At 61.7% G+C, this 57,671-nt stretch carries 51 protein-coding genes and 4 pseudogenes (2 of these 55 cut by a window edge); 25 read left to right on the top strand and 30 right to left on the bottom strand.

The window, feature by feature from the left end:
* A protein-coding gene (locus Q1W70_RS16880) for a YybH family protein (RefSeq protein WP_166591056.1) crosses the window boundary here: on the bottom strand, positions 1-17 show its 5' portion. It extends 418 nt beyond the left edge of the window; only the first 17 of its 435 coding nucleotides appear in the window; it begins with the start codon at positions 15-17; its stop codon lies beyond the left edge, outside the window.
* Between the two features lie 140 nt (positions 18-157).
* Between Q1W70_RS16880 and Q1W70_RS16875 the strand changes: the two genes are divergently transcribed.
* The gene (locus Q1W70_RS16875; protein ID WP_166591055.1) at positions 158-643 is read left to right on the top strand and encodes a GNAT family N-acetyltransferase; all 486 of its coding nucleotides are present in this window, start codon (positions 158-160) and stop codon (positions 641-643) included.
* A gap of 60 nt (positions 644-703) precedes the next feature.
* Here the strand turns inward: Q1W70_RS16875 and Q1W70_RS16870 are convergent, their stop codons facing one another.
* From Q1W70_RS16870 to Q1W70_RS16860, 3 genes are all read right to left on the bottom strand, one after another.
* On the bottom strand, positions 704-1,201 hold the full coding sequence (locus Q1W70_RS16870) for a GNAT family N-acetyltransferase (RefSeq protein WP_166591054.1): 498 nt from the start codon (positions 1,199-1,201) through the stop codon (positions 704-706).
* Between the two features lie 86 nt (positions 1,202-1,287).
* A complete protein-coding gene (locus Q1W70_RS16865; RefSeq protein WP_265536692.1) occupies positions 1,288-1,776 on the bottom strand; it encodes a GyrI-like domain-containing protein in 489 nt (162 codons plus the stop codon).
* A 67-nt stretch (positions 1,777-1,843) separates the two neighbouring features.
* Positions 1,844-2,506, bottom strand: coding sequence for a LysE family translocator (locus tag Q1W70_RS16860; protein WP_166591052.1), 663 nt, complete (start codon positions 2,504-2,506; stop codon positions 1,844-1,846).
* Positions 2,507-2,656: 150 nt separating this feature from the next.
* On the opposite strand from Q1W70_RS16860, the gene alaC reads away from it, so the two are divergent.
* Complete coding sequence (alaC, locus tag Q1W70_RS16855; protein WP_166591051.1) at positions 2,657-3,865, top strand: alanine transaminase; 1,209 nt, start codon at positions 2,657-2,659, stop codon at positions 3,863-3,865.
* A gap of 57 nt (positions 3,866-3,922) precedes the next feature.
* On the opposite strand, the gene Q1W70_RS16850 is transcribed toward alaC, so the two are convergent.
* Complete coding sequence (locus tag Q1W70_RS16850) at positions 3,923-5,275, bottom strand: GntP family permease (protein WP_095169799.1); 1,353 nt, start codon at positions 5,273-5,275, stop codon at positions 3,923-3,925.
* Between the two features lie 82 nt (positions 5,276-5,357).
* The gene (locus tag Q1W70_RS16845; protein WP_166591050.1) at positions 5,358-5,891 is read right to left on the bottom strand and encodes a gluconokinase; all 534 of its coding nucleotides are present in this window, start codon (positions 5,889-5,891) and stop codon (positions 5,358-5,360) included.
* A gap of 215 nt (positions 5,892-6,106) precedes the next feature.
* On the opposite strand from Q1W70_RS16845, the gene gntR reads away from it, so the two are divergent.
* Entirely contained in the window at positions 6,107-7,138 is a 1,032-nt protein-coding gene (gene gntR, locus Q1W70_RS16840; RefSeq protein ID WP_166591049.1) for an HTH-type transcriptional regulator GntR, read from the top strand.
* 12 nt (positions 7,139-7,150) lie between these two features.
* On the opposite strand, the gene Q1W70_RS16835 is transcribed toward gntR, so the two are convergent.
* Complete coding sequence (locus tag Q1W70_RS16835) at positions 7,151-8,029, bottom strand: LysR family transcriptional regulator (protein ID WP_166591048.1); 879 nt, start codon at positions 8,027-8,029, stop codon at positions 7,151-7,153.
* A 120-nt stretch (positions 8,030-8,149) separates the two neighbouring features.
* On the opposite strand from Q1W70_RS16835, the gene Q1W70_RS16830 reads away from it, so the two are divergent.
* The gene (locus Q1W70_RS16830) at positions 8,150-8,581 is read left to right on the top strand and encodes a PACE efflux transporter (protein ID WP_166591047.1); all 432 of its coding nucleotides are present in this window, start codon (positions 8,150-8,152) and stop codon (positions 8,579-8,581) included.
* 56 nt (positions 8,582-8,637) lie between these two features.
* Here Q1W70_RS16830 and Q1W70_RS27330 read toward each other — a convergent pair.
* Both Q1W70_RS27330 and Q1W70_RS27325 read right to left on the bottom strand, forming a co-directional pair.
* A pseudogene (locus tag Q1W70_RS27330) lies at positions 8,638-9,069 on the bottom strand (methyl-accepting chemotaxis protein); the annotation flags it as partial.
* Positions 9,070-9,180: 111 nt separating this feature from the next.
* Positions 9,181-9,852: pseudogene (locus tag Q1W70_RS27325) on the bottom strand (PAS domain-containing protein); the annotation flags it as partial.
* A gap of 691 nt (positions 9,853-10,543) precedes the next feature.
* On the opposite strand from Q1W70_RS27325, the gene Q1W70_RS16820 reads away from it, so the two are divergent.
* On the top strand, positions 10,544-10,951 hold the full coding sequence (locus Q1W70_RS16820) for a GNAT family N-acetyltransferase (protein ID WP_166591045.1): 408 nt from the start codon (positions 10,544-10,546) through the stop codon (positions 10,949-10,951).
* A gap of 16 nt (positions 10,952-10,967) precedes the next feature.
* Here Q1W70_RS16820 and def read toward each other — a convergent pair.
* The 3 genes and pseudogenes from def to Q1W70_RS16805 form a co-directional block, all read right to left on the bottom strand.
* Positions 10,968-11,498: pseudogene (def, locus tag Q1W70_RS16815) on the bottom strand (peptide deformylase); the annotation flags it as partial.
* A 2-nt stretch (positions 11,499-11,500) separates the two neighbouring features.
* On the bottom strand, positions 11,501-12,451 hold the full coding sequence (locus Q1W70_RS16810; RefSeq protein WP_159997587.1) for a YihY/virulence factor BrkB family protein: 951 nt from the start codon (positions 12,449-12,451) through the stop codon (positions 11,501-11,503).
* A gap of 168 nt (positions 12,452-12,619) precedes the next feature.
* Positions 12,620-12,811, bottom strand: coding sequence for a CsbD family protein (locus Q1W70_RS16805; protein ID WP_166591043.1), 192 nt, complete (start codon positions 12,809-12,811; stop codon positions 12,620-12,622).
* Between the two features lie 199 nt (positions 12,812-13,010).
* Between Q1W70_RS16805 and Q1W70_RS16800 the strand changes: the two genes are divergently transcribed.
* The gene (locus Q1W70_RS16800) at positions 13,011-13,388 is read left to right on the top strand and encodes a hypothetical protein (RefSeq protein WP_166591042.1); all 378 of its coding nucleotides are present in this window, start codon (positions 13,011-13,013) and stop codon (positions 13,386-13,388) included.
* Between the two features lie 45 nt (positions 13,389-13,433).
* Here Q1W70_RS16800 and fadD1 read toward each other — a convergent pair whose 3' ends face one another.
* Both fadD1 and fadD2 read right to left on the bottom strand, forming a co-directional pair.
* A complete protein-coding gene (fadD1, locus tag Q1W70_RS16795; RefSeq protein ID WP_166591041.1) occupies positions 13,434-15,134 on the bottom strand; it encodes a long-chain-fatty-acid--CoA ligase FadD1 in 1,701 nt (566 codons plus the stop codon).
* Positions 15,135-15,463: 329 nt separating this feature from the next.
* Positions 15,464-17,152: a long-chain-fatty-acid--CoA ligase FadD2 gene (fadD2, locus tag Q1W70_RS16790; RefSeq protein WP_166591040.1), complete on the bottom strand. Its 1,689-nt coding sequence runs from the start codon at positions 17,150-17,152 to the stop codon at positions 15,464-15,466.
* 197 nt (positions 17,153-17,349) lie between these two features.
* On the opposite strand from fadD2, the gene Q1W70_RS16785 reads away from it, so the two are divergent.
* From Q1W70_RS16785 to Q1W70_RS16765, 5 genes are all read left to right on the top strand, one after another.
* Positions 17,350-18,294, top strand: a complete 945-nt coding sequence (locus tag Q1W70_RS16785; RefSeq protein WP_166591039.1) for an alpha/beta hydrolase — start codon at positions 17,350-17,352, stop codon at positions 18,292-18,294.
* A 44-nt stretch (positions 18,295-18,338) separates the two neighbouring features.
* Positions 18,339-18,809, top strand: a complete 471-nt coding sequence (locus Q1W70_RS16780) for a MaoC family dehydratase (RefSeq protein ID WP_093425453.1) — start codon at positions 18,339-18,341, stop codon at positions 18,807-18,809.
* Between the two features lie 262 nt (positions 18,810-19,071).
* The gene (locus Q1W70_RS16775) at positions 19,072-21,438 is read left to right on the top strand and encodes a type VI secretion system Vgr family protein (protein WP_302097609.1); all 2,367 of its coding nucleotides are present in this window, start codon (positions 19,072-19,074) and stop codon (positions 21,436-21,438) included.
* Positions 21,438-22,307 carry a VRR-NUC domain-containing protein gene (locus tag Q1W70_RS16770; protein ID WP_265536699.1) on the top strand — a complete coding sequence of 290 codons (870 nt, stop codon included), beginning with the start codon at positions 21,438-21,440 and terminating at the stop codon, positions 22,305-22,307. The genes Q1W70_RS16775 and Q1W70_RS16770 overlap by 1 nt, the downstream gene beginning before the upstream one ends.
* Before the next feature lie 2 nt (positions 22,308-22,309).
* Positions 22,310-23,869 carry a type VI immunity family protein gene (locus Q1W70_RS16765; RefSeq protein ID WP_302097608.1) on the top strand — a complete coding sequence of 520 codons (1,560 nt, stop codon included), beginning with the start codon at positions 22,310-22,312 and terminating at the stop codon, positions 23,867-23,869.
* A gap of 72 nt (positions 23,870-23,941) precedes the next feature.
* Here the strand turns inward: Q1W70_RS16765 and Q1W70_RS16760 are convergent, their stop codons facing one another.
* A complete protein-coding gene (locus tag Q1W70_RS16760) occupies positions 23,942-24,409 on the bottom strand; it encodes a ferritin-like domain-containing protein (protein WP_166591035.1) in 468 nt (155 codons plus the stop codon).
* A gap of 203 nt (positions 24,410-24,612) precedes the next feature.
* Between Q1W70_RS16760 and Q1W70_RS16755 the strand changes: the two genes are divergently transcribed.
* Together Q1W70_RS16755 and Q1W70_RS16750 are read left to right on the top strand one after the other, a co-directional pair.
* A complete protein-coding gene (locus Q1W70_RS16755) occupies positions 24,613-24,849 on the top strand; it encodes a DUF3820 family protein (protein WP_095169812.1) in 237 nt (78 codons plus the stop codon).
* Positions 24,850-24,876: 27 nt separating this feature from the next.
* Positions 24,877-26,058, top strand: coding sequence for an aminotransferase class V-fold PLP-dependent enzyme (locus tag Q1W70_RS16750; RefSeq protein ID WP_302097607.1), 1,182 nt, complete (start codon positions 24,877-24,879; stop codon positions 26,056-26,058).
* Between the two features lie 327 nt (positions 26,059-26,385).
* Here the strand turns inward: Q1W70_RS16750 and Q1W70_RS16745 are convergent, their stop codons facing one another.
* Genes Q1W70_RS16745 through zwf form a run of 3 tightly spaced genes read right to left on the bottom strand, consistent with a single transcriptional unit; the run spans position 26,386 to position 29,238 of the window.
* Positions 26,386-27,051 (bottom strand): bifunctional 4-hydroxy-2-oxoglutarate aldolase/2-dehydro-3-deoxy-phosphogluconate aldolase, encoded by a 666-nt coding sequence (locus tag Q1W70_RS16745; protein WP_166591033.1) that lies wholly within the window; start codon positions 27,049-27,051, stop codon positions 26,386-26,388.
* 17 nt (positions 27,052-27,068) lie between these two features.
* Positions 27,069-27,782: a 6-phosphogluconolactonase gene (pgl, locus tag Q1W70_RS16740; protein WP_182341970.1), complete on the bottom strand. Its 714-nt coding sequence runs from the start codon at positions 27,780-27,782 to the stop codon at positions 27,069-27,071.
* Positions 27,769-29,238 (bottom strand): glucose-6-phosphate dehydrogenase, encoded by a 1,470-nt coding sequence (gene zwf / locus Q1W70_RS16735; protein WP_095169816.1) that lies wholly within the window; start codon positions 29,236-29,238, stop codon positions 27,769-27,771. The genes pgl and zwf overlap by 14 nt, the downstream gene beginning before the upstream one ends.
* 228 nt (positions 29,239-29,466) lie before the next feature.
* Here zwf and Q1W70_RS16730 point away from each other — a divergent pair, with 228 nt between their 5' ends.
* Positions 29,467-30,327: a MurR/RpiR family transcriptional regulator gene (locus Q1W70_RS16730; protein ID WP_174244630.1), complete on the top strand. Its 861-nt coding sequence runs from the start codon at positions 29,467-29,469 to the stop codon at positions 30,325-30,327.
* Positions 30,328-30,482: 155 nt separating this feature from the next.
* On the opposite strand, the gene Q1W70_RS16725 is transcribed toward Q1W70_RS16730, so the two are convergent.
* From Q1W70_RS16725 to edd, 11 genes are all read right to left on the bottom strand, one after another.
* Positions 30,483-31,337 carry a D-hexose-6-phosphate mutarotase gene (locus Q1W70_RS16725; RefSeq protein WP_166591031.1) on the bottom strand — a complete coding sequence of 285 codons (855 nt, stop codon included), beginning with the start codon at positions 31,335-31,337 and terminating at the stop codon, positions 30,483-30,485.
* Positions 31,338-31,451: 114 nt separating this feature from the next.
* The gene (locus Q1W70_RS16720) at positions 31,452-32,798 is read right to left on the bottom strand and encodes a carbohydrate porin (RefSeq protein WP_166591030.1); all 1,347 of its coding nucleotides are present in this window, start codon (positions 32,796-32,798) and stop codon (positions 31,452-31,454) included.
* A gap of 76 nt (positions 32,799-32,874) precedes the next feature.
* Complete coding sequence (locus Q1W70_RS16715; RefSeq protein WP_166591029.1) at positions 32,875-34,035, bottom strand: ABC transporter ATP-binding protein; 1,161 nt, start codon at positions 34,033-34,035, stop codon at positions 32,875-32,877.
* A 3-nt stretch (positions 34,036-34,038) separates the two neighbouring features.
* The gene (locus Q1W70_RS16710) at positions 34,039-34,884 is read right to left on the bottom strand and encodes a carbohydrate ABC transporter permease (protein WP_302097606.1); all 846 of its coding nucleotides are present in this window, start codon (positions 34,882-34,884) and stop codon (positions 34,039-34,041) included.
* Positions 34,877-35,785, bottom strand: coding sequence for a carbohydrate ABC transporter permease (locus Q1W70_RS16705; protein WP_166591028.1), 909 nt, complete (start codon positions 35,783-35,785; stop codon positions 34,877-34,879). Before Q1W70_RS16705 ends, Q1W70_RS16710 begins: the two co-directional genes overlap by 8 nt.
* A 159-nt stretch (positions 35,786-35,944) precedes the next feature.
* Complete coding sequence (locus Q1W70_RS16700; protein WP_166591027.1) at positions 35,945-37,237, bottom strand: ABC transporter substrate-binding protein; 1,293 nt, start codon at positions 37,235-37,237, stop codon at positions 35,945-35,947.
* Between the two features lie 116 nt (positions 37,238-37,353).
* The gene (locus Q1W70_RS16695; RefSeq protein ID WP_185819037.1) at positions 37,354-38,613 is read right to left on the bottom strand and encodes a D-mannose isomerase; all 1,260 of its coding nucleotides are present in this window, start codon (positions 38,611-38,613) and stop codon (positions 37,354-37,356) included.
* Between the two features lie 137 nt (positions 38,614-38,750).
* Positions 38,751-40,220 (bottom strand): ATP-binding protein, encoded by a 1,470-nt coding sequence (locus tag Q1W70_RS16690; RefSeq protein ID WP_166591025.1) that lies wholly within the window; start codon positions 40,218-40,220, stop codon positions 38,751-38,753.
* Positions 40,210-40,941, bottom strand: coding sequence for a response regulator (locus tag Q1W70_RS16685; protein WP_095169826.1), 732 nt, complete (start codon positions 40,939-40,941; stop codon positions 40,210-40,212). The genes Q1W70_RS16690 and Q1W70_RS16685 overlap by 11 nt, the downstream gene beginning before the upstream one ends.
* Before the next feature lie 146 nt (positions 40,942-41,087).
* Entirely contained in the window at positions 41,088-42,038 is a 951-nt protein-coding gene (locus Q1W70_RS16680; RefSeq protein WP_166591024.1) for a glucokinase, read from the bottom strand.
* Positions 42,035-43,861: a phosphogluconate dehydratase gene (gene edd, locus Q1W70_RS16675; protein WP_182341979.1), complete on the bottom strand. Its 1,827-nt coding sequence runs from the start codon at positions 43,859-43,861 to the stop codon at positions 42,035-42,037. The genes Q1W70_RS16680 and edd overlap by 4 nt, the downstream gene beginning before the upstream one ends.
* A 223-nt stretch (positions 43,862-44,084) precedes the next feature.
* On the opposite strand from edd, the gene gap reads away from it, so the two are divergent.
* From gap to Q1W70_RS16630, 10 genes and pseudogenes are all read left to right on the top strand, one after another.
* Positions 44,085-45,086, top strand: coding sequence for a type I glyceraldehyde-3-phosphate dehydrogenase (gap, locus tag Q1W70_RS16670; protein WP_166591022.1), 1,002 nt, complete (start codon positions 44,085-44,087; stop codon positions 45,084-45,086).
* A 57-nt stretch (positions 45,087-45,143) separates the two neighbouring features.
* Positions 45,144-45,608 carry a methylglyoxal synthase gene (locus Q1W70_RS16665; RefSeq protein WP_166591021.1) on the top strand — a complete coding sequence of 155 codons (465 nt, stop codon included), beginning with the start codon at positions 45,144-45,146 and terminating at the stop codon, positions 45,606-45,608.
* A gap of 78 nt (positions 45,609-45,686) precedes the next feature.
* On the top strand, positions 45,687-46,205 hold the full coding sequence (locus tag Q1W70_RS16660; protein WP_166591020.1) for an RNA polymerase sigma factor: 519 nt from the start codon (positions 45,687-45,689) through the stop codon (positions 46,203-46,205).
* Positions 46,206-46,324: 119 nt separating this feature from the next.
* Positions 46,325-47,296: a FecR family protein gene (locus tag Q1W70_RS16655; protein WP_265536705.1), complete on the top strand. Its 972-nt coding sequence runs from the start codon at positions 46,325-46,327 to the stop codon at positions 47,294-47,296.
* 120 nt (positions 47,297-47,416) lie between these two features.
* A complete protein-coding gene (locus Q1W70_RS16650) occupies positions 47,417-50,005 on the top strand; it encodes a TonB-dependent receptor (protein ID WP_185819036.1) in 2,589 nt (862 codons plus the stop codon).
* A 122-nt stretch (positions 50,006-50,127) separates the two neighbouring features.
* Complete coding sequence (locus Q1W70_RS16645; protein ID WP_182341987.1) at positions 50,128-50,736, top strand: biliverdin-producing heme oxygenase; 609 nt, start codon at positions 50,128-50,130, stop codon at positions 50,734-50,736.
* An 80-nt stretch (positions 50,737-50,816) separates the two neighbouring features.
* Positions 50,817-51,212, top strand: a complete 396-nt coding sequence (locus tag Q1W70_RS16640; protein ID WP_302097605.1) for a YbaN family protein — start codon at positions 50,817-50,819, stop codon at positions 51,210-51,212.
* 87 nt (positions 51,213-51,299) lie between these two features.
* A pseudogene (locus Q1W70_RS27320) lies at positions 51,300-52,646 on the top strand (methyl-accepting chemotaxis protein); the annotation flags it as partial.
* Between the two features lie 102 nt (positions 52,647-52,748).
* Entirely contained in the window at positions 52,749-53,504 is a 756-nt protein-coding gene (locus Q1W70_RS27315; protein ID WP_371927865.1) for a methyl-accepting chemotaxis protein, read from the top strand.
* Between the two features lie 56 nt (positions 53,505-53,560).
* Positions 53,561-54,907: a CoA transferase gene (locus Q1W70_RS16630; RefSeq protein WP_302097604.1), complete on the top strand. Its 1,347-nt coding sequence runs from the start codon at positions 53,561-53,563 to the stop codon at positions 54,905-54,907.
* Between the two features lie 264 nt (positions 54,908-55,171).
* On the opposite strand, the gene arcD (Q1W70_RS16625) is transcribed toward Q1W70_RS16630, so the two are convergent.
* A complete protein-coding gene (gene arcD / locus Q1W70_RS16625; protein WP_166591013.1) occupies positions 55,172-56,599 on the bottom strand; it encodes an arginine-ornithine antiporter in 1,428 nt (475 codons plus the stop codon).
* Positions 56,600-57,032: 433 nt separating this feature from the next.
* Here arcD (Q1W70_RS16625) and arcD (Q1W70_RS16620) point away from each other — a divergent pair, with 433 nt between their 5' ends.
* On the top strand, positions 57,033-57,671 hold the 5' end (the start) of the coding sequence (gene arcD / locus Q1W70_RS16620; protein ID WP_182341999.1) for an arginine-ornithine antiporter. 789 nt of this gene lie beyond the right edge of the window; the window shows 639 of its 1,428 coding nt (coding positions 1-639); it begins with the start codon at positions 57,033-57,035; the stop codon falls past the right edge of the window.

The raw sequence follows: 57,671 nt of genomic DNA, 5'->3' as shown, positions 1-57,671 counted from the left end.
TCGGCTAACGCATTCATGTCGGACCTCCGAGTGTTTGCTGTAAAGACACTGTTAGTCGACGGGGGAACAGGTAAATCGACAGGCTAGAAAAATAATTGTGCATGGGCCAAAGTGGCTAAAATCCGAGCCTCAGTTTTTCGCCGCAGAGATACCGCCAATGGCCACGCACCTCGTGCCCTACCAACAGCTTTCGGCACTGCAACGCCAACAGCTGGAAAGCATCGAGATCGATCCGTTGCAGAAGTCATTCGCCGGCGATATCCATGGCGCGCTGCACTCGCTGAGCGCGGCCGCAGGCGATGCCATCCGCGGTTTTGCGCTGGTTGCGGACGACATTCCCGTGGCCTTCCTGCTGCTCAAGCGCCCGCCCTTCCTGCCGGCCTGGGCCAGCCAGGACACCGCCACCCTGCACGCCTTACAGGTTGACCGTCGCTGCCAGGGCCAGGGCTACGGCAAGGCCTGCCTGCAAGCCTTGCCCGAAGTGGCGCGGCAGGCCTGGCCCGAGATCAATGGCTTGGAGTTGTCAGTGGATGCCCACAATGAGGCGGCGCTGGGGCTCTACCTCAAGCAGGGTTGGGTCGACCGCGGCGACGCCTACAAAGGCCGGATCGGCTATGAGCGGCGCATGGCCCTGGCCTTCTGAATCCCCCCCAGGTTCCAGCCCCCCACCGAGACCTTGCGGGTCTATACCGGGCGACAGCGCTTACAGTTCGAGGGCCATCTCGTGCCAGGCCAACCCGCCATGCTCCGAGGCAGACGCCTTGAGGTAGGCAAAACCGAACCCGGCATACAGGCCAACGTGCTGCTCGCGGCACATCAGGTTGATACGGATCTTGCCCAGTTCGCGCATGTGCGCGATGAACGCGATCATCAACTGCTTGGCCAGGCCCAGCCCCTGGAAGTCCGGATGCACCACCACCGACATGATCACCACCTGCGGACCGTCGGGGTCGTGGCCGATCATTTCCTTGAAGGCTTCGTCGGCCATTTCCACCTGATAGGCGGCGCCGGAATTAATGAATCCGGCCACGACGCCGTCGACCTCGGCCACGATAAAGCCTTGCGGCCAGGTCTCGATGCGGGTGGCGATTTTCTCCCGGGTGGCGGCTTCATCGCCCTCGTAGGCCTCGGTTTCGATGGCAAAACAGCGGTCCAGGTCAGCCGGCGTGACCTGGCGAATGACAGTCGTGGGGGCGTTCATGGCGGGGTCCAGTCAGCGAAAAAAGGGGGCGCAAGCATAATTCAATCCGCCGCGCATATCGATCCTGCGCCCCGTTCGCGCCTGGCTCAAGCGGCTTTGAGCGGCACCCAGATCTCCAGCACTCCATCCCCGGTTTGCGGGTCGAAGTCGGCGCTGTAGCGCTCGAACTCGGGGGCATCCGCGGCCTCGCGGCCTGAGGCCGGCAACCAGCTTTTCCAGATGTACGCGAAGGTTTGCGCCAGGCTGTCCAGGCCACCTTGATGGGTGAACACCGCGTACTGCTGGGGCTGGATTTCCACCCAGCGATAGGACTCGGGCAGGTCGTCTAGCTTGCTGATTTCGACCCCGGCGACGTACTCGAAGCCCCCCTTGCCATCCGGGTTGCAACACACGCCGTAGGTCAAGTCGCCCTTCTGCCCCGGCACCTTGCCGATGTGCGGAATGAAACGGTCCCAGAGCTTGGGAATGCCTTCGGTGGCGCCCACGGAAAATCGTCCGCCCAGTCCGGCGATCAGCATAAAATGCCCCGTTTCGAAGCGCGGCTGCGCTGCTGCCTGCTGTTTTGGCTGATTCACGAATCACCTCCTGCCACTGAAAATTGGGTTCGGCTGGGAGTATAGAAGCGAAACCCAATTCCCCCAGTCACAGCCCAGGAAGTTCTGCCAGAGCGCCACCGCCGATAAACTCCTGATAACCCGATAGGATCACGTAGACCGCGAAATAGCAGAAGATCGCTGCAGATGCCAGGTAGCTATAGCGCAGCAGTTTATCACCCAGCAGTTTGCCGCCCTGGGTTGCTGCCAGGCAAAGGGCCAGGCACCAGAGCAGTCCGGCGCAAAAGAACCCGGCCAGGAACAACCCGGCACTGGCCAGGCTATTGCCGCCTGCACGGGCAATCAGGGTCCCGCCCACCGCGGCGAACCAGAGAATGGCACTGGGGGAGGACATCGCCAGGAAAATCCCGCGAAAGAACTCCCGACGATGGGAGCCGCCGCTGACCTCTGCCGTCTGCGCCAGCGCGGTGCTGTGGTAGATCGCCGAGTAGATCATCTTCGCCGCGAAGTACAGCAACAAGACCGAACCGCCGACCCACAACACCCAGCGTACCGTCGAGTACTGCAGCAGCACTGTCATGCCGGCCAGCGCCAGCACCGCGTAGACCAGGTCGCCGACACAGGTGCCCAGGCCCAGGGCAAACCCTTGGAAATAGCCGCGCTGCATGGCCAGGGTGATCATTGCAATGTTGGCCACGCCGATATCCAGGCACAGCGAAAGGCTCAGTAGAAAGCCGCTGGAGAACTCCATTTTTTTATCCTGTTGCTGTCAGTGCCGGGGAAAAAAGTTGCTGGGTGCCTCTGGACAAGCGGCCATCGGCGCCCTTATCGTGCGCCCAGACCACCGCAGTGGTCAGCGTCGCTCGGACGGTTCCGGGCGCTCACGTTATCAGAGGCAACAATGGCAGACCAAGGTTCGCCGCGCCGCTTTGCGCGCATAGATCGACTCCCCCCTTACGTATTCAATATCACTGCCGAGCTGAAGATGGCCGCCCGTCGTCGTGGCGAAGACATCATCGACTTGAGCATGGGCAACCCCGACGGCCCGACTCCGCCCCACATCGTCGACAAACTGGTCACCGTCGCCCAGCGCGAAGACACCCACGGCTACTCCACGTCCAAAGGCATTCCGCGCCTGCGCCGGGCCATTTCCCGCTGGTACAAGGATCGCTACGAGGTCGACATCGACCCGGAACACGAAGCCATCGTCACCATCGGTTCCAAGGAAGGCCTGGCGCACCTGATGCTCGCCACCCTGGACCAGGGCGACACCGTGCTGGTGCCCAATCCGAGCTACCCGATCCACATCTACGGTGCCGTGATTGCCGGTGCCCAGGTGCGTTCGGTGCCGCTGATTCCGGGCGTGGACTTCTTTGCGGAGCTGGAACGGGCCATTCGTGGCTCAATCCCGAAACCGAAGATGATGATCCTCGGTTTCCCGTCCAACCCGACCGCGCAGTGCGTGGAGCTGGACTTCTTCGAGCGGGTGATCGCCCTCGCCAAGCAGTACGACGTCCTCGTCGTGCACGACCTGGCCTACGCCGACATCGTCTACGACGGCTGGAAAGCCCCGTCGATCATGCAGGTGCCGGGTGCCAAGGACATTGCCGTGGAATTTTTCACCCTGTCCAAGAGCTACAACATGGCCGGCTGGCGGATCGGCTTCATGGTCGGCAACCCGGAACTGGTCAACGCGCTGGCGCGGATCAAGAGCTACCACGACTACGGCACCTTCACCCCGCTGCAAGTGGCTGCTATCGCTGCACTGGAAGGCGACCAGCAGTGCGTCAAGGACATCGCCGAGCAATACCGGCAACGCCGCAACGTGCTGGTCAAGGGCCTGCATGAACTGGGCTGGATGGTCGAGAACCCGAAAGCCTCGATGTATGTCTGGGCCAAGATCCCCGAAGCCTATGCCCACCTGGGCTCGCTGGAGTTCGCCAAGAAGCTGCTGGCCGAGGCCAAGGTGTGTGTGTCGCCCGGGGTGGGTTTTGGAGAGTACGGCGACGACCACGTGCGCTTCGCCCTGATCGAGAACCAGGACCGGATTCGCCAGGCGGTACGGGGGATTCGCGGGATGTTTCGCGCGGATGGGTTAGTCACCAAGTAAAACGATCACTCACAAAAAAACCGCATCGCTGCGGTTTTTTTGTGTCTGGCGAAACGCTTAGACGAACAGCGACAACAGCAGGATGAAGCCCAGCGCTACGATGGACAGAATGGTCTCCATCGCGGTCCAGGTCTTGAAGGTTTCCGCCACGGTCATGTTGAAGTACTGCTTGACCAGCCAGAAGCCCGCGTCATTGACGTGGGACAGGATCAGCGAGCCAGCACCGGTGGCCAGCACCAGCAGCTCACGGTTGACCCCTGGAATCATCCCCACCACCGGCACCACGATGCCCGCACCGGTAATGGTTGCGACGGTGGCCGAACCGGTGGCGATACGAATCACCGCCGCCACCAGCCAGGCCAGCAGGATCGGCGAGATCTGGGCGCTCACGGCCATATGACCGATCACATCACCGACACCACTGGTCACCAGCATCTGCTTGAAGCCACCACCGGCACCGATGATCAGAATGATCGCGGCGGTCGGCGCGAGGCTGGCATCCAGCAGCTTGAGGATGCGCTTGGAGTCGATACCCTGGCGATGGCCGAAGGTGTACAGCGACAGCAGCAACGCCAACAGCAGCGCCGAGATCGGGTGACCGATCATGTCCATCCAGGTACGGAAGAAGTTGCCGTCCGGCAGGGCGACGTCGGCGAAGGTCTTGAGCAGCATCAGGAACACCGGCAACAGCACGGTGAACAGGGTAATGCTGAAGCTTGGCAGGCTGGCCGAATCCGGTTCGCGGGCCAGTTGATCCACCAGTTCCTGGTTAGGGTGACCGGGGATGTACTTGGCGATGAACGTACCGTAGATCGGACCGGCAATGATCGCCGTCGGCAGGGCCACGATCAGGCCGTACAGAATGGTTTTACCGATGTCGGCGCCAAATACCCCGATGGCCAGCAACGGCCCCGGGTGCGGCGGCACCAGGCCGTGCACCGCCGACAGACCGGCCAGCAGCGGGATACCGATCTTGATGATCGACACGCCTGTGCGCCGGGCCACGATGAACACCAGCGGGATCAGCAGCACGAAGCCGATTTCGAAGAACAGCGGGATGCCCACCAGGAAGGCGGCAAACATCATCGCCCACTGCACCCGCTCTTTACCGAACGAGCGGATCAGGGTCTGGGCGATCTGGTCGGCCCCGCCCGATTCGGCCATCATTTTGCCGAGCATGGTGCCCAGCGCCAGGATGATGCCGACAAACCCCAGTACCCCGCCAAAGCCGTCCTGGAACGCCTTGATGATGGTGCCGATCGGCATGCCCGATGTCAGGCCGAGGAACGCCGCGGCGATGATCAGCGCAATGAAGGGGTGGAACTTGAACTTGGTGATCAGGACAATCAAGCCGATCACCGTGACCACTGCATCAAGCAGCAGGAACGAGTCGTGGGACATGCCGAACATTAGGGGTGACTCCTGGTTGTTGTTGTTATTGAAGCGGGTAATTCGAAAGCCATCAGGACAGCGCTACCTTTGAAAACAAAACTCATGAGGCGAGCTTCAGGCCGTGCCCAAGCCACCAATGGTGGGCTTGCGCGGCCAATTGCTCGACGCTGTGGGTCGAAGCATCCAGCGCCAGGGTCAGCGCTTCCCCGACCGGGGACTCGAGCGTGGCGAACTGGCTGTCGATCAGGGTCGACGGCATGAAGTGGTCCGGACGATGGGACACCCGATCGGCGGCCACTTCCCGGGTCAGCTCCAGGAACACGAAACCCAGGCCCGGCAAGGCGCTACGCAAGCGCTCGCGATAACTGAGCTTGAGCGCCGAACAGGTCAGCACCGGGCGCTGGCCCGTGGCGTCCACGCGACGTAACTCGGCGCACAGGCTGTCGAGCCAGCCGGCACGGTCGTCGTCGTTCAAGGGAATACCGGCACTCATCTTTTCGATGTTGGCCGCAGGATGAAAGCTGTCGCCTTCGATGCCGGTCGCGCCGCTGAGCTGGCACAAGGCCTCGCTGACGCTGGACTTGCCGCAGCCGGCCACGCCCATGATAACCAGGGCGGAGATTGGTTGACTCATGTAACACCTCAGCGCGAAGACAGCGCTACCTTTGCTCATTGAGACTCTAGTGCAAACGCAGCCATTGCCGACGTCTTCTTGTCATTTTTATGGGTTGCCGCACGTTCTTGCCCAACGCCGAATAGCAGGGATCAGGCAACCCCCGCTCATTCATTTGCAGCCGCATCGAGACAGCGCTACCTTAGTGCCTTGAATTTTGTTTGGCAAGCCGCCCGATGACCTCCATTAAAAACGATAAGAATCCCCGCACCACTGGTCGCCCTACCCTCAATGAAGTTGCCCGCCTGGCGGGGGTCAGCCCGATCACCGCGTCCCGCGCCTTGCGTGGGGTGAGTACGGTGGCCACCGAACTGGTGGAAAAGGTCCAGCAGGCCGCCCTCGAACTCAATTATGTGGTCAACCCGGCCGCTCGTGCGCTGGCCTCGGCCCAGAGCCATTCGGTGGTGGTGCTGGTGCCGTCGCTGTCGAACCTGCTGTTTATCGACACCCTGGAAGCCATTCACCAGGTGCTGCGCCCCAAGGGCTTCGAAGTGCTGATCGGCAACTTCCACTACTCCCGTGACGAAGAAGAAAACCTGCTGCGCAACTACATGGCCTATCAGCCACGTGGTCTGCTGCTGACCGGCTTTGACCGCACCGAAAGTTCGCGGCGGATGATCGAGGCCAGCAACATTCCCTGCGTGTACATGATGGAACTGGACAGCGCTGCCGGGGTGAACTGTGTCGGTTTCTCCCAACTCAGCGCCGGCGAAACGGCCGCTGAGCACTTGCTGTCCCGGGGCCGCAAGCGCCTGGCGTACATCGGTGCGCAACTGGATCAGCGCACCTTGCTGCGCGGTGAAGGGTTCCGTCGGGCCTTGCAGAAGGCCGGTCGCTACGACCCGGCCCTGGAAGTGCTGACCCCGCGCGCGTCATCCGTGGGCCTGGGCGGCGAGTTGTTCCTGCAACTGCTGGCGGCCCATCCGGAGGTCGACGGGATCTTTTTCGGCAACGACGACCTGGCCCAGGGCGCATTGCTCGAAGCCCTGCGCCATGGCATCCAGATTCCCCAGCAGGTGGCGATTCTCGGTTTCAACGACTTGCCGATGTCCGAGCACATGGTGCCGCGCTTGAGCAGCATCTATACCCCCCGCGAGGCCATTGGTCGGCGCGCGGCGGAACAGATGCTGACATTGATGGCGGGCAACAAGGTGGCGCGGCCGGTGGAAGACATGGGCTTTGAACTGAAAATCCGCGAAAGCAGCTGATTCAGGCCGACCTTACGTCGGCTGGCCGAGGAGATCGACCAGGGCCAATGCGCCCTTTTGCAGCGGCTGGCTCTTGAGCCATACCGCATGCACCGGCAACACCAGGCCGTTTTCGATGTTGCGGAAATTCAGCCGTTTCAAGCGCCCTGAATCCAGGCGCGCTTGCACCACCGACAGGGGGAAATTACCCCAGCCCAACCCCGCCTCGACCATCTCCAGTGCTGTTTCCAGGTTGTCGGTGCGCCAGCAGGATTCGGCCACCAGCGGCCGGGTCTCGCTGATCGGCAGATCGCGGCTGGCGACAACGATCTGCCGCACGTGCACCAGGTCTTCGAGAAACAGATCCTGCCCCTGCAGCAACGGACTGTCCGCCGCCAGGGTGGCGATCATTCGCTCACTGCCGACGAACTGAAAACGCTCCAGCACATTCATGCTCAGCCCGGCAAACGCCAGGCACAGGCTGACGCGCCCGCTGTGCAGCATCGCCAGCACGTCATCCTGCGGCGCCGTCAGCACTTCGATGTCGAGCAACGGGTGGTGCTCGGCAAGCACCTTGATTGCCGCCAGCAAGCGGCGCCGGTCTATATCCGCGACCACGCCAATCGACAGCTTGCTTTCCAGCCCCAGCGACAACTGCACCGCGTGCACCTGCAACTGTTTGAGCTGCTCGGCAATCAGCCGCGCATGGGGCACCAGTGAGTTGGCCATGGCAGTGGGTTGGGGTTCGCGGTGACTGCGGTCGAACAACGGATAACCGAGCTCCGCCTCCAGGTTGGCAATGCCCATGCTCACCGCCGAAGGCACCCTGCCCAGGGCTCGGGCAGCCGCGGAAAATGAGCCGCGCTCAATCACGGCAAGAAACAGTTCGATGCTGTCGCTGTTGAAATTCACGGAATCAACCTATCAATAAAACTGAAAGTTACTGACTTTTTCTGTCACCTCCATTGAAGCTATCTTTCGCCGCCTGCGCCAGCCCCCCTGGCCATCAAGCACTGGAAAAGAGGCAAACTCATGCAAGGCGTCAAACGCAAACTGGTCTACGTATCGCTCTACGAGGTGATCGGCATGACCTTCTCCGCCCTCGGCCTGGCCTTGCTGTCCGGCACTTCGCCAGGCAGCACCGGGCCGCTGGCGGTGATCATCACCAGCATCGCGGTGAGTTGGAATTTCATCTACACCTCGTTGTTCGAGCGCTGGGAGAGCCGCCAGGCATCACGCACCCGCACCGTCAAGCGACGCATCGCCCACGCTGTCGGGTTTCAACTGACGTTGATCGTGTTCCTGATCCCGTTGATTGCCTGGTGGATGCACATCAGCCTGGTGCAGGCCTTCCTGCTGGACCTGGCGCTGATCCTCTTCATCCCCTGCTACACCTTTGCGTTCAACTGGCTGTTCGACCGCACCTTCGGTTTGCCAGCCTCGGCATTGCCCGACCCGGCCTGAAGCCAAAGGCGCGGACAAGGCTGCCGAACACGTGCGCAGCCTTCGCCTCCCACCCGTCAGTGCAACTGCAGGGTTTCATTGAACTGGCTGATGGCATCCACCACATGCCGTGACCCCTGCTGAATCTCCAGGATCACCTCGCCCGCCTCATTGGCCAACTCCACCCCCAGTCCGGTGCGGCTCAAACTCGACTGCATGCTCGAAACCGCGCTCAACGACAGGTCGTGGTTCTTGCGTACCACGTCGACAATTTCCAAGGTTGCCTTGCTGGTGCGCGCCGCAAGGCTGCGCACCTCGTCGGCCACCACGGCAAAACCGCGTCCATGCTCCCCGGCCCGCGCGGCTTCAATGGCGGCGTTGAGGGCCAGCAGGTTGGTCTGGTCGGCAATCCCGCGAATGGTCTGCACAATGGTGCCGATGATGTCGGACTGCTTGCTGACCGCATCGATGCTCAGCGCAGCCTGGTTCAGGTCCTGGGAGATCTGCTCGATGATCTGCACCGTCTGCTGCACCACCTGCGAGCCCTTCTGGGCACAGGCATCATTTTGCACCGAGGTCGAATGAGCGGCTTCGGCGGCCGATTGCAGGGTGGTCACCTGCTGGGTGATGTCGCTGGCAAACTTGACCACTTTGTACAGCCGGCCCTTGGCGTCGAAGATCGGGTTGTAGGAAGCTTCCAGGAATACGATACGCCCGAACTTGTCGACCCGTTCGAAGCGGTGGGAGTGATATTCGCCACGGTTGAGCGAGGCCCAGAATGCCTTGTAGCTCGCCGACTCGCTTTCCGCGCGGTGACAGAACAGGCTGTGATGCTGGCCCACCACTTCGCCCGCGGAGTAATGCATGGTCTGCAGGAAGTTGTCGTTGGCGCTGATGACCCTGCCGTCAGGGGAGAACTCGATCACCGCCATCGCCCGGCCCAGGGCGTTTACCAGGGCCTGGTTCTCATGTTCCTTGATGACCCGGGCGGTGATGTCCGTGGCCACCTTGATCACGCTGTGCACCTGCCGGTCGGCACCGATCACCGGCATGTAGCTGGCTTCGAGCCAGACCTCCTGGCCCTTCTTGTTCAGGCGCTGGAAGGTCCCACTGCTGGGTTCGCCGCGCTCCAGCTCACGCCAGAAGCGTTGGTACTCCTCGCTCTTGGCGTAATCGCCTTCGCAAAAGATCCGATGGTGCTTGCCGCGTATTTCTTCAAGGGAGTACCCCACCGCCTTGCAGAAGTTTTCATTGGCATCGAGGATCACCCCGGCAGGGTCGAACTCGATCATCGCCATCGAGCGACTGACCGCCGCCAGCTTGGCGTTGGCCTCGCTCAAGGCACAACTGAATCGTTGGATTTCGAGCAGATCAGACTTGTGATGTAGGTTAAACATGGTCGTATCACCCTAAGCGCGGTCTTTTGATAGATGAAAGTACTTCGGTCTTTCAACGGATCCACCACAACGTTCCATGGAACAGGTACACGCCTCCCTCCAGCGCAAGGACAGATAAGGTGATAAATGAGGTTTAATCGCAGAGTCCGCCGGGTAACGTTCTAGTCCGGACATCCTTGATCAGGAATATCAGTGCTGAGCATAGACAGGCTCTGCACGGATGCAAGGCCATTAATAAGCCACCACTGAGGACAAAATCGGTTCAGCACACGCCAGGCACTCGGATCAATGCAGGACACTCTGGCAGCGAGGGGTGACGGGCGTAGAACTGGATACGGAGCCCGATTGCCGGGCTCCGTCGAGAAGGGTCTGACTAGTGGCCGAATATGCCGACCTTCTTGGCTTTCTTGTCGGCGCGTTTTTCATCGGCGCTTTTTGCCGGTTTTTTCTTCGCTGCTTTTTTTGAATCCATGCCTTTGGCCATGATACTGACTCCACTCATACGGGATGTGAGTTCAGGTATACACCTATCGCGGCGCGCACGTTCTTTTATAATCCACCGCTTTGCAGATCGACGACCTCTTTGATGCCCCACACCCAGTACACACAGCTAGATGACGCGCTGTGGCCCTTGATGAACAAGTTCTACCGTCGCCATCAATCATCGATGAAAGCGGTACGGGACGCACAATTGTGGGTCGGTAAACGCGATGAGATAGTCGCCGGCCTGTGTTTGCGGCCCATGGCCGAAGGGCTCTGGCTGACGGGACTGCTGGTTGATCCGGCCTGTCGCGGCCAGGGCGTGGCAGCGGCGTTGATGGCCCACGCGCTGGCAACGGTCACCCAGCCGGTGTGGCTGTTGTGCCACCCGGACCTGCGTGAGTTCTATCAGGGCAATGGCTTCAGCGCCGGCCCGCAACTGCCCTACGCGCTGGCCGAGCGCCTGCTGCGCTATAGCCGCAGCAAGCCGATGATTGCCATGGGGCGTGGCTGATCGGGATCACTCGTCCCGCGCTGGGTCGAGACTCGGGGCACATCACGTCGATAAAGCCAAACTTGGTAAAGTCGCTGATCCGCGACGGGTACAGTCGGCCGATCAGGTGATCACATTCGTGCTGCACCACGCGAGCATGAAACCCCGAGGCAATACGCACGATCGGCTCGCCCTTGGGATCGACGCCCTCATAACGAATGTGCTCGTAGCGCTGCACCGCACCCCGCAACCCGGGCACTGACAGACACCCTTCGAAGCCCTCCTCCAGGGTGGGCGCCAGCGGGGTGATCAGCGGGTTGATCAGGATGGTCTGCGGCACGGCTTCCGCGTCGGGGTAACGCTCGCTGTGTTCAAAGCCGAAGATCACCAGTTGCAGGTCGACGCCAATCTGCGGCGCGGCCAGGCCGACCCCGCCGACGCTTTCCATGGTCTGGAACATGTCGTCGATCAACTGCCACAGTTCGGGGCTGTCGAACATCTGCGCCGGGACTGGTGGGGCAACACGCAGCAGGCGCGGATCGCCCATTTTGAGAATTTCACGGATCATGGTCAGGCTTCGTCAGTGGTCGGCTTGAGCGAGTGGTCCCGTCCCAGTCCCGAAACGTGGTGTTTATGTGCGTGGTCGTGCTCGCCCGGAACCTTTTCGCCGGGGTCCTTGCCTTCACTCGACATGTGTTCGATCACCGCATTCATCTCCGCTCCCAGCAACAGCACCGCAGCGGAAATATAGAAGTACAGCAACAGCACGATGATCGCGCCGATACTGCCATACATAGCGTTGTAGTTGGCGAAGGTTTTCACGTAGAAACCAAACCCCAGGGACGCGATGATCCACACCACCACGGCCAGCACCGAGCCTGGGGTGATGAAGCGGAACTCCTGCTTCACGTCCGGCATCACGTAGTAGATCAGGGCCACCGCAATCATCAGCAGAATCACGATCACCGGCCAGCGCAAAATGGTCCAGACCGTGACGATGAACTCCTGCATGCCAATCTGCGAGGCGATCCATTCCATCACCTGCGGGCCCAGCACCATCAGGGCCGCCGCCACCAACAGCATGCCGGCGATTCCGACGGTGTAGAAAATCGACAGCGGGAAGCGCTTCCAGATCGGCCGGCCTTCGACCACGTCGTAGGCGGCGTTCATCGCGCTCATCATCAGCCGCACGCCAGCCGAGGCGGTCCACAGGGCGATGACGATACCCACCGAGAGCAACCCGCCCTTGGATTGCTGCAACTGGTCAATCACCGGGTTCACTTGCTCCAGAGCCTGGGGCGGCAACACCAGTTCCGATTGCAGGCGCAACCAGGAGAAGAAGTCCGGCAAGTGCAGGAACCCGATCAGGGCGATCAGGAACAGGATGAAAGGAAACAGCGAGAACAGCATCTGATAGGCCAGCGCCGAAGCATAGGTCGACATCTCGTCGTCGACGAATTCGGTGACCGTGCGCATCATCACGCGATGCAGGGGCAAGCCTTTCAAATCCGGGAAAATCATAGCGTCTCCTTTCGCCGCAATCAGGTTGTAGTCGGGGGCGACTCAGGGGCCGTTTTCTACAACAAGGTAACCTGTTTGGCGACCTTGAAACAATTTCCACGCATTGCTTAACCATAGTCGACAAAAAAACGGCCATCCGCGGATGGCCGTCTCCCGACCTTGCGGCAATCAGGCCTTGTCGATCGTTTTCTTGACCGCATCCTTGGCATTGCCGAGCGCTTGCTGGGCTTCGCCTTTCTTTTCCTGGATCTTGCCTTCGGTCTGCAGTTTTGGATTGTCGGTGGCTTTACCGACACCCTGCTTGATGTTGCCGACAGCCTCGTTGGCCAAGCCTTTCACTTTATCGCCCGTACTGCTCATGGTCTTTCTCCTGTGAACATTCAAAGGTCAGTGTCGTTACGTAGAGGTTGACCGGCGGGTGTGTGGCGGAGTTTCATTTATTTTCACTGCATCATTTCATCGCCAGATGCAGGTTGGGCTTTATGTTTGTGGGCTTTGCCGGGAGAATGCGCAACGTATTCAGGCCTTGGCGCTGAACGTCCAATCCCGTAGGAACGTTATGAAACTCGATAAAAAGCAGGCCATTGCCCGCAGAAACCAGGAACTGGGTGGTGCCGTGCTTGGCGTCAACAACTGCCACTTCGCCGAACTGAACCGCAACCGCAACATCTGGTGGTTCGATATCCCGGTGGCCCGTCTGGCCGTTGGTCAGTACGAGTGGATTCACCTGCTGATGCACACCCCGGACACCGACCAGTTGCTGCACCTGAAAGTGCCGACCGTGTTCCTGCGGGAAAAACTCGAAGGCCTGGTGGTGCGCAACGAAGGCAAGCGCAAGGCAGCCTTGAGCCTGGAGCTGAGCGCCGACAAGGACTCCTTCCTGCAGGACATGCGCCCGGCCGGCACCCATGTGAATTTTGCGCCGTTCCAGCAGTAACGCTTCGCGCATAAAAAACCCCGCATCGGCGGGGTTTTTTATGGGTCAGGCGCTGACCTTCTTCAAACCGAGCTTCTTCAGCTCTTCATCCCGCAGTTCACGACGCAGGATCTTACCGACGTTGGTGGTCGGCAGCGCATCGCGGAACTCGACAGCCTTGGGCACCTTGTAGCCCGTGACGTTGGCGCGCATGTGCGTCATCACCTGTTCTTTGGTCAAGGTCACGCCCGGTTTGGCGACGATGAAAATCTTGATCGCCTCGCCCGATTTTTCGTCCGGCACGCCAATGGCCGCGCACTGCAGCACGCCTGGCAGAGTGGCCAGCACGTCTTCCAGTTCGTTCGGGTAGACGTTGAAACCGGAGACCAGAATCATGTCCTTCTTGCGGTCGACAATGCGCATGTAGCCATCCGGCTGGATCAGCGCGATGTCACCGGTCTTCAACCAGCCTTCGCTGTCGAGCATTTCATCGGTGGCTTCCTGGCGCTGCCAGTAGCCCTTCATCACCTGTGGCCCCTTCACGCAGAGCTCGCCGATTTCGCCCAGCGGCTGCTCGACGCCCTCGTCATTGATGACCTTGCACAGGGTCGAAGGCACCGGAATCCCGATGGTGCCGATCTGGATGTTCTGGATCGGGTTGACCGTGGCCACCGGACTGGTCTCGGTCATGCCGTAACCTTCGCAGATCGGGCAACCGGTGACTTCTTTCCAGCGTTCGGCGGCGGCCAGTTGCAGGGCCATACCACCCGACAGGGTGATCTTGAGCGCCGAGAAGTCCAGCTTGCGGAAGGCTTCGTTGTTGCACAGCGCGACAAACAAGGTGTTCAAGCCGACAAACCCGCTGAACTTCCACTTCGACAGTTCCTTGACCATCGCCGGCAGGTCGCGCGGGTTGCTGATCAGGATGTTGTGGTTGCCGATCAGCATCATTGCCATGCAATGAAAGGTGAAGGCATAGATGTGGTACAGCGGCAGCGGAGTAATCAGGATCTCGCAGCCTTCGTGCAGGTTGGAGCCCATCAGCGCCTTGCACTGCAGCATGTTCGCCACCAGGTTGCGGTGGGTCAACATCGCGCCCTTGGCCACACCGGTGGTGCCGCCGGTGTACTGCAGTACGGCGACGTCGCTGCTGGCCGGGTTCGCCTCGGTCACCGGTTGCCCCTGGCCTTTGCTCAGCACGTCATTGAACTTGATGGCCTTGGGCAGGTTGAACGCCGGCACCATCTTCTTCACGTACTTGATCACGCTGTTGATCAACAGGCGCTTGAGCGGCGGCAGCAGGTCCGCCACTTCGGTGACGATCACATGCTTGACGCCGGTCTTGGGCACCACGGCCTCGGCCAGGTGCGCCATGTTCGCCAGGCAGACCAGGGCCTTGGCCCCGGAATCGTTGAATTGGTGTTCCATTTCCCGCGCGGTGTACAGCGGGTTGGTGTTGACCACGATCAAGCCGGCGCGGATGGCACCAAACACGGCGATCGGGTATTGCAGCAGATTCGGCAACTGTACGGCGATTCGATCACCGGGCTGCAAATCGGTATGCTGTTGCAGGTAAGCGGCAAATGCCCCGGACAGTTCATATAGCTCACCATAGGTGAGTGTCTTGCCGAGGTTGCTAAAAGCCGGTTTGTTGGCGAAGCGTTGGCAGGATTGTTTCAACACTGCCTGAATATTCGGATACTCGTCTGGATTGATATCGGCAGCAATCCCAGCTGGGTACTTATCCTTCCAAAAGTCTTCGATCATGGAAGCCCACTCCTCAGCAACGCGAATTCTTCACCGCATTTGATGCGATTATTATTGGTGTGTGTTTTTGGTGAATCTGGCTTTTACTCAAGGCCGAGAAGTCACAAAGCGCGCCGAGAGTAGCAGCTTTGCCAAGGGCCTACTAGAGCCAAACGAAGGCTCTACGGTCACGATTATGACTCAAGACCAATCAATGGTCATTTTTAGAGTAAAAATTCTATACCCCGTGAAAGCCCCGTATTACAGGGCTCCGCACGCTTCGAAAGGGACAAAAAAAGGAGCGCCCCAACTCGGGCGCCCCTTTTTGCTGCTGCGTCACTAACAATTCATTACGCGATATCGCGCAGCTCCCGACGCAGGATCTTGCCCACGGGTGTCATCGGCAACGAGTCTCGCAGCACGATGTGCTTGGGCACCTTGTAGGCGGTGAAGTTCTCTTTGCAATAAGCCTTGAGCTCTTCCAGGCTGACCCCGGCTTCACGCGCCACTACAAACAGCTTCACCGCCTCCCCGGAACGCTCGTCCGGCACGCCGATCACTGCGCAATTGGCAACTTTGGGGTGGGCCATGACCACGTCTTCGATCTCGTTGGGGTACACGTTGAAACCCGAGACGATGATCATGTCTTTCTTGCGATCGACGATGCGCACAAAACCATCCGGATCAATCACCGCAATGTCGCCAGACTTGAACCAACCCTCGGCATCCAGCACCTCGGCGGTGGCTTCGGCTTTCTGCCAGTAGCCCTTCATGATCTGCGGGCCCTTGATGCACAGCTCGCCGCGCTCACCCATGGCCTGCTCGACACCCTCGTCATTGATCACCTTCAGCGTGGTGCCCGGTACCGGCATGCCCACGGTGCCGATGCGCGACAGGTCGCCATAGGGGTTGGTGCAGGCCACCGGCGACGTCTCGGTCAGGCCGTAGCCTTCGGTGATCCGGCAACCGGTGAGCTTTTCCCAGCGCTCGGCGGTGGCCTTGACCAGTGCCGTGCCGCCGGAGTTGGTCAGCTTCAGGCTGGAGAAATCCAGGGTCTTGAAGTCCGGGTGATCCATCAACGCGACGAACAGGGTGTTGAGCCCCAGCAAGGCCGAGAAGCGCCAGTTCTTCAGTTCCTTGATAAAGCCGGCGATGTCCCGTGGGTTGGTGATCAGCACGTTATGGTTACCGGTGACCATCATGCACATGCAGTTCGCTGTGAAGGCATAGATGTGGTACAGCGGCAGCGGCGCGATCATCACTTCCTGACCTTCGCGCAACAACGGTTGTCCGTCGCGACCGAACTGGCCCAGGCAGGCACGGGCCTGCTGCATGTTGGCGACCAGGTTGCCGTGGGTCAGCATCGCGCCCTTGGCCAGGCCCGTGGTGCCGCCGGTGTATTGCAGCACCGCGACGTCATCGAGGCCGACCTTGAGCGGCTTGATGCTCTGCCCGCGGCCCATGCGCAAGGCACTTTTGAAGGAGATCGCCTGGGGCAGCTTATAGGCCGGGACCATCTTCTTGACCTTGTCCACCAGGGTATTGACCAGCCAGCCCTTGGCGGTGGGCATCAGGTCGCCCATCTTCGCTTCGATCAGGTACTGGATCTCGGTGTCGGGCAGCACCTCCTGGACTTTCTGCCCGAACATGTTCAGGTACACCAGCGCCCGGGCACCGGAGTCCTTGAACTGGTGGCGCATCTCGCGCGCGGTATACAGCGGGTTGGTGTTGACCACGATCAGGCCGGCGCGCAAGGCACCAAACACAGCAATCGGGTAATGCAGGACGTTGGGCATCTGCACCGCGATGCGATCGCCGGGCACCAGGTCAGTCTGGCTCTGCAGGAAGCCGGCGAACGCCGCACTGTAGCGTTCGAGGTCAGCGTAGGTCAGGGTCACGCCCATGTTGCTGAACGCGGGACGGTCGGCGAATTTCTTGCAGGAACGTTCGAACACCTCGATCACCGACTGATAGGCACCCAGATCAATATCATTGGGTACGCCGGCCGGGCGTTTATCATTCCAGAAATCAGCTTGCATTATTATTGTCCTCTATACCTGAGCCAATCCGGGCCGCCTGAGCGGAGCTTCTGGGACACTAGCAGTTATGGCGAATCAGGCAAATATCAGCACCAGCGTCATTGATCGCGTGAATCTTGCTGCCAAGGGCTTTGCGCATTCCCCGTCCCCGGGTGGTTGCGCTATACAATGCAGCGACCCCGTGCAAAGGAATCGCCATGATCCACGATACGTTCTGGTTGACCGCGAACGACCACAGCCAACTGTTCGTCAACCAGTGGTTGCCGGAAGGTACGCTCAAGGCGGTGATCCTGGTGTCCCACGGGATGGCGGAACATAGCGCACGCTACGCACGCCTGGCCGAACAATTGTGTAACCAGGGGTACGGCGTCTACGCCCTGGACCAGCGCGGCCACGGCCAGACCGCCACCCACGGGGTCCTGGGGCACTACGCCGACGACGATGGCTGGTGCAAAGTGGTGGGCGACCTGGCCAGCCTCAACCAGCACATCGGCCAACAGCACCCTGGCCTGCCCATTGTGCTGCTGGGCCACAGCATGGGCAGCTACATCGCCCAGGCGTACCTGCTGCACCACAGCGCCAGCCTGCATGGCGCGGTCCTCAGCGGCTCGAATTTCCAACCGGTGGCGCTCTACCGCGCAGCACGCCTGATCGCCCGCTTCGAACGCTGGCGCCAGGGCCCGACCGGGCGCAGTGCGTTGCTGGAATGGTTGACCTTCGGCTCGTTCAACAAGGCGTTCAAGCCCAATCGCACCACCTTCGACTGGCTCAGCCGCGACCCCGATGAAGTCGACAAATATGCCCACGACCCGCTCTGCGGCTTTCGCTGCACCAATCAGCTGTGGATCGACATGCTGGGCGGCTTGCAGCAAATCAGCAAAGCGTCCAATCTCGCCCAGATCGATCCGGGCCTGCCATTGTTGGTGATCGGCGGCGAATGTGATCCGGTGAGTGAGGGCAAGCGTCTCACCTCTTTGGCCGAGGCCCTGCGCCGCGCCGGCAGCCAGTGCCTGGAACTGAAGATCTACCCCCAGGCCCGGCACGAACTGTTCAATGAGAGCAACCGCGATGAAGTGACTGCGGACCTGCTCACCTGGCTGGCCGGGGCCTTGAGCCATCGCCGGCCGACCAGGACCGAATGACCTTCGGTATTTTTTCACTTAACTCGTCACAGGATCCAAGACACATGACCCAGGTTACCAACACGCCGTACGAAGCCCTCGAAGTCGGCCAGACCGCCAGCTACAGCAAGACCGTGGAAGAGCGCGACATCCAGCTGTTCGCGGCGATGTCCGGTGACCACAACCCGGTGCACCTGGACCCTGAATTCGCGGCCGCCAGCATGTTCAAGGAACGCATCGCCCACGGCATGTTCAGTGGTGCGCTGATCAGCGCCGCGGTCGCCTGCGAGCTGCCTGGGCCGGGCACCATCTACCTCGGTCAACAAATGAGCTTCCAGAAGCCGGTGAAGATCGGCGACACCCTGACCGTGCGCCTGGAAATCCTCGAAAAACTGCCCAAGTTCCGCGTGCGTATCGCCACTCGTGTGTTCAACCAGCGCGATGAACTGGTGGTAGACGGCGAGGCCGAAATCCTCGCCCCGCGCAAGCAGCAGACCGTGACCCTGCCGACCCTGCCTGCTATCAGCATCGGCTGATGTCCCGTCGCACCCAACGCTGACACCCACAACGGTGTCCGCGTGACGGAGATCCGCGACCCCAGGAGAAATCCGCAGCCCGATAAGGCCTGCGGATTTTTTTTGTCCATGACAGTCACGTCCGACAGCCCATGACACTGACTCATGTAGGAGCGCTCTGGATTGTCAGCGCCCTATTGAGGTACCAAATCCCGCCTGCATAGAGTGGCGCCCACCGCGAACGCCCCACCTGAAACAGCGTTTGCCGCTCTCAGGAGTCCCCATGCCCCGCCAAAGCGACCTGCGCTTCACCTTCGAGCCCCTGCAAGGCGATGCCTTCGACGTGGTCTCGTTCACGCTCGAAGAAGGCCTGTCCCAGCCCTTCAAGCTGGAGCTGGAGCTGGCCAGCCACGACCCGGCCATCGACTTCAACCGGGTCCTCGACCTGTCCGCAGTGTTCACCCTCTGGCGCGGCGCCACCCCGGTGCGCCATGTCCACGGCCTGGTCAGCCTGTTCCGCCAGGGTGACACCGGCTTTCGGCGCACCCGCTACAGTGCCGTGGTCGAGCCGACCCTGGCGCGTGCCGGCCTGCGCTCCAACTGGCGGATTTTCCAGGGCCAGACCGTGCCCCAGATCATCCAGACAGTGCTCGCCGGGCAACCCCTGAACGATCTGCAGAGCACCCTCTGCTTCGAACACCAACCCCGCGAATACTGCGTCCAGGCCGGCGAAACCGACCTCGACTTCATCAGCCGCCTGGCCGCCGAAGAAGGCCTGCTCTACCGCTTCGAACATCGCACCGACGGCCACACCCTGCTGCTGACCGACCGCGTCGGCGGCCTGGGCACCATCGGCACCCATCAACACTGCCCGGTGATCTACCAGCCCATGGCCGGCGGCGATTCCCCGGAACCGGCCCTGCAGCGCTTCCACTACACCGAGCAGGTGCGCACCGCCCGCCAGGTCCAGCGCGACTACACCTTCACCCACCCGCGCTATGCCCAACAGCACAGTGCCGACGGCGGCCTGGCCCTGAAAAACCAGCACAAGGACTACGAACGCTACGACTACCCCGGCCGCTACAAACGCGACATCGCCGGCCAACCCTTCACCAAGACCCGCCTGGCGGCCCTGCGCAGCGACGCGCAGATGGCCCACCTCGAAGGCGACGACGCGCGCCTGCAACCCGGCCTGGCCTTCGACCTCAGCGAGCACCCGCGCGAAGACTTCAACGACCGCTGGCGCAGCATCGCCCTCACGCACACCGGCCGCCAGCACAGCAGCCTGGAAGAAGAAGCCTTCGCCAGCGACAGCGGCACCTTCTACGCCATGCAAGCCAGCGCCATCCGCTGGAACGCCGAATGGAAAGCCCCGCTGCGGGCCAAACCCTGCATCGACGGCCCGCAAATCGCCACCGTGGTCGGCCCGCCGGGCGAGGAGATCTACTGCGACAAATGGGGCCGGGTCAAAGTCAGCTTCCCCTGGGACCGCGACAGCCAGCACAACGACCACAGCTCCTGCTGGATCCGCGTCGCCCAAGGCTGGGCCGGCGCCACCTGGGGCGCAATGGCCATCCCGCGCATCGGCCAGGAGCTGATCATCAGCTACCTGGACGGCGACCCCGACCAACCCATCGCCACCGGCCGCGCCTACCGCGAAACCAACCTGCCGCCCTATGAGCTGCCAAAACACAAGACGCGCATGACCATCAAGAGCCGAAGCCACAAGGGCCGGGGGTTCAATGAACTGCGGTTTGAGGATGAGCTGGGGCAGGAAGAGGTTTACGTGCATGCCGAACGGGATAAGAACGTTCATATCAAGCGCAACAACACCCTGTTCGTTGGCAATGATCGCAGCAAGCAGGTCGAGCACGATGAGCAGATCGAGATTGGCCATGACCGTAGTGAGCGCGTAGGCAACGATGAGCGCACTGCCATCGCCCAGGATCAACAGCTCGACGTAGGCCGCGACCGTAGACAAACAGTAGGCCGCGATCATCAGATCAGTATCGGTGGCAATCGTATCGAGGACGTGGCCAACCATCGATACGACAAAGTCGCCGCTGACCATCACCTCGAAACGGGCGGCGATCTGCACCACTCGGTGAGGAACCACTATCGCCTGTCCGCTCAACAGACCATCGCGCAAAAAACCACGTCATTCGAGGTGGCGGCGGGCGAACGTTTGGTTCTGAAAGCCCCCGGAGGCACCCTCACGATCGATGGCAGTGGCATTACCCTTGATGGACTGACCATCAACATCAAAGGGACGGTGAACGCTGAGACAGTCGGCACGGGCAATTCCTTTGCGAGCCAGCTGTCATCCCCTGCACCTCCCGGAGCCTTTCTGGGCCGCTATACGCTGCGCAAAAATGATCAGCGGGTGTTCGCCGGTTACCGTTATCGCGTCACCGATGGCAATGCGGTGCTTGCCCAGGGCCTGACAAATTCCTCGGGGGAAACGGACTGGGCCACTACCCAGGCCAGTCAGTCTGTGCAGGCCCACAAGGCAATCATGCGTGACGACCAGCACATCACAGAAGACTGGCAGCCCCGTATCTCGTTCATCGACAGTCCAGCCCTGACGGTCGATGCCAGTGATCTTTTTCCGGATGCCTTTCTCGACCACCACACTCCGGAGCTTGACTGATGCCGCTGCCTGCCATTGCCCGGGTCATCGACGCCGCCTATCGCGCCTATCGTGCCAATCAAGCGATCGAAAACACCAGGACGGCTGCCGAACTGGCTCAACTCGCCAGCGAGATAGCCGAGCGCAAGGCCAACATCAAGCGTGTGCTTCACACCACCATAGAAACCATGGCGCGGGAAATCGAGGTCAAGAGTTCGACCTTTGCCGTTGTCGATCCTGGCGGAAACAGCACCGTTTCTCGGCGTGGCAACGAGAACGTGATTTTCAAGGAATACATCGAGCGCAAAGTGCCCTTTCGCCCGGCCATCAGCCAGGTGTGCCTGGTGTCCTTGCAGATGCCGATCAAGGTACCCCGGCGAATCCGCAAGAAAGTCGCAGGCGATACGGTGTACTCCACCATCGAAATTGCGCTCAAGCAATTCACCGCTTCATTGTTTTTTGAAGCCGTGGACGAAGCCTTGCAATGGCGCAGTCCGCTCAAGTCCGAACCCAACTACAACAGCAGCAGCCATAAAGCCTTGCTGGGCGATCCCGCGACCCGGCCCAAACGGTTTGGCAGCGCCGTGCAACCGTTCTGGCCACGCCCCAAAGGATTACTGGCGCCCGATCTGGTGGTGGTCGAATACCGGCAAGAGCCGTTTGAGACCGAAAACGTGTTTGCGGCGGTAGAGATCAAGTTTCCACAGGATTGGGCAAATCCCAGCCAGATGAAAAATTACGTGGACCTCATGACGCCAAAAACAGGGATCAATCCACAAAAGATCGGTAAGGAAAAAGTGGCACTGCTGCGGGTGCCAGAGGACTGCATCGGCTTTGAAACGGATAACAAGAAAAAACCCACCGTCAAAGGGACAATCGGAAGGAATTGAGCATGAGCACCACCCATGAAATGTTTGATGAGGAAGAGCTCGATGAGTTTATTGAGGGACTCAAGGAGTGGCCTAACTCAAATTGGGGTACGGAAGAAGCCAGACACGGCGTCAGCCCTTTCGTGAGCTTTTACTTTCCCCCCAGCCCAGATAACCACCTTGAAGCGGCCTTGCTCCTGGTGGATATCCACGAAGCCTTTGAGCAATTGGCCGGGCATCCCTACACCATGGCGATGCACGAGCACGCCAGCCGCCCCCATCGCTACCCCGAACGCCGTCCGGATCTGCGTCAGCAGGCCAGGGAAGCCTCTGAGCACAACTACTTTGTTTTTTCCTTCACCGACGAACAAAACCACGCCTCTTCACCTGCAACTGCGGGCTACTTCTGGCGCGGCTGGTTTAAAGGCGGCGACAGGAAAACGGCATATTCCTCAATCGTCTTCTACTACCGCTGGCAATGGTGGCTGGACAACCGCGAGGCCTGGCGGCGTTTCGTCCTCAAGACCATCGATCAGCTCAAGGCCCATCAGGTCTACAGCGGCTTCGCCATGGCCAATCCGCTGGAGTTCGGCACACGGGCGGAGGTCACCACCTGGGAGCGCTCACTGACACCCGCCTTCTACGGCCTGGACATTGAATACGCCTATGGCATGGACGACGAATTGCCCAGCGGCATTCGCCCTCCGACCTGGGCCTTTCTGCTCAGCGACTACTGGCGCGACAAGCTCGACCTGAGCCGCGAACAGGTCCGCACGGCGCTGGCCCATCCTCGTATCAGTGTCACTGAGTTGCACAGCGGCCAGTGGATCGAGTTGGGTGAGCAGCCACAGCTGTACCCGGTCGAGCACGGAGTGCCAGAGCTGCCGGTGCTGCTGAACCGACTGCTCAAACCAATTCGCTACGACGATCTGGGGCTGCTGGGCTTTGGCCAGTGGGACGGCGATCCCAATGAGCGTTTCACCGATGCCGACAGTCGGCGCTGGATGGCCCGCTTTGATGCCGACAGCGACTGGCCGACACCGGCCAGCCGCGTCAACGCACCGCCCGCCCTATCGACACAAGGCGCCCCTGGCACCATGGCCGCCTGCTTTGTCGCCGGCATGGCCTGCCCCCAGGCAGGCTGGTGGTTCGCTGTCGATCAGGCAGATTCGCGTAGGGCCTTCAAGCAAGGCGAGACCTTCCCCGAGCGACTCAGCGACTGCGGCGACACCTTGCTGCTCTGGCAGCGAGACCCGGATCAAACACCCCCTGAACCTGCCCGTTACGCCACCAGCCATCAGCCGGCACCTCGCGCGGGGCGCTGGGAAATGGCGCTGGATCGTTGCGTGGAATGCGAAGTCCTGCTCAATCAACCCCTTCCCGCCCATCAAGGACAAAGCGTCGGTTGGCACTGGACGCTTCCCGGCATGCGGGCCAGAAGTGATGAGCCCTGTCCTTATCCTGGAGGCTGGGTCTGCGAGTACAAACCCGACAGCCAGCGCGTCCTCGACTACGCCACTGCGATGCCACGGATTGACGGTGAAAAAGTCGTCTGGCTGTGGACCGGATTTCACCCAGCCTGATTACAGCGCAGGAGGCAAAAAAAACGCCGCTGTCCAATACTGGACGAGCGGCGTTTTTACCGGGCTAGGTGCTTACGAGCGAGCACGTGCCTGGTTGCGCAGGGCTTTGACCTGATCGTGATTGCGTTGCACGCCATGGTACTGACGCTCAACCAGATCACGAATGTTCACCAGGTTGTGCTTGTTGATTTTCTCGATCGCTTCTTTGTAGGCCTTCAGGGCATGATCTTCGCCGCGCTCGGCTTCGTTGAGTACCGCCTCTTCGTCCTTGCCGGTCACCATCGACTTGAGGTCGACCCAACGACGGTGCAGGTCCCCGCTCACGCTGGTGGAAGTCTCCGGATCGCCACCCATCGAACGCACGGTGCTCTGCAGTTCCGCGGCTGCGGTGGCGCAATCGGCGGAGCGTTTGACAAACAGCGCCTTGAGTTCAGGATGCTTGATGTCCTCGGCGCAGGTCTTGAAACCTTCCTGGCCGTCCTTGCTGGTCTCGATCAGGTCGTTGAGGACTGAAATCGCTTCTTTATTAATGTCGGTCATTTTTCAATTCCTTGCGGGTTGAGAGAGTTGCATAAGGAGTTGCAGCTCGTGTGCCAGCTTTTGAATTGATAAATTTTCTTTATTTTTCAACGACTTAATATTTTAGGCGGAATCTGTATCCACGCTATTTGCATGAACTGTCAATTGGCCTGCATGCAGAATGCCTGTATTTTCCGCAATGCATGAACCAGGACCGCTAACCGATGAACCCTGAAAAGCTCGAACTGCTGATCACCCGCGAAATGCCCTTTGGCAAATACAAGGGACGCATCATCGCCGACCTGCCCGGCCCCTACCTGAATTGGTTCGCCCGCGAGGGTTTCCCCCACGGTGAACTGGGCGGCCTGCTGGCACTGATGCAGGAAATCGACCACAACGGCTTATCCGACCTGCTGGACCCATTGCGGGCCAAGCACGGCAAACCCAAACCTCGTCACTGAGCCACTGAATCCGCACCGAGTCGCCCCATGCCCGATAACACGCTACGCGCCCGTGATGAAGCTTTCTGGCAAACCTTCGCTGATCGCTACGATGTCCAGCCCGGTCCCATCAACCTGGAGAACGGCTATTTCGGCCGCATGTCGCGCACGGTGATCGACGAGTACCAGCGCAACATCGAATTGATCAACCGTAGCAACTCGGTGCATGTGCGCCAACGCTTCGAACAGTTCGAAAGCGTGAGCATTCGCGAGCACCTGGCCGACTTGCTGCGGGTGCCCGCCGAGGCGGTCGCCTTCACCCGTTGCGCCTCCGATGGCCTGCAAGCGCTGATTCGCAATTACAACGGCCTGCAGCCGGGTGACCAGGTGCTGCTCTGCGACCTGGAGTACGACACGGTAAAAAGTGCGATGCGCTGGCTGGCCCGTCATCGGGGCGTTGAAGTGATTGAAATCGAGCATGTCCACCCGGCCAGTTTTGAGACCCTGCTGGCGAGCTATCGCGAGGCATTCGAGCAATACCCGCGCCTCAAGCTGATGGCACTGACCCATGTCACCCACCGCACCGGCCTGGTGATGCCGGTCCAGGCCATTGCCCACGCCGCCCGCGAACACGGGATCGACGTCATCCTCGATGGCGCCCACGCCCTCGGCCAGATCGAGTTCGACCTGGATGAATTGGGCATCGAGTTTGCCGGCTACAACCTGCACAAATGGATCGGCGGCCCGTTGACCCTGGGGTTCATCTACATCGCGCCGCAGCGCCTGGCCTCGATCGATCCGGACATGGGCGAATTTCATTTCCCGCCGAGCGACATCCGCTGTCGCACGCCCTACAGCACCCCGAACATTCCAGCCCTGCTGACCCTGCCCCTGGTGTTCGAAGAGCACCGGGCCATGGGCGGCGCCGCGGCCAAAGGCGCGCGCCTCAACTACCTGCGCAACCTGTGGGTCAATGCCGTGCGCAAGGTCCCGGGAATCGAAGTCATGACCCCGGATGACCCGCGCCTGTACTGCGCCATCAGCTCCGTGCGGTTTACCCACGAGGCAGATCAGCAACTGCTGGTCGAGCGCTTGCTCAAGGACTACAACTTGTTCACCGTGGCCCGCAGCGGCTCAGCCTGCGGCCCATGCATCCGCATCACCCCAGGCCTGACCAGCACCGCACGGGACATGCGACTGCTGGCACAGGCGTTGATCGACTTGAGCTAAGGCGAGAATCGGCAAGGGCTGTTACAGGGGATTGGGGGTCATGTCGATATCTACGGTGTGGCGGAGATCGTCATCGCGGGCAAGCCCGCTCCCACAAGGGGATACCCCACAGAGATGTTCCAGCCAGAAAAAGCAGGCCGGCCGGTAGGCCGCCTCGCCCGCCCTGACCACTCAACAGGCCGAGCGTTAGCTCGCCTGCAGCAAGTGGCCATCACCCCACCAACGGGCAAGCCCCCCCCCAAAAAAAGCGCAAAAAAAAGGCGCACCGACCAAGTGCGCCAAATAGCCGTAAAACACACAACAACTACAACGATCCTGCAAAAACCATCAATCCAACAGAGCCAACGCCTCAGCCGTACATTCCTGAATACGCGCCCAATCGCCGTTCTTGATCCACTCCGGATCCAGCATCCAGCTCCCACCGACACACATCACGTTCTTCAACGCCATGTAGCTCTTGATGTTCCCTGGACCAACCCCACCCGTCGGGCAGAATTTCACTTCGCCGAACGGACCGCCCAGGGCCTTGATCGCCGCGACACCGCCGCTGACCTCGGCCGGGAACAACTTGAAGCGCCGATACCCCAGGGCATACCCCTCCATGATCCCCGAGGCATTGCTGATCCCCGGCAACAACGGAATCGAACTGGCCACGCTGGCTTCCAGCAGGTCACGGGTAATCCCCGGGGTGACGATAAACTGCGAACCAGCCGCTTCAGCGGCGGCCAGGGTGGTGCGATCAAGCACCGTACCGGCACCGGTGACCAGCTCCGGACGCTGCTCACGCAGGACCTGGATCGCCTTGAGACCGAACTGCGAACGCAAGGTCACTTCCAGGGCCGTCAGGCCACCGGCCGCCAGGGCGTCGGCCAGGGGCAGGATGTCCTGCTCGCGGGCAATGGTAATCACCGGCAGGATCCGCGCCTTGGCGCAGAGGCTGTCGATCAGGGCAACTTTGTCCGCCATGGAAACGGTCGGGGATGGGTTCTTCATAGCGGCTGATCCTTGGCTCATGGGCACCAGTAAATCTCTAACGTGGGTTGCAGAAAGGCACGAATCGGCATTGCGGCGACATCGTCACCGGCCAGTGCGTCACTCAGGGTGGCCAGCTTGGACTGACCGGAAATCGAAAGAAGCGTGACCTGCGCCGACGCCAGCAACGCACGACTCATGGTCAGGCGCTGATGAGGGACGGTCGGCGCCAGCATCGGCCAGCAACGGCGCGTGCCGTCGACCTGCAGGGCCTCGGCCAGGTTCGGGCTGCCGGGGAACAACGAAGCGGTATGCCCGTCGTCCCCCATGCCCAGCACCAGCACATCAATCTTCGGCAGCTCGGCGAGCAGGCGGTCGGCCTGTTCGGCGGCTTGCGCAAGACTCGCGCTGGCGTTGTACAGGCTGAGGAACTGCGCCTTGGCGGCCGGCCCCTGCAGCAGATAACGCTTGAGCAGGCCAGCATTGCTGTCGGCGTGTTCGACCGGCACCCAGCGCTCGTCAGCGAGGCTGACCACGACGTTGGCCCAGTCGAGTTTCTGCTTGGCCAGATGCTGGAAAAACGCCACCGGACTGCGCCCACCGGAGACCACCAGGGTCGCCGTGCCCTGAGCTTCGATGGCCTCGCCCAGTTGTCGGGCCACTGCCAGCGCCAGGCTCTCGGCCAGCAGCACCGGGCTTTTGAACGCATGGGCGCTGACGCCCTGGGGCAGTTTTAATTTAGATATCGCCATACCACGACCTCCCGTCCCGCGTGATCAGTGCAATGGAGCTCATCGGTCCCCAGGACCCCGCCGCGTACGGCTTGGGGGCATCACCGGATTTTTTCCAACCGGCGATCAACTGGTCGCACCACTTCCACGCGGCTTCAATTTCATCTTTACGGACAAACAGGTTCTGATTGCCGCGCATCACTTCCAGCAACAACCGCTCGTAGGCATCGGGAATCCGCGCACTGCGATAGGTATCGGAAAAATTCAGCTGCAGCGGACCGCTGCGCAACTGCATGCCCTTGTCCAGGCCTTGTTCCTTGGTCATCACGCGCAAGGAAATACCTTCGTCCGGCTGCAGGCGGATGATCAGCTTGTTGCTGATCTGCAAGCGCTGCTCGGGGGCGAAGATGTAGTGCGACGGTTCCTTGAAGTGAATGACGATCTGCGACAGCTTGTCCGGCATGCGCTTGCCCGTACGCAGGTAGAACGGCACGCCGGCCCAACGCCAGTTGCGGATATCGGCCCGCAGCGCAACGAAGGTTTCGGTATCGCTCTGGGTGTTGGAGTTCTCTTCCTCCAGGTAACCCGGCACCGGCTTGCCTGCGCTGTAGCCCGCGATGTACTGGCCGCGCACCACCTGGGTGGTCAGGCCTTCCGGGCTGATCGGCGCCAGGGCCTTGAGCACCTTGACCTTCTCGTCACGGATGCTGTCGGCGGACAGGTCGGCCGGTGGGTCCATGGCGATCAGGCAGAGCAACTGCAACAGGTGATTCTGGATCATGTCGCGCAGTTGGCCGGCCTTGTCGAAGTAGCCCCAGCGGCCTTCGATCCCGACTTTCTCGGCAACGGTGATTTCCACGTGGGAAATGTAGTTCTGGTTCCACTGGGTTTCGAACAGGCTGTTGGCGAAACGCAGGGCGATCAGGTTCTGTACCGTCTCTTTGCCCAGGTAGTGGTCGATGCGATAGGTCCGGTTTTCCGGGAAGTACCGCGCCACGGCATCGTTGACCTTGCGCGAGGACTCCAGGTCCGAGCCGATGGGCTTTTCCAGCACCACACGGGTGTTTTCCGTCAGGCCCACCTGCGCCAGGTTCTCGCAGATCGCGCCGTACACCGCCGCCGGGGTGGCGAAGTAGGCAATCATCCGTTGCGCGGTGCCCGCCAGTTCGGCCAGGGCGACATAGTCGTCGGCCTTGAGGAAGTCGACGTGCAGGTACGTCAGGCGTGCCAGGAAGCGCTCGACCACGGCCTCGTCAAGCTCCTTGGCCTCGACATAACGTCGCAGTTCACGAGCGATGAAGGCCAGGTGCTCCTGCTCCGTGCCCGCTTCACGGGCCAGTGCGATAATGCGCGTGTCCTCATGCAGCAGGCCCGCGCCATCGAGTTGATACAAGGCAGGAAACAGCTTGCGCAGGGCGAGATCGCCGAGGGCGCCAAACAAGGCAAAGGTGCACGGTTCAACCGTAATCGAAGGCATGATGTTTGTTCTTTTATCAAGTTAAGCTACAAATACCTTTTTTCAAGGCATCGCTCAAGGAAAAATGTAGTAATAACCACAACATTTTTCCAAAATACAGATTCCGAGTGGTGGTCGGTCGGGGCCAACAGTAGGATAGGCCACCGCTACAGGCCCGATCAAAGGCCCAATTGGCATAGCCAAGCCCCCTCTTTGCAGAGCTGAACCAAGGAAATTCATATGGACCGCGTGCGGAACTTACTGGAACAGATCCAGAATCGCCTTGCCGACCTGAACAAGGCCGAGCGCAAGGTCGCCGAAGTGATCCTGCTCAACCCACAGCAGGCCACTCGCTTCAGCATCGCCGCCCTGGCCCAGGCCGCCTCGGTCAGCGAGCCGACGGTCAACCGTTTCTGCCGTTCATTCGGGGTCAGCGGCTACCCGGAGCTCAAACTGCAACTGGCGCAAAGCCTGGCCAGCGGCGCGGCCTACGTCAGCCGCGCAGTGGAAGCCGATGACAACCCCGAAGCCTACACCCAGAAAATCTTCGGCAGCGCCATCGCCTCCCTCGACAGCGCCTGCCAGGCACTGGACCCGAACCTGATCAGCCGCGCCGTCGACCTGTTGATCCAGGCCCGGCAGATCCACTTCTTCGGCCTCGGCGCTTCCGCCCCGGTGGCCCTGGACGCCCAGCACAAATTCTTCCGCTTCAACCTGGCGGTCACCGCCCACGCCGACGTACTGATGCAGCGAATGATTGCCTCGGTGGCCCACACCGGCGAATTGTTCGTGATCATTTCCTACACCGGACGCACCCGTGAGCTGGTGGAAGTGGCGCGCATCGCCCGGGAAAATGGCGCTTCGGTCCTCGGCCTCACCGCCGAGGGTTCGCCACTGGCCAAAGCCAGTACCCTGAGCCTGAACATCCCGTTGCCGGAAGACACCGACATCTACATGCCGATGACCTCGCGGATCATTCAACTGACGGTACTCGACGTGCTAGCCACCGGCATGACCCTGCGCCGCGGCGTCGATTTCCAGCCGCACTTGCGCAAAATCAAAGAGAGCTTGAATGCCAGCCGCTATCCAGTGGGCGACGAGTTCAACTGAGACCAGATACTTCTGTGTTGAATGATCTGGCCCCCTTCGCGGGCAAGCCCACTCCCACAGGTTCAATGGCAGCCGCAAGTTTCGTGCTCGACGTGGACACTGTGGGAGCGGGCTTGCCCGCGAAGGGGCCAGTCCAGACACCGCAATATCTTAAACTAAGCCGCCGCCCACGCCTGCAGGCTCAAATGCGCCCGCTCCCCCGGCGCCAGGCACAAGCTGTCGGTGCCGCCACTGGCCGCTTCGACACAGACGAACTCGGAAATCTCGTTCCAGCTCACCCCCAGCAACGGCCGTGAGCCGGGATGCCAGACCACCGTATCAGCGCTGGCACCGGTGTCGATGCACAACTGGCGCTGCCAGGCGTGGTCCTTGAGCTGCAGTTCACCCTCGTGCTGGAACACCCGCTGACAGCCACCCTCAACCCGCAATTCGCCTTGCTGCTGGCAATTTTCCCGCTTGAGCTGGTCATAACCCTGGGCGCCATCGAGCCCAGACAGCGCTACCTCGCCGACGTCACCAATACGCCAGTAAGCGTGCAAAGCATGGCTCAGCTGGCAAGGCAGACTGTCCTGGTGCTCGGTACTCAGGCGCAGTTCCATGCGTTCGCCCAGGTGCGCGTGCAGGTCCACTTGCCAGTCACACAGCTGCAACTGCCAGTGCAGGCGCACGCCATCGGCATCACTGCTGCTGTCGATCAGTTTCCAATCAATCAGCCGCGCCCAGCCATGGGACGGCCAGGCGTTTTCGCTCGGATGGCGGCCATACCACGGCCAGCACACCGGCACGCCGCCACGGATGGCACCGACCTGTGGCCACTTCGCCGCACACCACAACCAGGGCTTGTGCCCTGCGGGCTGGAAATGCAGCAACTGCGCGCCCTGGCGACTGAACACCGCCTGGCACAGCGGATGATCGATCACCAACACATCGCGCTTCTGATAGCGCTCCCACGCAAACACCGGACGCTCGCGCAAGGATTTGAAGAAACGTTGTAGCGGATGCTCTTGCATGTGCCACGGTCCTGAAAATCAGCGGTAACCAAAGGGCGCGCGACCCAAAAAAAAGCGGACAGCCTGGGCTGTCCGCAAAAATGCGCACATGCAGAAGAGCTTACCGCAACCGCGTTAGAACACCGACTGAATTTTCAGGCCGGCCACCAGCGCGTTGTCGACTTCATCGACACCGCCCGGGTGGGTGACGTACTGCAGGTTAGGACGCACGGTCAGCCAGTTGGTAACGTGGAAACCGTAGTTGATCTCGTAGTTGTACTCGGTGCTGCGCAGTGGCGAGAACAACGGATCGGCGTAGTCACTGACGCCATTGGCCGCGTTGACCAGTTCGGCATTCTTCTTCACGTCGTCGTTGACGTGGATGCGGGCGAAGCCGATGCCGACGTCATCTTTTGGCCGCGCATCGAACGGCCCCTTGTACACGAACATCAGCGACTGGTAGTTGTCGACGACGTTGGTGTCCTTGTCGTGGAAAGTGGCGTTGGCCGCGATGTTCAAGCCGCGGGAAGCGTCGCCGTTGTGGCTGGTCAGTTGCTGCTGGGCGACGAACCAGTAACCGTGCTTGCTGCTGTGCTCGCGGTAGGCGTTACCGCTGGTGGCGGCGTCCTGGCCGTTGTCGTCCTCACGAACGTCATTGGCTGCGGCCGTGCTCTTGTAGTAACCGACACGGTATTCACCGGGCAGGTTGTTGACCTTCGGCGACCAGACCAACTCGACCGGCAACACGGTGCCCTGGGTGCCGCTGCCGCTGAGCTTGAAGCCGTTGCCGTGCTCCAGTTGCGAGGGGTTCTGGTTGTAGGCACCGATCTGCGCAAAGAGCTCTGGCGTGATGTTGTACTTCACGCGGATAGCCGCCTGGCTGACCGGCCAGTTGTACCAGATGTTGGTGGCCCAGTTACCCACCTGGGATCCGCAGAACGCCAGGTTCTGGAACTCACACGGGAAGGTATTGAAGTCCTCGCCCTCACCGAAGTAACCGGCCTTGACGTCGAGCTTGTTGTCGAGGAACTGGTGCTGGATCCACAGCTGGGTCAGACGCACCATATGGCCGCGGCCGTAGACTTCCTGGGAGGAGCTCAAGGTGCCGGCACGCGGGTCGCCGATACGGTCGTTGGAGATGTTCTCGCCATTGCGGTTGGTCAGCTGGATCTTGGCCTGGGTGTTGTCCCAGCCCCAGAGTTTTTGCAGGTCCAGCGCCACGCCCAGGCCAAACTGGTCGGCATAACGTGCGGTCTTGTCGTCGTTGTAGCCACCGTTGAGGTTGCCACCGACTTCGCCCACGTAGTCGGCCTTGATGTCGATGCCCTGCTCGATCAGCCGGGTACGCTCGCCGCCCCAATCGCCAGTCATCCACTTGGAGTCAGCGCTGAACGCGTCAGCGGCATGCGCGTTGGCCGCCAGGCACATCGCCGCGACCGCCGACAGTTGGCAGATGAGTTGAGCGTTGTTCTTGATCTTCATCCCTACTTCCTCGTTTTATTGTTATTAACGGTCATCCCCTGTGGGAGCGAGCACGCTCGCACCCACAGGCTTGTGCTCAGCGACCTTTGAACTGAGCAACGTTGGTGCTGTGCGCCTCGGCTTTCGGTACGCCGGCAACCCCTAACCGCTCCCCGGTCTTGGCATCGAACAGCAGCACCTTGGCCGGATCGAATTGCAGGGTCAGGGTCTCGCCCACGGCAGGCGCCACATCCGGGGCCAGGCGGCAGCAGACTTTGGTTTCATTCAGGTTGACGAACACCAGCGTGTCCGGCCCGGTCGGCTCCGTGACCTGGACCTCGGCACGGATAGTCGGCAAGCCGTTGGCTTCGCCAGACGCCAGCACGATCTGCTCCGGACGCATGCCGAGGATCACTTCGCGATCCTCAAGGCCCGCGTCCTGCATGCTCAATGGCAACTCGACGCGCGCCTGGCCACTGTCCAGCAGGGCCAGCAGGCGGCCGTCCTTGCGCTGCAGGCGCAGGGGGATGAAGTTCATCGGCGGCGAGCCAATGAAGCTGGCGACAAACAGATTGGCCGGGTCGTTGTAGATCTGCTTCGGGGTGCCGAACTGCTGGATGATCCCGTCCTTCATCACCGCCACCTTGTCCCCCAGGGTCATGGCTTCGATCTGGTCGTGGGTGACGTAGACCGTGGTGGTTTTCAGGCGCTGGTGCATCAGCTTCATTTCGGTACGCATCTCGACCCGCAGCTTGGCGTCGAGGTTGGACAGCGGTTCGTCGAACAGATAGATCTTCGGCCGCCGCGCCAACGCCCGGCCCATCGCCACGCGCTGTTGCTGGCCGCCGGAAAGCTGGCCCGGCTTGCGGCTGAGCAGGTGTTCGATCTGCAGCAGCTTGGACACCCGCGCCACTTCTTCATCGATTTCGGCCGTCGGCATTTTGCGGATCTTCAGGCCGAAGGCGATGTTGTCGCGCACGCTCATCGTCGGGTACAGCGCGTAGGACTGGAACACCATGGCGATGTCGCGATCCTTGGGGCTCATGCCGCTGATGTCGGCGTCGTCCACCAGGATCGCCCCGCCGCTGATGTTCTCAAGGCCGGCGATGCAGTTCATCAGGGTCGACTTGCCGCACCCGGATGGACCGACCAGGATCAGGAACTCACCGTCGTCGATCTTCAGCTCGATGTTTTTCAGGGTGTCCGGCAAGCCGGCGCCATAGGTCTTGTTGACGTTGCGTAATTCGAGAGTTGCCATGTTCTACCCCTTGACCGCGCCGGACGTCAGCCCACGCAGGAAATACTTGCCAGCGAATATGTAGACCAGCAGTGTCGGCAACCCGGCGATCATCGCCGCCGCCATATCAACGTTGTATTCCTTGGCCCCGGTGCTGGTGTTGACCAGGTTGTTCAGGGCCACGGTGACCGGTTGCGCGTCGCCACTGGCGAAGACCACGCCAAACAGGAAGTCATTCCAGATCTGGGTGAACTGCCAGATCAGGCAGACCATCACGATCGGGATCGACATCGGCAGCAGGATCTTCCAGAAAATCGTGAAGAAGCCCGCGCCGTCCAGGCGTGCCGCCTTGACCAGGGCATCGGGAATGCTCACGTAGTAGTTACGGAAGAACAGCGTGGTGAACGCCAGCCCGTAGACGATGTGCACCAGCACCAGCCCGGTGGTGGTGTTGGCCAGCCCGAGCTTGCCGATGGTGAACGAGGCCGGCAGCAGCACGGTCTGGAACGGCAGGAAGCAGCCGAACAGCAGCAGGCCGAAGAACAGCTGCGAGCCGCGGAAGCGCCACATCGACAGTACGTAGCCGTTCATTGCACCGATAAAGGTCGAGATCAGTACCGCCGGCACGGTGATCTTCACCGAGTTCCAGAAGTACCCTCCCACGCTGTCCCAGGCCTTGAGCCAGCCGATGCCGTCGATCACTTGCGGCCAGCTCAAGAGGTTGCCGGTCCGGATGTCTTCCGGCGACTTGAAGCTGGTCAACAGCATCACCACCAACGGGATGAGGTACACCGCAGCAGCCAGCAGCAGGGTCGCGTAGATGGCGATCCGGCTGACGCTCAGGCGCGGGGTGGCAAGCGAGTTATTCATGGCGTTTGCCCCGCAGTTCGGAGTACAGGTATGGCACCAGGATCGCCAGGATCGCGCCGAGCATCATCATCGCGCTGGCGGAACCGATGCCCATCTGGCCACGGCTGAAAGTGAAGGAGTACATGAACATCGCCGGCAGGTCGGAGGAGTAACCCGGACCGCCCGCAGTCATCGCCGCGACCAGGTCGAAGCTCTTGATCGCAATGTGCGCGAGGATCATGAACGCGCTGAAAAACACCGGGCGCAGGCTCGGCAGGACAATCTTCAGGTAGATGGTCGGCAAGCTCGCACCGTCGACCTGGGCGGCGCGGATGATCGACTGGTCGACCCCTCGCAGACCGGCCAGGAACATCGCCATGACGAAGCCGGAGGCTTGCCACACGGCGGCGATCACCAGGCAATACACCACGCGATCCTGATCCACCAGCCAGTCCAGGCGAAAGCCTTCCCAGCCCCAGTCGCGCAGCATCTTGTCCAGGCCCAGGCCCGGGTTGAGCAGCCACTTCCAGGCGGTACCGGTGACGATCATCGACAGCGCCATCGGGTACAGGTAGATGGTGCGGATGAAACCTTCCTTGCGAATGCGCTGGTCCAGCAGCACCGCGAGGAACACCCCCAGCACCAGGCTGATGCCGATGAACAGGCCACCGAACAGCGCCAGGTTCTTGCTCGCCACCCACCAGCGGTCGTTGTCCAGCAGGCGGGCGTACTGCTGCAGGCCGACCCACTTGTAGCTCGGCATGAAGCTGGAATTGGTGAAGGACAGTACGAATGTCCAGATGATGTAACCGTAGAAGCCGACCAGAACGATCAGCATGCTGGGCGCCAAAACCAGTTTGGGCAGCCAGCGCTGCAGTGCATCGAACGGTGAGGCTTTGCTGAAAACCGCCACAGAGCTCATCGGGATTATCCAGGTAAGGAGAAATATTCGGCACACAGCGATCCCTTGTGGGAGCGAGGCCGCTCGCGAAGGCGGTGTATCAGCCGACATCCATGGTGAATGTCAGTCCGTCTTCGCGAGCAGGCTCACTCCCACATTGGGAGTAGCCTGTGTCAGGGATTACTGCGCGGCTTTGACCGCCGAGGCCAACTGAGCGCTGGCCTTGGCCGGGTCGGCGTCCTTGTCGTTCATGAAGTTGGTGACGACGTCGAAGATCGCCCCCTGCACCGCCAGCGAAGTGGCCATGTTGTGGGCCATGCTCGGTTGCAGGCCGCCGGACTTGTCGTCCGCCAGGAAGTCCTTGGCCGAGGCCTGGGCACAGGAATCGAAGCCCAGCGCGCTCATGTCGTTGAGCATGTCGGTGCGCACCGGGATCGAACCCTTGTTGATGCTGAAGACCTTCTGGAAGTCCTTGCCCAGCGCGACCTTGGCCAGGTCCTGCTGCGCGGCGATATCACCCTTGCGATCGGCTTTGAGCTTGAACACCGCCAGGGAGTCGATGTTGTAGGTGAAGGCATTTTGGGTGCCCGGGAACGGCACGCACTGGTAGTCCTTGCCGGCGACTTTATGGGCGGCGGTCCACTCGCTCTTGGCCCAGTCCCCCATCATCTGCATGCCGGCCTTGCCGTTGATCACGTCGGCGGCAGCGATGTTCCAGTCACGGCCCGCGCGGTTGGGGTCCATGTAGCCGATGAGTTTTTTCAGCACGGTGAACGACTTGACCATCTCTGGACCGGAGAGGGTTTGCTGGTCCAGGTCGACCAGGGCTTTTTTGTAGCCTTCGGCGCCCATGACCGAGAGCACCACGTCTTCGAACACGGTGCTGTCCTGCCATGGCTGGCCGCCGTGGGCCAGGGCAATGAAACCGGCCGCCTTGAGTTTGTCGGCAGCGACGTAGAATTCTTCGAGGGTGGTCGGGGCCTTGTCGATCCCGGCCTTCTTGAACACTTCTGGGTTGATCCACAGCCAGTTGACCCGGTGGATGTTCACCGGCACCGCGACGTAGTCACCTTCGTACTTGACGGTGTCAGAGACTTTTTTCGACAGCAGGCCGTCCCAGTTTTCCGCCTTGGCGACGTCGGTCAGTGCGTCGGTGCTGAGCAGGCCGGTGCTGCCCCACTCCTGGATGTCCGGGCCCTTGATCTGGGCCACGCCCGGTGGGTTGCCCGCCACGGCGCGGCTCTTGAGTACGGTCATGGCCGTTGCGCCACCGCCGCCTGCCACCGCACCGTCCTTCCAGGTAAAGCCGTCTTTTTCAACCTGGGCCTTGAGTACGTCGACCGCCGCTTTTTCGCCACCCGAGGTCCACCAGTGCACAACCTCCACGGAACCTTTGGGGTCGGCGGCCAGGGCGCTGAGGGGAAACAGGGAGGCAAGGGAAATGACAGTGGCGAGGCGAGAAATCGCATTCATCTGAAGTACCTTTCTTGTTGTTATGCATGCAAGTCTGGTGCTTGCGCTGCAAACGAGTTTAAACAGGCTGGGATCCGCCGCAGGTAACGAAGCGACGGCGAAATGTCACCGCATGGTTACATAACCCGTGACCCAGAGCCCTGCGCCAACGCCGTGGCCATGCTCGGCGCCAACGGCAGGCGCGGAATCAGCACCGCTTGCCAGGCGTGATAGAGGTCCGGCTTGCCGCCCCAGATCTGCGCACTCGGGCGATTGTCGGCATCCAGTTCGTGGTGCCAACTGCCGTGGACGGGGTCGATCAGGTACTGCTCGCTGTACTCCCAAAGCCGCCGATACCAGGTTTCGTATTGGGCCTCGCCGGTGCGCTGGAGCAAGGCACTGGCTGCCGCGCTCGCTTCGCAATGCACCCAGTGCAAACGCTGGCGCACCACCGGGCGACGATCCCAGTCGAGGGTGTAGACCATGCCCGGCGCACCATCGACCTGCCAGGCGTGCTGGCAGTTGTGGGCGAACAACTGCTGTGCATCGCGCAGCAGCCAGCCGGGGGTCAGCATGCCAGCCTGGACCCGCGCCGCCTCAAGGTGCAACAACAGCCGCGCCCATTCAAAACCGTGGCCCGGGGTGGTACCAAAGGGGCGAAAACCATCGGCCGGGTTGGCCTGGTTGTAAGCGTGCAGCGGTTGCCATTGACCGTCGAAATGCTCGATCACCAGGTACTGGTTGGCTGCGCCGTGGCCGTGGATCAGTCGCTCGGCAATGCGCAAGGCGCGGTTCAGCCAGCGGCTGTCCTGGGTGACATCGGCCAGGGCGAGAAAGGCCTCGGTGGCGTGCATGTTGCTGTTGGCGCCGCGATAGGCTTCCTCGACGCTCCAGTCGCGATTGAACGACTCACGCATCGCGCCCTGGGTTTCGCACCAGAAATGGCGCTCGATGACCGCGATCGCATCGTCAAGCAACGCTTGGGCTCCGGGGCGCCGCGCGACCTGCGCGGAACTCGCAGCCAATGCCACGAAGGCATGCAGGTAAGCGGCTTTGTCGGTACTGCCGTCGCGCGGCTCGAGCGTGGCGAACCAGCCGCCGTGTTCGGCATCACGCAGCGGCCCACTGAGGGCCTGGATACCGTGATCCACCAGCTCGGCAAACCCCGGCAAGCCCTGGAGATGGGCCAGGGCGAAGCTGTGGGTCATGCGCGCGGTGTTCATGGTTTCGGCTTGCGCGTCCGCCGGCAGCTGGCCGCGCTCGTCGAGATTGCCGAAACCGATGGTCAGCCTCGAGGCCTTGGCGAACGCCAACAGGCGCATGCCCTCGGCGGCGAGCCATTGCTGATGGGCAGGTGTGTTCAGCCAACTGCTGGAGGCGGCAGGGATGGAGTGCATGGTGGACCTTTTTTTGTTGTTATGACTGCCAGCAGTCTAAACAACAGGCCGTGACGGCCAGGTAACGAAGGCGCCGAGTTATGTCACCAGGCTGTGACATTGGCTTCAGGCGCCATCGCGGGCAAGGCGGTCCCTGATTAATCCACGCTGCGCGGCAACTGCAACGTCACCCGCAACCCGCCCTCGCGCAAGTTCTGCAAACTCACTTCGCCGCCATGGCTATGGGCGATGTTGCGCGCGATCCCCAATCCCAGGCCATACCCCTGCTGCTGCCCGGCCAGGCGAAAGTGCGGCTCGAACACCTGTTCCAGGCGCTGCTCCGGCACACCCGGGCCCTCGTCGTCGACGTGCAGGATAAACGCGCTGTCATCGTCATCGATGTGCAGGTGGGCGGTCTGCCCGTACTTCAGGGCGTTGTCGATCAGGTTGCCGATACAGCGCTTGAGCGCCAGCGGTTTGCCCGGATACGTCGCCAGCGCCCGCCCCTGCTGGGTTACGCGGCCGTTGCCGTTGGGCGCCAGGTAAGGTTCGACCAGGCATTCGAGCACGTGATTGAGGTCCACCGGCTCGATGTTCTCGTGAATGTCGGTGTCCTTGACGCATTGCAGGGCTCCCTTGACCAGCAGCTCCAGCTCGTCCAGGTCGCGGCCGAACTTAGCCTGCAACTGCTCGTCATCCAGCAATTCGACCCGCAGCCGCAAGCGCGTGATCGGCGTGCGCAGGTCATGGGAAATGGCGCTGAACAATTGGCTGCGCTCGGTCAGGTAGCGGCTGATGCGCTCACGCATGGCGTTGAATGCCCGCCCCACTTCGACCACTTCACTGCCACCGCCCTCGGCCACCGGCTGCACGTCGGCGCCCAGGGACATGTCCCGCGCTGCCCGCGCCAGGCGCTTGAGTGGCCGGCTCTGCCAGTGCACCAGCAGGCCGATGAACAGCAACAAAAAGCCGCTGGTGAGCACGATGAACCACACCTGCTGCGACGGCAGCCCCTGCTCTTCCAGGCTGGTGTAGGGTTCGGGCAACAGAGAGGCGATGTACAGCCATTCGCCCTTGGCCAGCTTGATCTGAGTCACCAGCACCGGCGGGTTGACCGGCTCCAGCGTCAGCGCGTAGTGCGCCCAGGAGCGCGGCAATTCATCGAGCTTCAAGCCGCCATTGAAGATCCGCAGATCATCCGGGCTGACAAACTGCACGGAAATATCGGTGTCGGCCCCCAGCGACGTGCGCAACACCTCGTCCACCGCGGCCAGCACGGCCTGCTTGCGCGGGGTGGCGGGCAGCAGTTGCATGTCCAGGGGTTTGTCGTTGAGGGTCACTACAAATCGGGTGCCGCCCATGCTGCGCAACTGGTCCAGCACCAGCGGCCGATACGCCACCGGCAACGAACGAAAATAACTGACGCTGGCGTTCATCGAATGGGCCAGGCTACGGGCGGCGGTCACCAGCCCTTCGAGCTGGGTGGCGCGCAACTGCGAGACCCAGATCACGCTCGACAGCGTCTGGGCGAACAGCACCGCCAGCAACGTCAGCAGCAACATCCGCCCCAGCAGCGAGCGCGGTACCGGGACCTTGCGCAGCAGCCGGGCGAAGAACTCAGTGGCCATTGCTGGCGACCACGCTGGCCGCCAGCTGATAACCGCTGCCGCGCACGGTACGGATCAACCGTGGCGGTTTTTCGGTATCACGCAGGCGCTGGCGCAAGCGGCTGACCGCCATGTCGACAATCCGGTCCAGGGGCATCAGGTCACGGCCCCGGGTGGCGTTGCCGATGGTGTCGCGATCGAGGATGGCCTGGGGGTTGTCGAGGAACAGTTTCAGCAGGGCAAAATCGGCGCCGGAGAGAATCACCTCCTCACCGTCGGTGTGAAACAGGCGGTGACTGACCATGTCCAGCCGCCACTCGTCGAAAGCCAGCACTTCGCCGCCCGAACGCTCCTGGCCGAACTGGGCACGGCGCAGCAGCGCCTTGATCCGCGCCTGCAATTCACGGGGACTGAAGGGCTTGCCCAGGTAGTCGTCGGCGCCCAGCTCCAGGCCAATGACCCGGTCGGCCTCGTCGGAACTGGCGGTGAGCATGATGATCGGCACATGGGCCTGGCGCGGGTGCTGGCGAACCCAGCGACACAGGCTGAAGCCGTCTTCGTCCGGCAGCATCACGTCGAGGATCACCAGGTCGCAGGGGGCATCGTTCAGCGCCTGGCGAAACCCCGCGCCATCGGGCGTGGTACGCACCTGAAAGCCGGCGCGGCTGAGGTAAGTGTCCAGCAACTCGCGTATTTCCTGATCGTCATCGACCAACAAAATCGACTTGTTGACTGAGCTCACGGGCGGCTTCCTTATTGTTATGAAGGGGACGGATTATGCCTGATCGGGTTGGGATCTTCGTCGTCGGACAAGCCCTCATTGCTGGTCAGCCAGCGCCTACAGAAATCGTACAAGCCTGTAGGCGCCAGCGATTTTCCAGCGCTGTCTCAAGCCTGTTCCAGGGCCACGCCCGCGCCCACCAGCCCGGGATACGGGGCGGTTACCAGCCACACTGGGATGCCCTGGAAATACTCGCTCATGCAGCCTTTGTCGGCAAAACAACGGGCGAATCCACTTTCCAGGAAAAAATCGGCAAACCGCGGGATGACTCCACCGACAATGTAGACACCGCCACGGGCACCGGTGGTCAGCACGTTGTTACCCGCCACCCGTCCCAGCCAGCAGCAGAACTGCTCGAGCACTTCGCGGGCAATCGGGTCGCCGGCCAGGCCGGCGGCGGTGATGGCTTGCGGGGTGTCGAGTGTTGGCGTATGCCCGTCCACTGCGCAGATCGCCCGGTACAGCCGTGGCAAACCACCGCCGCTGAGTACGGTTTCGGCGCTGACATGGCCCATTTCGTTATAGAGGTGCTGCCACAGCTGAGTTTCCCGCGGGCTGCTCAACGGCAGGTCGACATGCCCGCCCTCACCCGGCAGGGCCGCCCAGCGTCCCTGCCCCTGATCGAGCAAGGTGCCAACCCCAAGTCCCGTGCCCGGGCCGATCACCACGGCCGGGCGCAGCGGCTCGGGGGTTCCGGCGCAGACCACGCGAAATTCCCCCGGCTGCAGGCGTGTCATGCCCAGGGCCATGGCCGAAAAATCATTCACCAGCAACAACTGCTCAAGCTGCAAGGCCTGGCAGAAAGCCTTGCGACTCAGGCGCCAGTGGTTGTTGGTGAAACGAAACTCGTCGCCACTGACCGGGCCGGCCACCGACAGGCAGACCGCACCGATCGCTCCCGGCGCCAGGCCCAGGCCCTTGAGATAGGCGCCAATGGCATCTTCCGGGCAGGCGAAGTCGGCTGTCGCCAGCACCTGGACCGACGCCAGTTGCTGGTCTTTCCACAAGGCAAAACGTGCATTGGTCCCACCAATGTCACCGACCAGCGCTAGTTTCACTTAAGGGTCTCCAAGGCAGAGGTAAAGGCGCTGGCGCCCTGCTCTGCCGAGCTGAAGGCCATGCGCATGAACCCGAACAGTTCGCGCCCGCAACCGATGCCGTTATCCAGCAGGCCAGTGGCCGGGTTGCGCGCCGCAAATTCAGCGGCGTCCACCAGCACTTGCAGAGTGCCCTGGACGCCATCGACGCGGATCATATCGCCCTCTTGCACGCGGGCCAAAGCACCACCGACAAAAGCCTCGGGGCTGACGTGAATGGCCGCCGGGATTTTCCCCGACGCACCGGACATCCGCCCGTCCGTGACCAGTGCCACCTTGAAGCCGCGATCCTGCAGCACGCCGAGGAATGGGGTCATCTTGTGCAGCTCCGGCATGCCATTGGAACGCGGGCCCTGGAAGCGCATCACGGCGACAAAATCCTTCTCCAACAGGCCAGCCTTGAACGCATCGGCCAGGTCCTGCTGATCCTGGAACACCATGGCCGGAGCCTCGACCACCTGATGTTCCGGGGCCACCGCCGAGACTTTCATCACCCCGCGCCCCAGGTTGCCTTCCATCACCCGCAGGCCGCCTTCGGCCGAGAACGCCCGGGCCACCGGCCGCAGGATGTTTTCATCGAGGCTTTCGCGCGGACCTTCGCGCCATACCAGTTGGCCGTCCTCCAGGAACGGTTCCTGGGTGTAGCGACTCAGGCCGTGGCCGGCCACGGTGTTGACGTTTTCATGCAGCAGACCGGCCGCCAGCAATTCACGGATCAGGAACGACATGCCGCCAGCCGCCTGGAAGTGGTTGATGTCGGCCTTGCCGTTCGGGTACACGTGGCTCAGGGTCGGCACCACCTCGGAGAGGTCGGCCATGTCCTGCCAGGTCAGCTGGATGCCTGCGGCCATGGCAATCGCCGGCATGTGCAGGGTGTGGTTGGTCGAGCCGCCGGTGGCGTGCAGGGCCACGATCGAATTGACCAGCGAGCGTTCGTCGACGATTTCGCCGATCGGCATGAAGTTGCCGCTCTGTTTGGTCAGGCGTGTGATCTGGAACGCCGCTTCGCGGGTCAGGGCATCACGCAGCGGGGTGTTCGGGTTGACGAACGAAGCCCCCGGCAGGTGCAGGCCCATGACTTCCATCAGCAACTGGTTGGTGTTGGCGGTGCCGTAGAAGGTGCAGGTGCCCGGGCTGTGGTAGGACTTCATTTCCGACTCCAGCAGCTCTTCGCGGCTGGCCTTGCCTTCGGCGTAGCGCTGGCGTACGTCGGCTTTTTCCTTGTTGGAAATCCCCGAGACCATCGGTCCGCCTGGGACGAAGATGGTCGGCAGATGACCAAAACGCAGCGAGCCCATCATCAGGCCCGGGACGATTTTGTCGCAGATGCCCAGCATCATCGCCGCGTCGAACATGTTGTGGGACAGCGCCACGGCGGTCGACAGAGCGATCACTTCACGGCTGGCAATCCCCAGTTCCATGCCCGGCTCGCCCTGGGTCACGCCGTCACACATCGCCGGGACACCGCCGGCGAACTGGCCGACCGAACCGATCTCGCGCAGCGCCTGTTTGATCTGTTCCGGGTAGGTCTCGTACGGCTGGTGCGCCGAGAGCATGTCGTTATATGACGAAACAATTGCCACGTTGGCGGCGTTCATCATCCGCAGGCTTTGCTTGTCTTCGGTGCCGCACCCGGCCACGCCGTGGGCGAAGTTGGCGCATTGCAGCTTGCCGCGCATCGGGCCATCACTGGCGGCGCCGCGAATCAATGCAAGGTAAGCCTCACGGGTAGCGCGGCTACGGGTGATAAGCCGTTCGGTGACCTCAAGTACGCGGGGATGCATGTGTAGAACTCCAGGCTAACGGATGTGGCGACCTGTTCGTGTCTATGCTGATCAAGAGGCGTCTACGCGGGTGGCGTTGACGATTTTCTTGACCACTCGGACCAGTTGATTCAGGTCACTCGTTGTAGATAAAACAAAATATTGCCACTAAAAAGGCTTGTTTTCTATTTTTATGCGAATAATCTTGTAATTCCAACAACAAAACGACGGCGGCGCAATTCAAATGACTCTTCGAATCGCAATCAATGGTTTTGGCCGTATCGGCCGCAACGTCCTGCGGGCACTGTATACCCAAGGCTACCGTCAGGATTTGCAGATCGTCGCCATTAACGATCTGGGCGACAGCTCGATGAACGCCCACCTGCTCAAGTACGACACCGTGCATGGCACGTTTGATGCCGAAGTGCAGCACGACCAAGAGAGCCTGACGGTCAACGGCGACCGCATTTCGGTCAGCGCCATTCGCAACCCGGCCGACCTGCCCTGGGCTGCGGAAAAGATCGATGTCGTGTTCGAATGCACCGGCCTGTTCACCGACCGGGCCAAAGCCGCCGCGCATATTAGCGCCGGCGCACGCAAAGTGATCATTTCGGCACCGGCCAAGGGCGCTGATGCGACCGTGGTCTACGGGGTCAACCACGACATCCTGCGCCAGTCGCACCAGATCATCTCCAACGCCTCGTGCACCACCAACTGCCTGGCCCCGGTGGCCCAGGTGCTGCACCGTGAACTGGGCATCGAGAGCGGCCTGATGACCACCATCCATGCCTACACCAACGACCAGAACCTGACGGACGTCTACCACAGCGACCCGTACCGCGCCCGCTCGGCCACCCAGAACATGATCCCGAGCAAGACCGGCGCCGCGGAAGCGGTAGGCCTGGTACTGCCGGAACTGGCCGGCAAGCTGACCGGCATGGCCGTGCGTGTGCCGGTGATCAACGTTTCCCTGGTGGACCTGACCGTGCAGCTCAAGCGCGAAGCCACGGCGGATGAGGTCAACGCGCTGCTGCGCGAGGCCAGCCAGCATTCGAAGATCCTCGGCTACAACACCCTGCCCCTGGTTTCCAGCGACTTCAACCACAACCCGCTGTCGTCGATTTTCGACGCCAACCACACCAAAGTCAGCGGCAAACTGCTCAAGGTCCTGGCCTGGTACGACAACGAATGGGGTTTCTCCAACCGCATGCTGGATAACTGCCTGGCGCTGTGCAACGCCGAATAAGCACTGCGGGAGCTGCCACCGGCAGCTCCCCTCTGGTTTTGTTGGAGCCCCCCCCCGATGATCGGCATCACCTTCACCGAAAAAACCATGGCGGCGCGCAAGCGCATCGCCCTCGTCGCCCATGACCACTGCAAAGTGTTCCTGCTCGACTGGGCCGAGCGCCAGAAGCACAAGCTCGCCCAACATGAATTGATCGCCACCGGCACCACCGGCCTGCTGCTCAGCCAACGCCTGGACCTGCCCGTGCAAAGCATGATCAGCGGCCCACTGGGCGGTGATCAGCAACTGGGCGCGCAAATCGCCGAGCAGCGCGTAGACCTGCTGGTGTTCTTCTGGGACCCCTTCGAACCCCAACCCCACGACCCGGACATCAAGGCGCTGCTGCGGGTGGCCGCCGTCTGGAACATTGCAGTGGCCTGCAACGAATGCAGCGCCGACTACCTGCTCAGCAGCCCGCTGCTGGATCAGCCGCACGCCCACCGGATCCCCGATTACCCGGCCTACCTGCAAGGCCGCCGATAATTCCTGCAAAAAGAAGCGCTTGACCTTTGATACAGATGATAAGCATTATCATTCGCTTGAAATCGATCAGGTCCTACTGTGAGTCAAGCGCACTTCAACCACGTCTTCCTCGCTCAGCGCGTCTCGCTGCTGCGCACCCTGGAGCGGATGGTCAATAACCACAGCACCGCCGAGGACCTGTTGCAGGAAACCTACCTGCGCGTGACCCGGGCCCTGAGTGAACGGGCCATCGACCACCTGGAACCCTTCGTCTTTCAAACCGCCCGCAACCTGGCGCTGGATCACCTGCGCGCCCGCCGTATCCAGTCCCGCACGATGCTCGAGGACGTACCGCTGGAGGTGGTGCAGAACGTTGCCGCGCCGCTCAGCAGTGCCGAGGACGCCGCCCATGCCGAACAGATGCTCGAACGCTTGAACATCAGCCTCAGCCAACTGAGCCCACGCCAACAGCAGATTTTCATCCTCAGCCGCCTGCACGGCCACAGCTACCTGGAGATCGCCGAAAAACTCAGCGTGTCCCTGAGCACCGTGCAAAAAGACCTGAAGCTGATCATGGCGATCTGTGTCGGCGTCGCCGATCGTCTCAACGGCCGCTGAGTCGGTCGGCCCATTGTTGTGCACACCTGCGTCAGGGCCTCGGCTTTGTTACCCTTAGCCGAGGTTTTTAGCACTCTTATCCAAAACCAGCCGCGCGCAGACGTGGCCGAGGACCCCCCGTGACGGACAGCCACCACTCCCACCCGCCAACCCCGGCGCGGGACTCCGCCAGCACCGGGGCGATGGATCAAGCCCTGGACTGGCTGATCGTGCTGGACAGTCCAAGCGAGGCGCAACGCCGTGAGTTTCAAGCCTGGCTCGCCGCCGACCCGCGCCACGGTGAAGCCTTCGCCATGGCCCAGGCCGTGTGGGACGGCCCGCAAGTGGCACAGTGCGCGCAGACCCTGGACAGCGCCAAGCGCAAGGTCAGCGTGCTCGGGCGCCTGCGCCCTCACTGGAAACCCCTGGCCAGCGCGGCAGTGCTGCTGCTCGGCCTGTTCAGTTTCAGCAACCTGCCGATGCGCCTGCAGGCCGATCACTTGACCGTGGTCGGCGAGCGTCAGCGCCTGCAATTGGAGGACGGCTCGAAAGTCCTGCTCAACACCAACTCGGCCTTCTCCAGCACCATCAACGATCAACAACGGGTGGCCCGCCTGTTCCAGGGCGAAGCCTATTTCGAAGTGGCCGCCAATCGTGGCCTGCCCCTGGAAATCGATGCCGGGCCGGTCACCGCCAGCGTGCGCGACACCTCCTTCGCCGTGCGCTACCTGGACGGTGTCGCCCAGGTGCGGGTGCAGCGCGGCGATGTCGACCTGCGCAGCGCCCACAGCGATGCCCGGGTGCGCCTGAGCGCCGGCGAAAGCATCCGCATCGGGCCCAATGGTTTCGATCAACCGGCCCGCCTCGACCCGGCGACAGACCTGGCGTGGGTCCAGGGCCGCCTGGTGTTCGAAAACTGCCCGCTGAACCAGGTCCTGGCCGAGCTGCGCCGCTACTACCCGGGCTGGATCATCAACACCAACGAACAGTTGGCCAATGTGTCGGTAACCGGCAACTACCGTCTCGACCAGCCGCTGGACGTGGTCCGGTCGCTGGCGCACATCACCTCCGCCAAGCTCCAGGAATTCCCGGCGCTGGTGATCTTGAACTAAATGAGAATTATTTTTACTCGATAGCCATTCACCGTACGTCTCGTTATAGCCAATGCAATTGATTCGCATCTCTGATGCCAATCTGCACCTATAAGATTCGTGCGACACGGAGCGCTATCGATGTCCTCTCGCCTTACCCGCCGGTCCTCTTCACCTTCCCAGCGCGTGCACCACTGCACGCTGTCCCTGTTGACCGCTGCCATGCTGCTGGCCGGCACCCAGGCGGCGCCTGTCATGGCCGCCACCCCGGCCCAACAGCCAAGCCGCCAGATGGGCGACTACAGCTTCGCCATTGCCCAGCAACCACTGGTCTCGGCGCTCAATGCGTTCACCGCCGTCACCGGCTGGCAGGTCGGCTTGCCGGCAGAACTGGCTGAAGGCGTGGCCTCGCCAGGCGTGCGCGGCGCACTGACCCCGGAAAAAGCCCTGGATCGCCTGTTGGTGGGGACCAACCTGAGCTATCGCAAACTGGGCAGCAACAACATCGTGCTGGAGAAACGCGCGACCGGCGGCACCCTCGCCCTGCAGCAGATGACCATCAGCGCCACGCGCCAGGAGCAAAGCGTCGACAGCGTGCCGAGCACCGTGACCGTGCACACCCGCGAAGAGCTGGATCGCAACAACGTCAACACCATCAAGGACCTGGTGCGCTATGAGCCGGGTGTATCGGTCGGCGGTACCGGCACCCGGGGCGGCATCAGCGGCTACAACATTCGCGGCATCGACGGCGACCGGATCCTGACCCAGGTCGATGGCGTCGAGATTCCCAACGGTTTCTTCAACGGCCCGTATGCCAAGACCCAACGCAACTACGTCGACCCGGAAATCGTCAAGCGCGTGGAAATCCTCCGCGGTCCGGCCTCGGTGCTGTACGGCAGCAACGCCATCGGGGGCGCGGTGAGCTACTTCACCCTCGACCCGGACGACATCATCAAGCCCGGCCAGGATGCTGGCGCTCGCCTGAAAACCGGTTATAGCTCCGCCGATGACAGCTGGCTGAAATCCGCCACCGTCGCCGGGCGCGCCGATCAGTTCGACGGTTTGCTGCACTTCAGCCAGCGCGACGGTCACGAAACCGAATCCTACGGCCACAACAACGGCACCGGCCTGGATCGCACCGCGGCCAACCCGGAAGACGTGCGCACCACCAACGTGCTGGCCAAGACGGGCTGGGACTACGCCGAAGACGCGCGCCTGGGCCTGACCTACGAGAAGTACAAGGAGCACCGCGACGCCGACCTGCAAAGCGCCGTCGGCGGCCCGTTCAACAACGGCCAGCCCCTGGGCATGTACCGCTCGCGCACCGGTGAAGAAACCGTCAGCCGCGAACGTTTTGGCCTGGAAAACAGCTTCGCCGTCGATGCCCTGCTGGTGGACAACCTCAAGTGGAGCCTGAACTACCAGATCGCCAAGACTGGCCAGAGCACCCTGGAAGACTACTTCCCGTTCAGCCGTAACGTGATGCGCTCACGCGAAACCCTCTACGAGGAAAAACAGTGGGTGTTCGACGCGCAACTGGACAAGGCATTCGCCATCGGCGAGACCGGCCACGTGCTGACCTACGGCACCAGCATCAAACAGCAGAAAGTCACCGGTTCGCGCACCGGCAGCGGCACCTGCCTGACGGTAGGCCGTGGTTGCAGCGCCGTCGGCGCCATCAGCCCCAGCGATGTGCTGAAAAAATCCAGCGACTTCCCGGACCCGACCATCGACACCTACAGCCTGTTCGCCCAGGACCAGATCACCTGGAACAACTGGACCTTCCTCCCGGGCCTGCGCTACGACTACACCAAGCTCAAGCCCCATGTCACCCAGGAGTTCCTCAACACCGTAGCGCCTGATGGCCTGGGCACGGTCAGCGATGAGAACAAGACCTGGAACCGGGTCTCGCCCCGGTTCGGCCTGACCTACACGCTGAACGACAACTACACCTGGTTCGGCCAGTACGCCGAAGGTTTCCGTACCCCGACCGCCAAGGCCTTGTACGGTCGCTTCGAAAACCTCAACCCGGGCTACAGCGTGGCACCGAACCCGGACCTGGAGCCGGAAAAAAGCCAGAGCTACGAGACCGGCCTGCGCGGCAACTTCGAGGCGGGCAACTTCGACATGGTGGTGTTCTATAACAAGTACCGCGACTTCATCAACGAAGACGCCGTGACCCCCGGGTACAACGAGCTGACGTTCCAGAGCAACAACATCAAGCACGCCACCATCAAGGGCGTGGAGCTCAAGGGTCGCCTGAACCTCGATACCTTCGGCGCACCACAGGGCCTCTACACCCAAGGCTCGATTGCCTACGCCCACGGCCGCAACAACGACACCGGCGAGCCACTCAATTCGGTCAACCCGCTGACCGGCGTGTTCGGCCTGGGCTATGACCAGGACAGCTACGGCGCCTTGCTCAGCTGGACCCTGGTGCAAAAGAAAAACCTGGTGGACGACAGCACCTTCAATTCGCCGGATGGCGTCAGCGGCCAGTTCAAGACCCCAGGTTACGGCGTGCTCGACCTGGCCGGTTTCTACAAGGTCAGCGACGAGGTGACCCTCAGCGCTGGCGTGTACAACCTGGCGGACAAGAAATACTGGCAGTGGGACAACGTGCGCGGTTACGACAGCGTCGGCGAGGCCGCCGTGCTCAGCCCGGCCAACCTCGATCGCCTGACCGAGCCAGGCCGCAACTTCGCGATCAACCTGATCTGGGACATCTGATCGCTACCCGCTGATGGAAATCTCGTTGCGCCTTTTTCCTGGGCGCAGCGAGGATTTTTTACTGTGCTGCGTCTCCTGGTTCGTCTAGTTACCAAGCGCATCTCATTCTCAAGGACTTCTTCATGACCGCTGCCGACCCGACTCAACGCCCGAGCCTGCGTTCCCAACGCCTGAACCAGATCACCCACGAGCCTCATGCCAAGCTCGACGCCCTGGTCAAGGCCCATGCGCCGTTTGAAACCCAGGCCAACTTCGCCCGTTTTGTGGTGGCCCAGTACCTGTTCCAATCGGAACTGGTGTCGCTGTACAACGATCCCGAGCTGATCGCCATTGTCCCCGACCTGGCAGAGCGCTGCCGCGCCGAAGCCGCCAAGGCCGACCTGGCTGACCTCGACACGCCGATCCCGGGCCCAGTGGCAGGCGCCGTGCAACGCCCAAGCAAGGCCGAGGCCCTGGGCTGGCTGTTCGTGTCCGAAGGCTCGAAACTCGGTGCCGCCTTCCTGATCAAGCGTGCCGTAGGCCTGGGCCTGAGCGAATCCTTCGGTGCCCGCCACCTGGGCGAGCCGGCCGGTGGTCGCGCCGAAGGCTGGAAAAACTTCGTCAGGACCCTCGACGGCCTGGCGTTCAGCGCCGAAGAAGAAGCCGCGGTCGACAAAGGCGCCATCGACGCCTTCAACCGCTTCACCGTCTTGCTGGAACAGGCTTACGCCACAGCGCCTGAAATGGCCTGACCAACCCCCTGCCCAACCTGGTTGGGCAGGGCAACCTGTAGCCTTGCGATCCAGTCTCGCGGTCAGCCTCTGAACAACCCATGTCTCGCCTCGCCTCCTCCAAACTCGCGCGCATCCTCTTCGGCCTGCTGGCCTACGTCAGCCTGGGCATTGGCCTGATCGCCATTGTCGTGCCGGGGTTGCCGACCACCGAATTCATCCTGCTGGCCGCCTGGGCGGCGACCAAGAGTTCGCCGCGTCTGAGTGCCTGGCTGGAAAACCATCGGCTGTTCGGGCCGATCCTGAAAAACTGGCGCAACGGCAAGATTGTTGCGCGCCGGGCCAAGATCAGCGCCACCGTCAGCATGCTGCTGTGTGCGGGGCTGATGCTGCTGATGCTCGATCACGGTTGGCCGATCTACCTCGCCATCGCTGGCATGAGCCTGGGCAACCTGTGGATCTGGTCGCGCCCCGAGTCCCTGCCACACGCCTCCTGACGCCCGCCCCCAGTCGCGAAAGCAACCGTTCGTCGGCTTTTGCTCATGCCCAGCCTTTGTAAGCCGATGTGTCACACATGGCGCTGAATGGATTTGGCGAGCGGGTTGCTCACGACCCTCGGCCCACCAGTCATCCCTTCGCGAGATCGCCCCATGTTCGACTCTCTTTCCATCCGCCTGAAAATCGTGCTGTTGTCCGGACTGTGCCTGTTGGGCGTGGTGGGCTTGATCGTCGGCATGAACATCTACCAGACCAATCAGAACGATCAACTGGTCAGCGCCTCGAGCACGCGAATGCTCACCGCCAGCGTCGAAGACCTGCTCCAGGCCAAGGCGGCCGAGCAGGCGGTGCGGGTGCAGAAAACCTTCGGCGAAAGCCTGCTGGTGGTGACCGCCCTGGCCGACCAGATCGCTGACCTGCGTCGCCTGGCCGGCCAGCGCGCGCTGGATAGCGGCGCCCTGCGCGAGGAATTGAACCAGAGCCTGAAGAGCGCTTTCGAGCGCAACACCGGGGCTCTGGGAATCTGGCTGGCGTTCGAGCCTAATGGCCTGGACGGCCAGGACCAGGGCTTCGTCAACGACGCTGCTCGCCTGTCCAACGAAGCCGGGCGATTTGCCAGTTACTGGAGCCGTGCCGGGGGGACCGGGCAAAACACCATCATGACCGAAGAGGACATGACCAAGACCACCCTCAACCTCAGTGGCACCCCCTACAACAGTTGGTACACCTGCCCCCGCGACAGCAAGCGTACCTGCCTGCTCGACCCCTACGCCGACACCGTCGCCGGCAAGGAAATGCTGATGACCAGTATTTCCGTACCGTTGCTGGTCAATGGCAAGGCGATCGGCGTGGTCGGCATCGACATCTCCCTCGACGCCCTGCAAGCCGCCGCCCTCAACGCCCAGCGCGACCTGTTCAACGGTGCCGGGCACATGCTGATCGTGTCCGGCAGCGGTGTGCTGGCCGGCAATAGCGTCGATGCCAGCAAACTGGGGAAAAACCTGGCCGAGGCCCTGGGCAACGACGGCAAGGACGTGCTGCAACTGATCAACGCCAACAGCGCGAAGATTCTCCAGCAGGGCGACCTGATCCGCGCGGTGCTGCCGGTCAGCCCGATTGCCGACAGCAAGCCTTGGGGGGTGGTGATCGACCTGCCCCGGCAAGTGCTGCTGGCCGACTCACTGAAACTGCAAACGGTGCTCGATGAGGCGCAGGACCTGGGCACCTACAAGACCCTGGCCGTGGCCATCGGCGCCGGCCTGCTGGGCCTGCTGCTGATGTGGTTGACCGCCTCCGGCGTGACCCGGCCAATCAACAGCGTGGCCGCCATGCTCAAGGCGATTGCCAGCGGCGACGGCGACCTGACCCAGCGCCTGAACTACAGCAAGCAAGACGAGTTGGGCGAACTGGTGAGCTGGTTCAACCGCTTCCTCGACAAACTGCAGCCGACCATCGCGCAGATCAAGCAAAGCATCACCGACGCCCGAGGCACCGCCGACCAGTCCTCGGCAATCGCCCGCCAGACCAGTGAAGGCATGCAGGTGCAGTTCCGCGAAATCGACCAGGTCGCCACCGCCTCCAACGAAATGAGCGCCACCGCCCATGACGTCGCCAACAGCGCCTCGAATGCCGCCAGCGCCGCCAAGGGCGCGGACCAGTCGGCCCGGGACGGGATGTCGATCATCGAACGCAGCACCCGCGACATCAATCAACTGGCCGAAGAAGTCAGCAAGGCGGTGACCGAAGTCGAAGCGCTGGCCGTCAACAGCGAGCAGATCGGCTCGGTACTGGAGGTGATCCGCAGCATCGCCGAACAGACCAACCTGCTGGCCCTCAACGCCGCGATCGAGGCGGCTCGCGCCGGCGAAAGCGGACGCGGCTTTGCGGTGGTCGCCGATGAAGTACGCAACCTGGCCAAACGCACCCAGGATTCGGTCGAGGAGATCCGCCTGGTGATCGAACGGATTCAGACCGGCACCCGCGGCGTGGTCGCCACCATGCATTCGAGCCAGACCCAGGCGCACAACAACGCCGGGCAGATCCAGCAAGCGGTGCAGGCCCTGGGCAAGATCAGCGAGGCGGTCACGGTGATCAGCGACATGAACCTGCAGATCGCCAGCGCCGCCGAGCAGCAGAGCGCCGTGGCCGAAGAGGTCAACCGCAACGTTTCGGCGATCCGCACGGTCACCGAGACCCTGACCGAGCAGGCCACCGAGTCGGCGCAGATCAGCAGCCAGCTCAACTCCCTGGCCACCCACCAGATGAAACTGATGGACCAGTTCCGGGTGTAGGCCCTCCACCACAGCGCTTTTGTTCTATGATCGAGCCCTCTTTCGGAGGGCACTCGATGACCGACATGCTGACTGCCCTGCAAGCCGCATTGGGCTTGCAGAAAACTGCCATCCCGTTCACCGCCGAGGGCGCCCTGCCCTCGGCGTTTGCCGTCACCGACCTGGCCAGCGCCAGCATCGCGGTGGCCGGCCAGGCCCTCAGCGAACTGCTGCTGCAACAGACCGGCCGTTTACCCGCCCTTGAAGTCGACCGCCGACTGGCGTCTTTCTGGTTCGCCACGTCTCTGCGCCCGTTGGGCTGGAAGGTGCCGCCGCTGTGGGACCCGCTCGCCGGTGACTACGCCACGGACGATGGCTGGATTCGCCTGCACACCAACGCCGCCCATCATCGGCGCGCCGCCGAACACGTACTGGGGGCCTGCCCCGACCGCAACGCGATGGCCGCCAAGGTTGCGTCGTGGGCCAAGGATGATCTGGAGCAGGCGGTGGTCGACGCTGGGGGCTGCGCAGCGGTCATGCGCTCCTGGCAGCAATGGCAGGTCCACCCCCAGGGGATGGCTGTCAACGCCGAGCCACTGGTGCACTTCGTGCCCCTTGAGGATGAACGCCGCCATGGCGGGTGGGGATCCGTCGCCCGGCCGCTGGCTGGGCTCAAGGTCCTGGACCTGACGCGGGTCCTGGCCGGCCCCGCCGCCAGCCGTTTTCTCGCCGGCCTGGGCGCCGATGTGCTGCGCATCGACCCACCCCACTGGCACGAGCCGGGCGTCGTCGCGGAAATGACCCTGGGCAAACGCTGCGCCCACCTTGATCTGCACCAGCGCCAAGACCGCCAGGTGTTTGAAGCCCTGCTCAAGGACGCCGACATTCTGCTCCACGGCTACCGCGCCGACGCCCTAGAAGCCCTCGGCTACGGTGCTCGCGAACGCCAGGCACTGGCCCCGGGGCTGATCGACGTCAGCCTCAATGCCTATGGCTGGAGCGGCCCCTGGCAGAATCGACGGGGCTTCGACAGCCTGGTGCAGATGAGCAGCGGCATCGCCGAAGCCGGCATGGCCTGGCAACACAGCGACCAACCAACGCCCCTCCCCGTGCAGGCCCTGGACCACGCCACCGGGTACCTGATGGCGGCCAGTTGCCTCAAGCTACTGACCACGCGCCTGGCCAGTGGCTGCGGCGGTTCAGCCCGTCTATCGCTGGCGCGTACGGCGAAGCTACTGCTTGAACACCCCGCCACACCACAACCGGCACTGCGTGCCGAAGCGGCCAGCGATCAGGGACTCGTGCTGGAACAGACCACCTGGGGACCGGCCCATCGGCTGCGAGTGCCGCTGAAAATCAACGGCACGCCCTTGCAATGGGCGCTGCCAGCCGGCGAGCTGGGAGCCCATCGGGCACAGTGGTAAAGGGTATTGAAAAAGCCAGTGGGCGCGAGCCTGCTCGCGAGGGCGGTGGGTCAGGCACCCTTGATGTTGAATGGGCTGGCCCTATCGCGAGCAAGCTCGCTCCCACAAAGGCATCCCGCAGTGATATCCCACAGAGATACTCCACCCAGAAAAAACCAGGCCCGCCGGTAGGCCGCCTCGCCCGCCCTGACCACAACAACGGATCTATCCACAAAGCCAAGTATGGCCGCCAGATGTTCGCCCCCTGATAGTCGAGCGTCAGCCTCACAAACTCAGCACGCCGCGGTACAAGCCATAGGCCGCCACCATCGCACCGGCTACCACGCAGGCGAAAATGCCTTTTTCGATGTGGGTGAACAGCGGCTCGCCCTGCTCATGCTTGGCCTTGGCGAACAGAATCACCCCCGGTGCGTACAACAACGCCGACAGCAGCAGGTACTTGACCCCACCGGCATACAGCAGCCATACCGCATAGACCAGGGCGATCGCGCCGATCAGCAAATCCTTGGTGCGCTCGCCCGAGGCGTTTTCATAGGTTTCACCGCGCCCACACAACAGCACCGCGTAGGCCGCCGACCACAGGTAGGGCACCAGGATCATCGACGAGGCGAGGTAGATCAGGCTGGTGTAGGTGCCGGCGGAAAACAGGGTGATCAGCAAGAACAGCTGGATCATCACGTTGGTCAGCCACAGGGCATTGACCGGTACATGGTTGGCGTTTTCTTTTCTCAGGAACGCCGGCATGGTCTTGTCCTGGGCCGTGGCAAACAGGATTTCGGCGCACAGCAGCGCCCATGACAACAGTGCCCCGAGCAATGAAATGGCCAGGCCGACACTGATCAGCAAGGCCCCCCACGGTCCGACGATATGCTCCAGCACGGCCGCCAGCGAAGGGTTTTGCAGCTGGGCCAACTCCGGCTGGCTCATGATCCCCAGCGACAGCACGTTCACCAGCACCAGCAGCGCCAGCACCCCGACAAAGCCGATGACGGTGGCCCGGCCGACGTCGGAGCGTTTTTCCGCGCGGGCCGAATACACGCTCGCGCCTTCGATGCCGATGAACACGAATACCGTGACCAGCATCATGTTGCGCACCTGGTCCATCACGCTGCCGAAGTTCGGGTTGCTGCGGCCCCAGATATCCCGGGTAAAGATGTCAGCCTCGAACGCCACGGCGGCAATCACGATGAACATCACCAGCGGCACGATCTTGGCGACCGTGGTCACCTGGTTGATGAACGCGGCCTCCTTGATCCCGCGCAGGACCAGGAAGTGCACCGCCCACAGCAGCACCGAGGCGCAGCCGATGGCAATCGGCGTGTTGCCCTGGCCAAACACCGGAAAGAAGTAACCCAGGGTACTGAACAGCAGCACGAAATAGCCGACGTTGCCCAGCCAGGCGCTCATCCAGTAGCCCCAGGCCGACGAGAAACCCATGTAGTCGCCAAACCCGGCCTTGGCGTAGGCATACACCCCCGAGTCCAGATCAGGCTTGCGGTTGGCCAGGGTCTGGAACACGAAGGCCAGGGTCAGCATGCCCACGGCGGTGATTGCCCAGCCGATCAATATGGCCCCGGCATCGGCGCGGGCGGCCATGTTCTGCGGCAAGGAAAAGATCCCACCGCCAATCATCGAGCCGACCACCAGGGCGATCAAGGCACTGAGTCGGAGCTTTTGCGCCGGTTGCGACATCGTTACCTCTCAAATCGACGTTTTGTCATGTTTGCGAACCATAACAAGTGTTTACTCAATTAAATATCCAGCGCAGCCGGACGTTTATCAGTAAAGGATAAAAAATAGAACTCGTTTAGAACTGTCTCATCTATGCCGCCGGAGGATTTTGCCAGTTTTATGGAGCATTTCCGATAAATCCAATCTGTACTGAAAGCCGCCGGCAAAAATTTGCACATTCTGAAAAACCAACTAGCTTCATACCTTGCTGCAATACGATGCATTTACCTTAGTTTCACCTGGAAGCCTCTAGGATGGGCTTCTTGGCGCGTTTAAAAACCTGATAAATCATTCATCAACAATGGAATGTGGCAATGAACTGATCTAAGTCAGCTGTTTGAAACGTCAGCGGATTTACTCTGCGCTCTCACTTCTCCTATAACGGAGTCATGCAATGTCTGAATCTCCCGGAAAACTACGACTAGGGGCCCTGGTCGCGCTTGTGGTCGGCTCCATGATTGGTGGCGGGATCTTTTCCTTGCCCCAGAACATGGCCGCCAGTGCCGATGTAGGCGCTGTGCTGATCGGCTGGGCTATTACCGCGGTCGGTATGTTGACCCTGGCCTTTGTCTTCCAGACCCTGGCTAACCGCAAGCCGAATCTGGATGGCGGGGTCTACGCCTATGCCAAGGCCGGTTTCGGCGATTACATGGGTTTCTCGTCGGCCTGGGGCTACTGGATCAGTGCCTGGCTGGGGAACGTCGGTTACTTCGTATTGCTGTTCAGTACCCTGGGTTACTTCTTCCCGATTTTCGGCGAGGGCAACACCGTCGCCGCCGTGATCGGTGCGTCCGTGCTGCTGTGGGCCGTGCACTTCCTGGTCCTGCGCGGGATCAAGGAAGCCGCGTTCATCAACCTGGTGACCACGGTGGCCAAGGTTGTACCGCTGCTGCTGTTTGTCATGATCGCCATTTTCGCCTTCAAGCTGGACATCTTCACGGCCGACATCTGGGGCCTGAAGAACCCGGACCTGGGCAGCGTGATGGATCAGGTGCGCAACATGATGCTGGTCACCGTCTGGGTGTTCATCGGC

The organism is Pseudomonas kielensis, from assembly GCF_030505375.1.
Lineage (GTDB): Bacteria > Pseudomonadota > Gammaproteobacteria > Pseudomonadales > Pseudomonadaceae > Aquipseudomonas > Aquipseudomonas kielensis.
This window is presented reverse-complemented; position numbering and strand designations above follow the sequence as displayed.

Coding starts and splice junctions, on each gene's coding strand:
- Q1W70_RS16875 (WP_166591055.1), top strand. CDS start 158: ATGGCCACGCACCTCGTGCCCTACCAACAGCTTTCGGCACTGCAACGC.
- Q1W70_RS16870 (WP_166591054.1), bottom strand. CDS start 1,201: ATGAACGCCCCCACGACTGTCATTCGCCAGGTCACGCCGGCTGACCTG.
- Q1W70_RS16860 (WP_166591052.1), bottom strand. CDS start 2,506: ATGGAGTTCTCCAGCGGCTTTCTACTGAGCCTTTCGCTGTGCCTGGAT.
- alaC (WP_166591051.1), top strand. CDS start 2,657: ATGGCAGACCAAGGTTCGCCGCGCCGCTTTGCGCGCATAGATCGACTC.
- Q1W70_RS16850 (WP_095169799.1), bottom strand. CDS start 5,275: ATGTTCGGCATGTCCCACGACTCGTTCCTGCTGCTTGATGCAGTGGTC.
- Q1W70_RS16845 (WP_166591050.1), bottom strand. CDS start 5,891: ATGAGTCAACCAATCTCCGCCCTGGTTATCATGGGCGTGGCCGGCTGC.
- gntR (WP_166591049.1), top strand. CDS start 6,107: ATGACCTCCATTAAAAACGATAAGAATCCCCGCACCACTGGTCGCCCT.
- Q1W70_RS16830 (WP_166591047.1), top strand. CDS start 8,150: ATGCAAGGCGTCAAACGCAAACTGGTCTACGTATCGCTCTACGAGGTG.
- Q1W70_RS16820 (WP_166591045.1), top strand. CDS start 10,544: ATGCCCCACACCCAGTACACACAGCTAGATGACGCGCTGTGGCCCTTG.
- Q1W70_RS16810 (WP_159997587.1), bottom strand. CDS start 12,451: ATGATTTTCCCGGATTTGAAAGGCTTGCCCCTGCATCGCGTGATGATG.
- Q1W70_RS16805 (WP_166591043.1), bottom strand. CDS start 12,811: ATGAGCAGTACGGGCGATAAAGTGAAAGGCTTGGCCAACGAGGCTGTC.
- Q1W70_RS16800 (WP_166591042.1), top strand. CDS start 13,011: ATGAAACTCGATAAAAAGCAGGCCATTGCCCGCAGAAACCAGGAACTG.
- fadD1 (WP_166591041.1), bottom strand. CDS start 15,134: ATGATCGAAGACTTTTGGAAGGATAAGTACCCAGCTGGGATTGCTGCC.
- fadD2 (WP_166591040.1), bottom strand. CDS start 17,152: ATGCAAGCTGATTTCTGGAATGATAAACGCCCGGCCGGCGTACCCAAT.
- Q1W70_RS16785 (WP_166591039.1), top strand. CDS start 17,350: ATGATCCACGATACGTTCTGGTTGACCGCGAACGACCACAGCCAACTG.
- Q1W70_RS16780 (WP_093425453.1), top strand. CDS start 18,339: ATGACCCAGGTTACCAACACGCCGTACGAAGCCCTCGAAGTCGGCCAG.
- Q1W70_RS16775 (WP_302097609.1), top strand. CDS start 19,072: ATGCCCCGCCAAAGCGACCTGCGCTTCACCTTCGAGCCCCTGCAAGGC.
- Q1W70_RS16770 (WP_265536699.1), top strand. CDS start 21,438: ATGCCGCTGCCTGCCATTGCCCGGGTCATCGACGCCGCCTATCGCGCC.
- Q1W70_RS16765 (WP_302097608.1), top strand. CDS start 22,310: ATGAGCACCACCCATGAAATGTTTGATGAGGAAGAGCTCGATGAGTTT.
- Q1W70_RS16760 (WP_166591035.1), bottom strand. CDS start 24,409: ATGACCGACATTAATAAAGAAGCGATTTCAGTCCTCAACGACCTGATC.
- Q1W70_RS16755 (WP_095169812.1), top strand. CDS start 24,613: ATGAACCCTGAAAAGCTCGAACTGCTGATCACCCGCGAAATGCCCTTT.
- Q1W70_RS16750 (WP_302097607.1), top strand. CDS start 24,877: ATGCCCGATAACACGCTACGCGCCCGTGATGAAGCTTTCTGGCAAACC.
- Q1W70_RS16745 (WP_166591033.1), bottom strand. CDS start 27,051: ATGAAGAACCCATCCCCGACCGTTTCCATGGCGGACAAAGTTGCCCTG.
- pgl (WP_182341970.1), bottom strand. CDS start 27,782: ATGGCGATATCTAAATTAAAACTGCCCCAGGGCGTCAGCGCCCATGCG.
- zwf (WP_095169816.1), bottom strand. CDS start 29,238: ATGCCTTCGATTACGGTTGAACCGTGCACCTTTGCCTTGTTTGGCGCC.
- Q1W70_RS16725 (WP_166591031.1), bottom strand. CDS start 31,337: ATGCAAGAGCATCCGCTACAACGTTTCTTCAAATCCTTGCGCGAGCGT.
- Q1W70_RS16720 (WP_166591030.1), bottom strand. CDS start 32,798: ATGAAGATCAAGAACAACGCTCAACTCATCTGCCAACTGTCGGCGGTC.
- Q1W70_RS16715 (WP_166591029.1), bottom strand. CDS start 34,035: ATGGCAACTCTCGAATTACGCAACGTCAACAAGACCTATGGCGCCGGC.
- Q1W70_RS16710 (WP_302097606.1), bottom strand. CDS start 34,884: ATGAATAACTCGCTTGCCACCCCGCGCCTGAGCGTCAGCCGGATCGCC.
- Q1W70_RS16705 (WP_166591028.1), bottom strand. CDS start 35,785: ATGAGCTCTGTGGCGGTTTTCAGCAAAGCCTCACCGTTCGATGCACTG.
- Q1W70_RS16700 (WP_166591027.1), bottom strand. CDS start 37,237: ATGAATGCGATTTCTCGCCTCGCCACTGTCATTTCCCTTGCCTCCCTG.
- Q1W70_RS16695 (WP_185819037.1), bottom strand. CDS start 38,613: ATGCACTCCATCCCTGCCGCCTCCAGCAGTTGGCTGAACACACCTGCC.
- Q1W70_RS16690 (WP_166591025.1), bottom strand. CDS start 40,220: ATGGCCACTGAGTTCTTCGCCCGGCTGCTGCGCAAGGTCCCGGTACCG.
- edd (WP_182341979.1), bottom strand. CDS start 43,861: ATGCATCCCCGCGTACTTGAGGTCACCGAACGGCTTATCACCCGTAGC.
- gap (WP_166591022.1), top strand. CDS start 44,085: ATGACTCTTCGAATCGCAATCAATGGTTTTGGCCGTATCGGCCGCAAC.
- Q1W70_RS16665 (WP_166591021.1), top strand. CDS start 45,144: ATGATCGGCATCACCTTCACCGAAAAAACCATGGCGGCGCGCAAGCGC.
- Q1W70_RS16650 (WP_185819036.1), top strand. CDS start 47,417: ATGTCCTCTCGCCTTACCCGCCGGTCCTCTTCACCTTCCCAGCGCGTG.
- Q1W70_RS16645 (WP_182341987.1), top strand. CDS start 50,128: ATGACCGCTGCCGACCCGACTCAACGCCCGAGCCTGCGTTCCCAACGC.
- Q1W70_RS16640 (WP_302097605.1), top strand. CDS start 50,817: ATGTCTCGCCTCGCCTCCTCCAAACTCGCGCGCATCCTCTTCGGCCTG.
- Q1W70_RS27315 (WP_371927865.1), top strand. CDS start 52,749: ATGCAGGTGCAGTTCCGCGAAATCGACCAGGTCGCCACCGCCTCCAAC.
- Q1W70_RS16630 (WP_302097604.1), top strand. CDS start 53,561: ATGACCGACATGCTGACTGCCCTGCAAGCCGCATTGGGCTTGCAGAAA.
- arcD (WP_166591013.1), bottom strand. CDS start 56,599: ATGTCGCAACCGGCGCAAAAGCTCCGACTCAGTGCCTTGATCGCCCTG.